Origin of the sequence: Microvirga sp. M2, assembly GCF_047497095.1 — a bacterium.
In the GTDB taxonomy this organism is placed as follows: Bacteria; Pseudomonadota; Alphaproteobacteria; order Rhizobiales; family Beijerinckiaceae; genus Microvirga.
Genome location: NZ_CP134063.1, coordinates 1,335,954 through 1,388,849 on the forward strand (window position 1 = coordinate 1,335,954; position 52,896 = coordinate 1,388,849).

The 52,896-nt window shown below is 65.0% G+C and carries 61 protein-coding genes and 1 pseudogene (2 of these 62 running past the window's edge); 30 read left to right on the plus strand and 32 right to left on the minus strand.

The features are described from left to right. Positions 1–153: the end of a glutathione S-transferase gene (locus RE429_RS06355; RefSeq protein WP_414473488.1), read on the plus strand. Its footprint begins 453 nt before the window's first position; the window shows 153 of its 606 coding nt (coding positions 454–606); its start codon lies off the left edge, out of view; it ends in the stop codon at positions 151–153. Positions 154–212: 59 nt separating this feature from the next. Here the strand turns inward: RE429_RS06355 and RE429_RS06360 are convergent, their stop codons facing one another. Beyond that, complete coding sequence (locus tag RE429_RS06360) at positions 213–881, minus strand: outer membrane protein (protein ID WP_414473489.1); 669 nt, start codon at positions 879–881, stop codon at positions 213–215. Positions 882–1,174: 293 nt separating this feature from the next. On the opposite strand from RE429_RS06360, the gene RE429_RS06365 reads away from it, so the two are divergent. Then, positions 1,175–1,933 (plus strand): SDR family oxidoreductase, encoded by a 759-nt coding sequence (locus RE429_RS06365; protein ID WP_414473490.1) that lies wholly within the window; start codon positions 1,175–1,177, stop codon positions 1,931–1,933. Here RE429_RS06365 and pgeF read toward each other — a convergent pair. From pgeF to lgt, 3 genes are read right to left on the minus strand one after another with little or no spacing between them, the layout of a single operon-like run. Then, the gene (gene pgeF, locus RE429_RS06370; protein WP_414473491.1) at positions 1,923–2,690 is read right to left on the minus strand and encodes a peptidoglycan editing factor PgeF; all 768 of its coding nucleotides are present in this window, start codon (positions 2,688–2,690) and stop codon (positions 1,923–1,925) included. The genes RE429_RS06365 and pgeF overlap by 11 nt on opposite strands. Before the next feature lie 13 nt (positions 2,691–2,703). Continuing rightward, positions 2,704–3,780 carry a class I SAM-dependent methyltransferase gene (locus tag RE429_RS06375; protein ID WP_414473492.1) on the minus strand — a complete coding sequence of 359 codons (1,077 nt, stop codon included), beginning with the start codon at positions 3,778–3,780 and terminating at the stop codon, positions 2,704–2,706. Next, a complete protein-coding gene (gene lgt, locus RE429_RS06380) occupies positions 3,777–4,634 on the minus strand; it encodes a prolipoprotein diacylglyceryl transferase (protein WP_414473493.1) in 858 nt (285 codons plus the stop codon). The genes RE429_RS06375 and lgt overlap by 4 nt, the downstream gene beginning before the upstream one ends. 138 nt (positions 4,635–4,772) lie before the next feature. On the opposite strand from lgt, the gene RE429_RS06385 reads away from it, so the two are divergent. The 5 genes from RE429_RS06385 (at position 4,773) to RE429_RS06405 (ending at position 7,906) form a co-directional block, all read left to right on the plus strand. Further along, positions 4,773–5,051, plus strand: a complete 279-nt coding sequence (locus tag RE429_RS06385) for an accessory factor UbiK family protein (protein ID WP_414473494.1) — start codon at positions 4,773–4,775, stop codon at positions 5,049–5,051. Positions 5,052–5,353: 302 nt separating this feature from the next. Continuing rightward, the gene (locus RE429_RS06390; RefSeq protein ID WP_414473495.1) at positions 5,354–5,854 is read left to right on the plus strand and encodes a YbjN domain-containing protein; all 501 of its coding nucleotides are present in this window, start codon (positions 5,354–5,356) and stop codon (positions 5,852–5,854) included. Positions 5,855–5,942: 88 nt separating this feature from the next. Further along, positions 5,943–6,773: a pyrroline-5-carboxylate reductase gene (gene proC / locus RE429_RS06395; RefSeq protein WP_414473496.1), complete on the plus strand. Its 831-nt coding sequence runs from the start codon at positions 5,943–5,945 to the stop codon at positions 6,771–6,773. Between the two features lie 56 nt (positions 6,774–6,829). Continuing rightward, positions 6,830–7,528: a TetR/AcrR family transcriptional regulator gene (locus RE429_RS06400; protein WP_414473497.1), complete on the plus strand. Its 699-nt coding sequence runs from the start codon at positions 6,830–6,832 to the stop codon at positions 7,526–7,528. A gap of 18 nt (positions 7,529–7,546) precedes the next feature. Next, a complete protein-coding gene (locus tag RE429_RS06405; RefSeq protein ID WP_414473498.1) occupies positions 7,547–7,906 on the plus strand; it encodes a tRNA-binding protein in 360 nt (119 codons plus the stop codon). A gap of 28 nt (positions 7,907–7,934) precedes the next feature. On the opposite strand, the gene RE429_RS06410 is transcribed toward RE429_RS06405, so the two are convergent. From RE429_RS06410 to RE429_RS06420, 3 genes are read right to left on the minus strand one after another with little or no spacing between them, the layout of a single operon-like run. After that, positions 7,935–9,302 carry an ATP-binding protein gene (locus RE429_RS06410; protein WP_414473499.1) on the minus strand — a complete coding sequence of 456 codons (1,368 nt, stop codon included), beginning with the start codon at positions 9,300–9,302 and terminating at the stop codon, positions 7,935–7,937. Further along, positions 9,299–10,018: a response regulator gene (locus RE429_RS06415; RefSeq protein ID WP_414473500.1), complete on the minus strand. Its 720-nt coding sequence runs from the start codon at positions 10,016–10,018 to the stop codon at positions 9,299–9,301. The genes RE429_RS06410 and RE429_RS06415 overlap by 4 nt, the downstream gene beginning before the upstream one ends. A gap of 36 nt (positions 10,019–10,054) precedes the next feature. Beyond that, complete coding sequence (locus RE429_RS06420) at positions 10,055–10,585, minus strand: MarR family winged helix-turn-helix transcriptional regulator (protein ID WP_414473501.1); 531 nt, start codon at positions 10,583–10,585, stop codon at positions 10,055–10,057. 161 nt (positions 10,586–10,746) lie between these two features. Here RE429_RS06420 and RE429_RS06425 point away from each other — a divergent pair, with 161 nt between their 5' ends. The 4 genes from RE429_RS06425 to RE429_RS06440 all read left to right on the plus strand — a co-directional run bounded on the left by RE429_RS06425 (position 10,747) and on the right by RE429_RS06440 (position 14,308). Beyond that, positions 10,747–11,634, plus strand: coding sequence for a branched-chain amino acid aminotransferase (locus RE429_RS06425; RefSeq protein ID WP_370436537.1), 888 nt, complete (start codon positions 10,747–10,749; stop codon positions 11,632–11,634). A 472-nt stretch (positions 11,635–12,106) separates the two neighbouring features. Further along, complete coding sequence (locus RE429_RS06430; protein ID WP_414473502.1) at positions 12,107–12,382, plus strand: DUF3072 domain-containing protein; 276 nt, start codon at positions 12,107–12,109, stop codon at positions 12,380–12,382. A gap of 156 nt (positions 12,383–12,538) precedes the next feature. Next, positions 12,539–13,129 carry a hypothetical protein gene (locus RE429_RS06435; RefSeq protein ID WP_414473503.1) on the plus strand — a complete coding sequence of 197 codons (591 nt, stop codon included), beginning with the start codon at positions 12,539–12,541 and terminating at the stop codon, positions 13,127–13,129. 114 nt (positions 13,130–13,243) lie between these two features. After that, a complete protein-coding gene (locus RE429_RS06440; protein ID WP_414473504.1) occupies positions 13,244–14,308 on the plus strand; it encodes a Tim44 domain-containing protein in 1,065 nt (354 codons plus the stop codon). Positions 14,309–14,386: 78 nt separating this feature from the next. Here RE429_RS06440 and RE429_RS06445 read toward each other — a convergent pair whose 3' ends face one another. Continuing rightward, on the minus strand, positions 14,387–14,968 hold the full coding sequence (locus RE429_RS06445; RefSeq protein ID WP_414473505.1) for a DJ-1/PfpI/YhbO family deglycase/protease: 582 nt from the start codon (positions 14,966–14,968) through the stop codon (positions 14,387–14,389). Between the two features lie 147 nt (positions 14,969–15,115). Here RE429_RS06445 and RE429_RS06450 point away from each other — a divergent pair, with 147 nt between their 5' ends. Continuing rightward, complete coding sequence (locus RE429_RS06450) at positions 15,116–15,340, plus strand: hypothetical protein (protein ID WP_370436542.1); 225 nt, start codon at positions 15,116–15,118, stop codon at positions 15,338–15,340. Positions 15,341–15,460: 120 nt separating this feature from the next. Here RE429_RS06450 and RE429_RS06455 read toward each other — a convergent pair whose 3' ends face one another. The 4 genes from RE429_RS06455 to RE429_RS06470 form a co-directional block, all read right to left on the minus strand. After that, positions 15,461–16,183 (minus strand): metallophosphoesterase family protein, encoded by a 723-nt coding sequence (locus RE429_RS06455; RefSeq protein WP_414473506.1) that lies wholly within the window; start codon positions 16,181–16,183, stop codon positions 15,461–15,463. Further along, positions 16,176–16,991, minus strand: a complete 816-nt coding sequence (locus RE429_RS06460) for a hypothetical protein (protein ID WP_414473507.1) — start codon at positions 16,989–16,991, stop codon at positions 16,176–16,178. The genes RE429_RS06455 and RE429_RS06460 overlap by 8 nt, the downstream gene beginning before the upstream one ends. A gap of 81 nt (positions 16,992–17,072) precedes the next feature. Further along, positions 17,073–17,447 carry a hypothetical protein gene (locus RE429_RS06465; protein ID WP_414473508.1) on the minus strand — a complete coding sequence of 125 codons (375 nt, stop codon included), beginning with the start codon at positions 17,445–17,447 and terminating at the stop codon, positions 17,073–17,075. Positions 17,448–17,726: 279 nt separating this feature from the next. Further along, on the minus strand, positions 17,727–18,533 hold the full coding sequence (locus RE429_RS06470; protein WP_414473509.1) for a BON domain-containing protein: 807 nt from the start codon (positions 18,531–18,533) through the stop codon (positions 17,727–17,729). 208 nt (positions 18,534–18,741) lie between these two features. On the opposite strand from RE429_RS06470, the gene RE429_RS06475 reads away from it, so the two are divergent. The 3 genes from RE429_RS06475 to infA all read left to right on the plus strand — a co-directional run bounded on the left by RE429_RS06475 (position 18,742) and on the right by infA (position 19,780). Further along, the gene (locus RE429_RS06475) at positions 18,742–19,002 is read left to right on the plus strand and encodes a hypothetical protein (protein WP_414473510.1); all 261 of its coding nucleotides are present in this window, start codon (positions 18,742–18,744) and stop codon (positions 19,000–19,002) included. Between the two features lie 194 nt (positions 19,003–19,196). Next, positions 19,197–19,406 (plus strand): cold-shock protein, encoded by a 210-nt coding sequence (locus tag RE429_RS06480; RefSeq protein ID WP_047188264.1) that lies wholly within the window; start codon positions 19,197–19,199, stop codon positions 19,404–19,406. Positions 19,407–19,498: 92 nt separating this feature from the next. Continuing rightward, complete coding sequence (infA, locus tag RE429_RS06485) at positions 19,499–19,780, plus strand: translation initiation factor IF-1 (RefSeq protein WP_027314981.1); 282 nt, start codon at positions 19,499–19,501, stop codon at positions 19,778–19,780. Between the two features lie 169 nt (positions 19,781–19,949). Here the strand turns inward: infA and RE429_RS06490 are convergent, their stop codons facing one another. Continuing rightward, complete coding sequence (locus RE429_RS06490) at positions 19,950–20,498, minus strand: sigma-70 family RNA polymerase sigma factor (RefSeq protein WP_414473511.1); 549 nt, start codon at positions 20,496–20,498, stop codon at positions 19,950–19,952. Then, positions 20,495–20,698 carry a NepR family anti-sigma factor gene (locus RE429_RS06495; RefSeq protein WP_414473512.1) on the minus strand — a complete coding sequence of 68 codons (204 nt, stop codon included), beginning with the start codon at positions 20,696–20,698 and terminating at the stop codon, positions 20,495–20,497. The genes RE429_RS06490 and RE429_RS06495 overlap by 4 nt, the downstream gene beginning before the upstream one ends. A 337-nt stretch (positions 20,699–21,035) precedes the next feature. On the opposite strand from RE429_RS06495, the gene RE429_RS06500 reads away from it, so the two are divergent. The 3 genes from RE429_RS06500 to RE429_RS06510 all read left to right on the plus strand — a co-directional run bounded on the left by RE429_RS06500 (position 21,036) and on the right by RE429_RS06510 (position 22,761). Continuing rightward, entirely contained in the window at positions 21,036–21,194 is a 159-nt protein-coding gene (locus tag RE429_RS06500; protein ID WP_370436550.1) for a DUF3309 family protein, read from the plus strand. Positions 21,195–21,526: 332 nt separating this feature from the next. After that, positions 21,527–21,763 (plus strand): helix-turn-helix domain-containing protein, encoded by a 237-nt coding sequence (locus RE429_RS06505; RefSeq protein ID WP_414473513.1) that lies wholly within the window; start codon positions 21,527–21,529, stop codon positions 21,761–21,763. A gap of 185 nt (positions 21,764–21,948) precedes the next feature. Beyond that, positions 21,949–22,761 (plus strand): nickel-binding protein, encoded by an 813-nt coding sequence (locus RE429_RS06510; protein ID WP_414473514.1) that lies wholly within the window; start codon positions 21,949–21,951, stop codon positions 22,759–22,761. A gap of 140 nt (positions 22,762–22,901) precedes the next feature. Here the strand turns inward: RE429_RS06510 and uvrB are convergent, their stop codons facing one another. The 5 genes from uvrB to RE429_RS06535 all read right to left on the minus strand — a co-directional run bounded on the left by uvrB (position 22,902) and on the right by RE429_RS06535 (position 28,740). Further along, positions 22,902–25,607: an excinuclease ABC subunit UvrB gene (gene uvrB / locus RE429_RS06515; protein WP_414473515.1), complete on the minus strand. Its 2,706-nt coding sequence runs from the start codon at positions 25,605–25,607 to the stop codon at positions 22,902–22,904. Positions 25,608–25,662: 55 nt separating this feature from the next. After that, entirely contained in the window at positions 25,663–26,733 is a 1,071-nt protein-coding gene (locus tag RE429_RS06520) for a DUF808 domain-containing protein (protein WP_414473516.1), read from the minus strand. A 219-nt stretch (positions 26,734–26,952) separates the two neighbouring features. Beyond that, positions 26,953–27,765 (minus strand): class I SAM-dependent methyltransferase, encoded by an 813-nt coding sequence (locus tag RE429_RS06525; protein WP_414473517.1) that lies wholly within the window; start codon positions 27,763–27,765, stop codon positions 26,953–26,955. Between the two features lie 149 nt (positions 27,766–27,914). Continuing rightward, the gene (locus RE429_RS06530; protein ID WP_414473518.1) at positions 27,915–28,136 is read right to left on the minus strand and encodes a hypothetical protein; all 222 of its coding nucleotides are present in this window, start codon (positions 28,134–28,136) and stop codon (positions 27,915–27,917) included. Positions 28,137–28,350: 214 nt separating this feature from the next. Next, positions 28,351–28,740: a DUF3775 domain-containing protein gene (locus RE429_RS06535; RefSeq protein WP_414473519.1), complete on the minus strand. Its 390-nt coding sequence runs from the start codon at positions 28,738–28,740 to the stop codon at positions 28,351–28,353. 217 nt (positions 28,741–28,957) lie between these two features. On the opposite strand from RE429_RS06535, the gene RE429_RS06540 reads away from it, so the two are divergent. Together RE429_RS06540 and RE429_RS06545 are read left to right on the plus strand one after the other, a co-directional pair. Beyond that, positions 28,958–29,299, plus strand: coding sequence for a DMT family protein (locus RE429_RS06540; RefSeq protein WP_414473520.1), 342 nt, complete (start codon positions 28,958–28,960; stop codon positions 29,297–29,299). Positions 29,300–29,378: 79 nt separating this feature from the next. Next, entirely contained in the window at positions 29,379–29,699 is a 321-nt protein-coding gene (locus tag RE429_RS06545; RefSeq protein WP_414473521.1) for a YnfA family protein, read from the plus strand. 70 nt (positions 29,700–29,769) lie between these two features. Here the strand turns inward: RE429_RS06545 and RE429_RS06550 are convergent, their stop codons facing one another. From RE429_RS06550 to RE429_RS06560, 3 genes are all read right to left on the minus strand, one after another. Then, positions 29,770–30,909 (minus strand): PQQ-dependent sugar dehydrogenase, encoded by a 1,140-nt coding sequence (locus RE429_RS06550; protein WP_414473522.1) that lies wholly within the window; start codon positions 30,907–30,909, stop codon positions 29,770–29,772. 100 nt (positions 30,910–31,009) lie between these two features. Continuing rightward, positions 31,010–31,195 (minus strand): hypothetical protein, encoded by a 186-nt coding sequence (locus RE429_RS06555; RefSeq protein WP_414473523.1) that lies wholly within the window; start codon positions 31,193–31,195, stop codon positions 31,010–31,012. Positions 31,196–31,422: 227 nt separating this feature from the next. Continuing rightward, positions 31,423–32,403, minus strand: a complete 981-nt coding sequence (locus tag RE429_RS06560; RefSeq protein WP_414473524.1) for a Bug family tripartite tricarboxylate transporter substrate binding protein — start codon at positions 32,401–32,403, stop codon at positions 31,423–31,425. Between the two features lie 120 nt (positions 32,404–32,523). On the opposite strand from RE429_RS06560, the gene RE429_RS06565 reads away from it, so the two are divergent. From RE429_RS06565 to RE429_RS06595, 7 genes and pseudogenes are all read left to right on the plus strand, one after another. Then, entirely contained in the window at positions 32,524–33,726 is a 1,203-nt protein-coding gene (locus RE429_RS06565) for a pyridoxal phosphate-dependent aminotransferase (protein WP_414473525.1), read from the plus strand. After that, positions 33,726–34,019, plus strand: coding sequence for a hypothetical protein (locus tag RE429_RS06570; protein WP_414473526.1), 294 nt, complete (start codon positions 33,726–33,728; stop codon positions 34,017–34,019). The genes RE429_RS06565 and RE429_RS06570 overlap by 1 nt, the downstream gene beginning before the upstream one ends. A 228-nt stretch (positions 34,020–34,247) precedes the next feature. Next, a complete protein-coding gene (locus tag RE429_RS06575) occupies positions 34,248–34,799 on the plus strand; it encodes a nuclear transport factor 2 family protein (RefSeq protein ID WP_414473527.1) in 552 nt (183 codons plus the stop codon). A gap of 40 nt (positions 34,800–34,839) precedes the next feature. Further along, entirely contained in the window at positions 34,840–35,313 is a 474-nt protein-coding gene (locus tag RE429_RS06580) for a DUF992 domain-containing protein (RefSeq protein WP_414473528.1), read from the plus strand. 80 nt (positions 35,314–35,393) lie between these two features. Next, positions 35,394–36,151 (plus strand): annotated as a pseudogene (locus RE429_RS06585) (IS5 family transposase). Between the two features lie 253 nt (positions 36,152–36,404). Next, the gene (locus RE429_RS06590) at positions 36,405–38,444 is read left to right on the plus strand and encodes an elongation factor G (RefSeq protein ID WP_414473529.1); all 2,040 of its coding nucleotides are present in this window, start codon (positions 36,405–36,407) and stop codon (positions 38,442–38,444) included. Positions 38,445–38,580: 136 nt separating this feature from the next. Next, positions 38,581–40,305 (plus strand): AMP-binding protein, encoded by a 1,725-nt coding sequence (locus tag RE429_RS06595; RefSeq protein ID WP_414473530.1) that lies wholly within the window; start codon positions 38,581–38,583, stop codon positions 40,303–40,305. A gap of 455 nt (positions 40,306–40,760) precedes the next feature. Here the strand turns inward: RE429_RS06595 and RE429_RS06600 are convergent, their stop codons facing one another. The 3 genes from RE429_RS06600 to RE429_RS06610 form a co-directional block, all read right to left on the minus strand. Beyond that, positions 40,761–41,651 carry a LysR family transcriptional regulator gene (locus tag RE429_RS06600; protein ID WP_414473531.1) on the minus strand — a complete coding sequence of 297 codons (891 nt, stop codon included), beginning with the start codon at positions 41,649–41,651 and terminating at the stop codon, positions 40,761–40,763. A gap of 114 nt (positions 41,652–41,765) precedes the next feature. Next, a complete protein-coding gene (gene trxB / locus RE429_RS06605) occupies positions 41,766–42,728 on the minus strand; it encodes a thioredoxin-disulfide reductase (protein ID WP_414473532.1) in 963 nt (320 codons plus the stop codon). Next, positions 42,728–43,741 carry a mitochondrial fission ELM1 family protein gene (locus tag RE429_RS06610; protein WP_414473533.1) on the minus strand — a complete coding sequence of 338 codons (1,014 nt, stop codon included), beginning with the start codon at positions 43,739–43,741 and terminating at the stop codon, positions 42,728–42,730. Before RE429_RS06610 ends, trxB begins: the two co-directional genes overlap by 1 nt. Positions 43,742–43,914: 173 nt before the next feature. Between RE429_RS06610 and RE429_RS06615 the strand changes: the two genes are divergently transcribed. Then, positions 43,915–44,400 carry an Lrp/AsnC family transcriptional regulator gene (locus RE429_RS06615; protein ID WP_414473534.1) on the plus strand — a complete coding sequence of 162 codons (486 nt, stop codon included), beginning with the start codon at positions 43,915–43,917 and terminating at the stop codon, positions 44,398–44,400. A 16-nt stretch (positions 44,401–44,416) separates the two neighbouring features. Here RE429_RS06615 and RE429_RS06620 read toward each other — a convergent pair whose 3' ends face one another. From RE429_RS06620 to carB, 3 genes are all read right to left on the minus strand, one after another. Next, entirely contained in the window at positions 44,417–44,926 is a 510-nt protein-coding gene (locus tag RE429_RS06620; RefSeq protein ID WP_414473535.1) for a twin-arginine translocation signal domain-containing protein, read from the minus strand. Positions 44,927–44,961: 35 nt separating this feature from the next. Next, the gene (gene greA, locus RE429_RS06625) at positions 44,962–45,438 is read right to left on the minus strand and encodes a transcription elongation factor GreA (RefSeq protein ID WP_370436573.1); all 477 of its coding nucleotides are present in this window, start codon (positions 45,436–45,438) and stop codon (positions 44,962–44,964) included. A 107-nt stretch (positions 45,439–45,545) separates the two neighbouring features. Then, positions 45,546–49,016, minus strand: coding sequence for a carbamoyl-phosphate synthase large subunit (carB, locus tag RE429_RS06630; RefSeq protein WP_414473536.1), 3,471 nt, complete (start codon positions 49,014–49,016; stop codon positions 45,546–45,548). 193 nt (positions 49,017–49,209) lie between these two features. Here carB and RE429_RS06635 point away from each other — a divergent pair, with 193 nt between their 5' ends. Both RE429_RS06635 and RE429_RS06640 read left to right on the plus strand, forming a co-directional pair. Further along, on the plus strand, positions 49,210–50,031 hold the full coding sequence (locus RE429_RS06635) for an SDR family NAD(P)-dependent oxidoreductase (RefSeq protein ID WP_414473537.1): 822 nt from the start codon (positions 49,210–49,212) through the stop codon (positions 50,029–50,031). Further along, positions 50,028–50,423 carry a GtrA family protein gene (locus RE429_RS06640; protein WP_414473538.1) on the plus strand — a complete coding sequence of 132 codons (396 nt, stop codon included), beginning with the start codon at positions 50,028–50,030 and terminating at the stop codon, positions 50,421–50,423. The genes RE429_RS06635 and RE429_RS06640 overlap by 4 nt, the downstream gene beginning before the upstream one ends. A 98-nt stretch (positions 50,424–50,521) precedes the next feature. Here the strand turns inward: RE429_RS06640 and RE429_RS06645 are convergent, their stop codons facing one another. The 4 genes from RE429_RS06645 to carA all read right to left on the minus strand — a co-directional run. Next, positions 50,522–51,214 carry a class I SAM-dependent methyltransferase gene (locus RE429_RS06645; protein WP_414473539.1) on the minus strand — a complete coding sequence of 231 codons (693 nt, stop codon included), beginning with the start codon at positions 51,212–51,214 and terminating at the stop codon, positions 50,522–50,524. 87 nt (positions 51,215–51,301) lie between these two features. Further along, positions 51,302–51,850: a cupin domain-containing protein gene (locus RE429_RS06650; protein ID WP_414473540.1), complete on the minus strand. Its 549-nt coding sequence runs from the start codon at positions 51,848–51,850 to the stop codon at positions 51,302–51,304. A 139-nt stretch (positions 51,851–51,989) separates the two neighbouring features. Then, complete coding sequence (locus tag RE429_RS06655) at positions 51,990–52,364, minus strand: hypothetical protein (RefSeq protein WP_414473541.1); 375 nt, start codon at positions 52,362–52,364, stop codon at positions 51,990–51,992. 205 nt (positions 52,365–52,569) lie between these two features. Beyond that, positions 52,570–52,896, minus strand: the end of a protein-coding gene (gene carA / locus RE429_RS06660) for a glutamine-hydrolyzing carbamoyl-phosphate synthase small subunit (RefSeq protein WP_414473542.1). The gene runs 873 nt beyond the window's last position; only the last 327 of its 1,200 coding nucleotides appear in the window; the start codon falls outside the window, past its right edge — the gene reads right to left on this strand; its stop codon occupies positions 52,570–52,572.

The window sequence follows — 52,896 nt, forward strand, 5'->3', positions numbered from 1 at the left end:
CATGTCGGCCATATCGCCCTGGCCTGCGCGCTCGGCTATCTCGATCTCCGGTTCGCGGGCCGCTGGCGCGAGACCCATCCGAAGCTCGTGGCATGGCTTGCCGATTTCGAGGCGCGGGTTCCCGCCTACGCCAAGACCCGGGTGACGGCGTAAGCCCATTAAAAAAAGGCCCGGGTTTCCCCGGGCCTTTTCAGTCGCGGATGCGACGGATCTTAGTAGGTGCCGAAGCGGTAGTTCAGGCCGGCGCGAACCACACCGAAATCGGTGTCGCCGGTGCTGAACGTGCCGACCACGCCCGGAACCGTGAAGTCGTCGCTGTCGAGGTTCACGTACAGGCCTTCGAGCTTGGCCGAGAGGTTGTTGGTGATGGCGTACTCGAGGCCGCCGCCGACCGTCCAGCCGTTGCGGTTGTCCGTGAAGGCCCAGCCGCCGGTGGCGTAGATCAGAGCGCGGTCGAACGCGACACCGACGCGAGCGCGCACCGTGCCGAACCAATCCGCCGAGTTGCGGGTGTACAGGCCGCCGCCGACACCGGTGAAGTCATAGGTGGTGCTGCCGAAATCGGCCCACTGCAGGTCGCCTTCAACGCCGACCACGAAGGAGCCCATCTGGTAGTTGTAGCCGACCTGGCCACCGCCCACGAAGCTGGCGTCGTTGTTGCTGTCGGCGAAGATCGTCGTGGTCGGGTTGAACACGAGATCGTCGTCGCCGTTGTTGAAGCCGACGCCGGCGTTCACACCGACGTAGAAACCGGTCCAGGTGAAGACCGGAACGGCAGCCACAATCGGAGCCGGAGGAGCGGCGCGCACGGGAAGGTCCGCAGCCGAGGCAGCACCGGCGAAGCCGAAGAGAGCGACGCTAGCGAGAAGAATCTTCTTCATGGTTTCTCTTTCCTTATCGATGTCATACTCCGCACGTCCAGGGGCCCCTGGCTCGAACGGGGTACTACCCATTTATAGAGCGACAACCGGGCGAGGGCTGTGACATGACAACCACAACACCCTAAAGGCACTGTGGCAGCAATGTGGCGTTGTAATTGAGCATTCCCCTTATGGTCTCGCTGGACTCCCCAACGAACAACTCGGCAGTAAGTTCGCGGCCGCGGTCAAAAAATGTCATTTTCTGGGCAACGGCCTCAATTCTCGCTACGTGCTACCATTACGAAAGGTAAAGAATGATTAAGACTGCGCTCGTGACCGGGGGAGCCATGAGAATCGGCCGGAGCATCGTGGAGCGTCTCGCGCGGGAGGGATTCGAGGTCGCGATTCACTGCCGCCGTTCGACGGATGTGGCGGAGGAAATCGCTTCGACGATCAAAGCGGCGGGCGGGCGGGCCGTCGTCGTTCAGGGCGATCTCGCCGATGCCACTGTGGTCGAGCGCCTGGTGGACGATGCGGTCCTGCGCCTGGGTCGTCCGCTGACGCTGCTCGTCAACAATGCGTCCGAATTCGAGCCCGACGAGGTCGAGACTCTCTCCCAGGAGCGCTGGGACCGGCACTTCGCCGTGAATCTGCGGGCTCCTGCCTTTCTCGCACGCGACTTCGCACGGCAGCTGCCAACCGACCGGGAGGGCTCCATCGTCAACGTCGTGGACCAGCGGGTCTGGAAGCTCACGCCCCAATTCTTCTCGTACACCCTCACCAAGGCCGCTCTCTTCACGGCCACCCGGACCATGGCGCAGGCGCTGGCGCCCCGCATCCGCGTGAACGCGGTCGGTCCCGGTCCCACTCTGGCGAACGAGCGCCAGGGCGACGAGGATTTCGGAAAGCAGTCCCGCGCCGTGCTCCTCGGACATGGCGGCGCTCCGGACGAGATCGCGGAGGCCGTGGTCTATCTCGCGCAAGCACGCAGCGTCACGGGGCAGATGATCGCCGTCGACGGCGGCCAGCATCTCGCTTGGGAAACGCCGGACGTGGCGGGTATCAGGGAGTGAGCGCGATCGCCGAGATCAGGCGGCCGTAATCGGGCTCCCGGCGATGGGTGGTGCGGCGGTAGCTGAAGAACCGCTCCTCGTCGGAATAGGTGCAGAGACCGAGATCGACGAAGGTGCCGACGCCCGCCGCCTTCAGGCGCGCGCCGATGAAGCCGGGTAGGTCGAACATGGCATGGCCCGCCTTCGCGCCGGGCCGGAAGAAACCTTCGTGCCCGGGCGCCTCTTCGGCGAAGCGCTGCACGAATTCCGGCCCCACCTCATAGGCCGCCTGGCTGATCGTGGGGCCGAGCACGGCGACGATGCGGCGGCGCTCCGCTCCCAGGCGCTCCATCGCCTGAAGGGTGGATTCGAGAACGCCCGTGACGGCGCCGCGCCAGCCCGAATGCGCGGCTCCGATCACGCCGCCCTGCGGGTCCGCGAACAGCACCGGGCCGCAATCCGCCGTGGTGATGGCAAGCGCCAGGCCCGGGGCCGCCGTGACCATGGCGTCGGCCTTCGGGCGCTCGGAGCCCCAGGGAGCTTCCACGAGCACCGCATCGGGCGAGTGTACCTGGTGCACGCTGATCAGCGCCTCCGGGGGCACAGCCAAAGTCTGCGCCATCCGGCGGCGGTTTTCCTTCACCCGCATGGGCTCGTCCGAGGAGCCGATGCCTCCGTTGAGCGAGGCGTAGATCCCTTCCGAGACGCCGCCTTCGCGCGTGAAGAAGGCATGGCGGATCCGGGGAAGCGAGGCGAGGGCGGGGGCTTGGATGAACATGGGCCTGCGACGTCTAGGGGGCGAAGGGGCGGGGCGGCAGTCCGGGAACGGTTCCGAGAGCCTTATGGGTAACGGCCAAAACCTTAAAGAGATCTCCCATGCCCTTGTCGCCGCGCTCCGTCAGGCGCGCGAGCGCGGCATCGATATCGGCCGATTGAGCCGGCGTGGCGCGCTTCTTGAGGGAGGCGGCACGCGCCTCGACCCCGAGGGCGAGGAGGAAATCGCGCTGCGTGCCGGGTCCGTGAACCTGAAGGCCCAACCTGGAGGCGACCTGCGCCAGGCGCTGAAAATCCACATGGGTCGTCAGGTCGGCGTCGCCCGGATCCCCGAGCGGGTCGACCGGAATGTGCTTCTTCAGGGCCTGCAGCGTGTCGCCGAAGGCGGGGCCCCAATAGCCGTAATCGATAGCCAGGATGGCGCCGGTGTCGCGCGCGAGCCTGCGGGAGAGTTCCTGCATGACCTCGAGGGACGCGACGGGCCATTCGAGCACATCCCCGATCCGCAGCGGCTTGCCGAGCGCCTCGTCGGCCTCGCCGCGCAGGCCGAAGATCAGCCGGTCGCCTTCGAGCCCGACGAGGCGCTCGCACCAGCCCCGTTCCGTGGCCAGGAACTGGCGCACGGGAAGGGCGTCGAAGAACTCGTTGGCGACGAGCAGCATCGGGCCTTCGGGCACATCCTCCAGCCGCGAATGCCATCGGACGGGATGCCCCGAGGATGCCAGGGTCGCCTGCTGCCGCTGCCGCAGGGCAGGGCTCGTCTCCACGAGATGCACCTCGACGGCAGCGCCGAAGTCCGGAAGCAGCTTCGTCGCGCGCAGGAGATCCGCCATCAGCGTGCCGCGTCCGGGGCCGAGCTCCACGAGGTGGACGGGGGCGGGGCGGCCCATGGCGTTCCAGACTTCCAGCATCCAGAGGCCGATCAGCTCTCCGAACATCTGGCTGATTTCGGGCGCGGTGGTGAAGTCGCCGTCCGCCCCCAGGGGGTCCCGGGTCGCGTAATAATGGCTCAGGCAGAGGCTCATGTAGCGCTCGACCGGGATCGGCCCCTCGAGGGCGATCATCGCGCGCACATGGTCGCTAAAGGCCCTCATGCGGCCTCGGCGGTTTTCGCCGGACGCGTGGCGCCGCGCGCGGCCATGACGATGAAGATCACCCCGACGAGCGCCATCGGGACCGAGAGCAGCATGCCCATGGTGATGCCGCCTCCTAGACCCTCGACCGAGGAGCCGAACAGGAACCCGAGCTGCGCATCCGGCTCGCGGAAGAACTCGCAGACGATGCGGGCGATCGCATAGCCGAGCACGAAGATTCCTCCGAGAAGGCCGGGACGGCGGAAGCCGAAACGGCGCGCGGCGATCGCCATGATGATGAACAGCACCAGTCCCTCGCCGAAGGCCTCGTAGAGCTGGCTCGGATGCCGGGGCAGGGGCCCTGCGTGGGGAAACACGATGGCGTAGGGAAAATCGGGTGCGGGACGGCCCCACAATTCTCCGTTGATGAAATTGGCGATGCGCCCGAAGAACAGGCCGACGGGCGTGACCACGGACGCCATGTCGAGCAGCGCGAGCGCGTTGAGGCCCCGCGAGCGGGCGAAGAGGACGAGGGCCAGCGCCGCGCCGAGAAAGCCGCCATGGAACGACATGCCCCCGTGCCAGACGGCAAGCGCCTCCAGCGGGTTCTGAAGATAGGCGCTCAGATTATAGAACAGGACATAGCCCGTGCGTCCGCCCAGGACGACGCCGAGTGCGACCCATACGATGAGATCGTCGATATCGGTGGGCTTCGGCTGGCGCAGCGGGGTCCAGAGCTCCGTCTTAGCCGCGAGCCGCTTGGCGTAGAACCAGCCGCCCAGGAGGCCCGCCACATAGGCGAGCGCATACCAGCGGATCGCGAAGGGACCGATGGAGAAGGCGACGGGGTCGATATGAGGGAATGACAGAGGCATGATCGGCCTTCAGTGAACGCATTGCCATTGGACCGGGCGGGGACGGATCGTCAACCCTGTTGCAGTTTCGGGCGAATGCGCCCACATCTGCCTTTCCTGGGCTTTGAGGCCTCTTCAACTGGTGTGGACCTATCGATCATGACTCAATCCTCGAACCGGATCTTCGACGAACTCGCCCGCCTGGCCACCGATGCCGCAGGCGCCGCCCAGGGCGTCAGGCGCGAGGTCGAAACCGTGGTCCGCAGCCAATTCGAGCGCCTGATCAAGGACATGGACGTCGCCACCCGCGAAGAGGTCGAGGTGTTGCGCGAGATGGTGCTGGCCGCCCGCGCCGAGAACGAACGCCTCGAGGCCCGCCTGAAGGCGCTGGAGGACAAGCTCGCCCGATCCGGCGAGGCCGCCACCCCCGCTTCATAGTCCATCCGGCGGATCCAAAAGAAGAGGAGCCGCTCGTCTCGCGTCCGATCCTTCGCCTTTCGAGGTAGGGCTGCCCTGCCTCAGAGGCATTCCTCCTGTTGTGGACAGGTCCGGATGATGCATTGTGAGCAGGGGCAAAATCTAAGACTGTGATTCATGAGCTGATTCGGGCATGACGTGACACAAATCTCGAATGCTTCTTAGTATTCGAGAGGTATTTCTCAAATATTGCTCGGATTTACGAAATAATATTGCCTCGTTGTGTTTGCCACAACGTAGGCAAACAAGTTTTTTGGGTCGACATGTCTCAGCATCACATCGAAATCGATCGCGTTGAACATCCTCTCGACGTCGTCGAGCGGCTGGCTTCGCTGCGACATTGGATTTTCGATCGGGCGGAAGCTGACGAAATGTCGGTCTCCGTTGCCGGACGCTGGGCCGACTACGATATCGCCTTCACGTGGATCGAAGACGTGGAGGCGCTTCACGTGGCCTGCGCCTTCGACCTGAAGGTTCCCGAGCGGCGCCGCCAGGATGTGCTCCAGCTCATCTCCTTCATCAACGAGCAGCTCTGGGTGGGTCATTTCGACCTGTGGAGCTCGGAGAACGTGGTGATGTTCCGTCATTCCCTGCTTCTGGCGGGCGGCGCGGATCCGACGCAGGGCCAGTGCGAGACCATGCTGCGCGTCGCCGTCGAGGCCTGCGAACGCTACTTCCAGGCGTTCCAGTTCGTGATCTGGGCCGGGAAGTCGGCGCGCGAGGCGCTCGACAGCGTTCTGTTCGAGACCGAGGGCGAGGCTTAAGGCTCTGGCCCGATACCGGCCTCGACAGGGCAGGGCGGCTTGTGAATAGTAGCGGCCCTCGCGTCATTCACCTGCCGGAAGATCTGTCATGTCCCTTCATCCCGAGCGTCTGCCTTCCTCCCTCATCCTCGTCGGTGCCGGCAAGATGGGGGGCTCCATGCTGGAGGGCTGGCTCGACGTCGGCATGAATCCCTCCGGCGTGACGGTCATCGATCCCCGTCCCTCGGAGGAGATGACCCGTCTGTGCGCCGAAAAGGGCATCGCGCTCAATCCGTCCGATCAGCCTTCCGGGCCCGACGTTCTCGTGCTCGCCGTCAAGCCGCAGATGCTGGAGACGGCCGCGCCCGCGTTGAACGGCTATCTCGGCCCGCAGACGCTCATCATCTCGATTCTCGCGGGCAAGACGATCGGCGACCTGACCGGCCGCCTTCCCGCCGCCTCCGCCGTGGTGCGCGCCATGCCGAACCTGCCCGCGAGCATCGGGCGCGGGGCGACGGGCGCGGCGGCCAATGCACAGGTGTCGGAAACGCAGCGTCTGATGGCAGACGCGCTGCTGGCGAGCAACGGCATCGTCGAATGGCTGCCGTCCGAGGACCTCATCGACGCGGTCACGGCCGTTTCCGGTTCGGGACCGGCCTATGTGTTCCATCTCGTGGAGTGTCTGGCCGAAGCGGGAGCCGCGGCGGGCCTGCCTCCGGATCTGGCGCAGCGCCTGGCGCGCGCCACGGTGACCGGCGCGGGCGAGCTTCTGTTCCGGAGCGATCTGCCGCCCGCGACGCTGCGCCAGAACGTGACCTCGCCGGGCGGCACGACGGCGGCGGCCCTCGAGATCCTCATGCGCGATCCGGACGGCCTGAAAGACCTCATGCGCGAGGCCGTGGCTGCGGCCAAGCGCCGTGCCGGGGAGCTCGCGGGCTGACAGGCGGACCATTGCGCCTAGATCCATCGGACGGATGAGATGTTCAGGAGAGTGCCATGACGGTGGAAAATCCGGCCGACAAACGCAGCGCCATCATCGATGCCCTGATGGGGCTTGCCGCCTCTCGGGGCTGGAACGAGATCGAGATCGGCGACATCGCCGCGGCCGCCGGCGTCTCGCTCGCCGAGTTCCGCGATGCGTTTCCGTCGAAAGGCGCCGTGCTCGGCGGCCTCTCGCGCCGGATCGACCGCAAGGTGCTGGAGGAGACGACGGACGATCTCGCCGGAGAGCCGGCACGCGAGCGCATCTTCGATGTCCTCATGCGCCGTTTCGATGCGCTGGAGCCGTACAAGGAGGCGCTCCGGCGGATCTTCGACGATGTTCGAAGCGACCCGCTCGCCCTGGCCGCTCTCCATCAGGTGGCCGTCAACTCCATGCGCTTCATGCTCGCCGCCGCGGGCATCCGTACGGAGGGGCCGCTCGGAACCCTCAAACTTCAGGGGGCGGTGCTCGTCTACTCCAACACGATGCGCACCTGGCTTCACGACGACGATCCGTCTCTCGCCAGGACCATGGCGCGCCTCGACCGCGAATTGCGGCGCGGCGAGCGTGTGCTCGAAGGCGCCGAGGATCTGCGCCGCCTGACCGCGCCGTTCCGCGCCTTCGGACGCGCCTTGAGGGAAAACCGGTCGAGGCGGCGTGAGAAACGTGCGACCAGTGAGGGCGATGCGGATAATCCCGCAGCCGCCATTTAAGGAAAAAGAGGGGGCATCATGGATCAGGCACAATCGCCGACGCCGACGATCACGTTCGACGATTTTCAGAAAGTCGACATTCGCGTCGGCCGAATCGCCGCTGCCGAGCCATTTCCGCAGGCTCGCAAGCCGGCATTCAAGCTCACCATCGATTTCGGGCCCGAGATCGGCACCAGGCGCTCGTCCGCGCAGATCACCGTGAACCATACGATGGAAGAGCTCGTCGGATCCCTGGTGCTCGCGGTGGTCAATTTCCCGCCGCGCCAGATCGGCCCCTTCATGTCGGAGGTTCTCACGCTCGGCGTGCCCGATGCGAACGGCGACGTGATGCTCATCCGCCCCGACCGCGACGTGCCGGTCGGGGGCAGGCTTTATTGAGAGGCGTCGTCCCGGACGATCCGATGCTCTAGGCCGGGAGCCGCACCGTCGCGCGCAGGCCCCCGAGCGGACTGTCGCCCAGGCTGATATCGCCGCCGTGGGAGCGCGCGATGTCGCGCGCGATGGACAGGCCGAGGCCCGATCCGCCCTCATCCTGGTTGCGCGCCTCGTCCAGGCGGACGAAGGGCTTGAAAACTTCCTCGCGCATGTCGGTCGGAATTCCGGGGCCGTCGTCGTCCACGTGCAGCGTGAGCCAGCGCGTTTCGTGATTGGCGGAAATCGCGATGCGGTCGCCATGCCGGGCGGCGTTGGAGACGAGATTGAAAAGAAGGCGCCGGAAGGCGTCGGGGCGAACGATGATGATCGGATCGCCCACGATCGTGAGTTCCGTCATGTGGCCCTGGCGCTCGGCATCCGATTGCACCTCGTGGAGGAGATTGCGCAGATCCGTCTCCCCGGCCTGTTCGCCGGCATCGCCGTTCTCGCCGCGCGCGAAGGCGAGATAGCCTTCCAGCATGCGGGTCATTTCGTCCACGTCGCGCTTGAGATCCTCGATCTCGGGCGTTTCCTCCATGAGCGCGAGGGAGAGCTTGAAGCGCGTCAGAATGGTGCGCAGATCGTGGCTGACGCCATTGAGCATCGTCGTGCGCTGCTCGAGATTGCGCTCGATGCGCCGCTTCATTTCGATGAACGAGTAGCCGGCCTGACGCACCTCGCGCGCGCCCCGGGGCCGGAACTCGATGTCGCGGCCCTTGCCCAGCGCTTCGGCGGCCTCCGCGAGCCGCAGGATCGGGCGGATCTGGTTGCGCAGGAACAGGATCGCGATGCCGAGCAGGACGAAGGACGAGCCGCCCATCCAGACCAGGAAGATGTGCGAGTTCGATGCATAGGCCTGGCTGCGCCGCGCGAGGACGCGCATCACGGTGTTCTGGTCGAGCTTGACGCGGATTTCCACGTAGTTGGAGCGTCCCACCGTGTCGAGCCAGTAGGGGTTGTCGAGCTGACGGCGCAGTTCGTTGGAAAGCGTTTCATCCAGAATCGAGAAGAACGGTTTCGGGCCCGGCGGCGGGAGATCCGTGTTGTGCAGGATGTCCACGTCGAGCTGGAGGCTTTCGGCCGCGATGCGGGAAAGCGTCGTCGCCTCCTTGTCCTGCGGGTAGCTCTCGTAGATCTGGACGAGGGCCGCGATATCCGCCGTGACGGCGGAGGAGAGGCGGCGCGTCACCAGTTCGTAATGCCGCTCCATGAACACGTAAGCGACGACGGATTGCAGCAGGATGACGGGCGCGATGATGATGATGAGCGCGCGCGCATAGAGGCCTTTCGGCAGGAACCTGCCGAACCAGCGCGCCGCTCGATCGAGCGGTGCATAATGAAGGGTGGCGCCAATCTTCATCGGTCGATGACGAGACGATACCCGATTCCGCGCACGGTCTGCAGGAAAATCGGATTGGCCGGATCATTTTCGATCTTGCGCCGCAGGCGGTTGATCTGCACATCGACCGTGCGCTCGTTCGCGGCGGCGCCGTTGCCGGCGAGCGCATCGCGCGGGACATTGTCTCCCGTCGCCGAACCGAGGATGGTCAGGATCTCCCGTTCGCGCTCCGTGATGCGCACGATCTCCTCGCCGCGACGCAGCTCGCCGCGGTCGAAGCGGTAGGAAAATGGGCCGAAATGGATGATTTCGGGAACGTCTCCGCCTCGGCCGCCGGGCGCGGGAACGGCGCGCCTGAGAATATTGCCGAGCCGCAGCAGAAGCTCGCGCGGCTCGAACGGCTTCGCAAGGTAGTCGTCCGCGCCGATCTCCAGGCCCGTCACACGGTCGGACGTCTCGGAACGGGCGGTGAGCATCAGGATCGGCACCTGGGACGTCTGCCGGATGCTCCGGGCGTAATCGAAGCCGGATTCGCCCGGCATCATCACGTCGAGGACCAGGGCATCGAACAGGAAACTCTCAGTCTTGGACCGCGCTTCCGTCGCGCTGGCCGCGGCCGTCACGCGGTAGCCGTTTTCGGAAAGAAACCGGGTCAGGAGTTCTCTCAGGCGCCGGTCGTCGTCCACCACCAGGACGTGGGGGGCATGGTCGGGAATATCGATGCGGGGCGCTTCCATGGGCTCCAGGACGGTTGTTCCGGGGCCCCTGCTTTATCAGGTTTTGTCCGACCCGAATACGAGGCGCTTCACATGCTCGCGATCGTCCGGGTCGATCAGGCACAGGAGATACCGGCTGACGGCCTCCTTGGCGGCCGGGTCCGCATCCGCCAGCGCCCGCATGATCCGCCGCGTCTGGAGCTTGGCGAGCTTCAGGGCGAGCTCATGGCCCTGGGGCGTGGCGTGAAGGAGCCTCTGGCGCCGGTCCGCGACGCCCATGCGGCTTTCGATGAAGTTCTTCTCGATCAGTTCCTTCAGGACCCTGTTCAGGCTCTGCTTCGTGATCCTGAGGATGTCCAGAAGCTCGGCGATCGTCAGGCCGGGCTGGCGGCTGACGAAATGCAGGACCCGATGATGCGCCCGGCCGAAGCCGTATTCGTCCAGAATCCGGTCGGGATCGCTGACGAAGTCGCGATAGGCGAAGAAGAGCAGCTCGATCAGGTCATAGGCCGGCATCTCGGCCAGGATGTCCGCTCCGGAGCTTTTTCCGGGTACCTGTCTCTTGAAAGCCGGAATCGCGTCTGGCACCGTTCCTATCCAATTTTATGTCAGCCTTGTTGACATATCTCAGGACGATTGTTACTCGTCAAGTCGCTTTCGTGAAACGAATGAAACCGAAACGGCACGGGAGCGACCGGAAATTTCACGGCCCCGGTTTGCCACAAAGGTCGGCAGTTAAGGAGAAAACGATGTCCGCGACCCCCTTCGATCAACGTGATGGTTGGATTTGGTACGACGGGCAGTTCGTACCCTGGAAGGACGCCAAGCTCCATGTCCTCTCGCACGGCCTCCATTACGGATCCAGTGTGTTCGAGGGCGAACGGGCCTACGGGGGCGAGATCTTCAAATCGATCGAGCATGCCGAGCGCCTGAAGCGTTCCGCTCAGATCCTCGATTTCGAAATCCCCTATACGGTCGCCGAGATCGACGCGGCCAAGCGCCTCGTGCTGGAAAAGAACGGCATGACGGACGCCTATCTGCGCCCCGTCGCCTGGCGCGGCTCGGAGATGATGGGCGTCGCCGCCCAGACCAACAAGATCCACCTCGCCATCGCCGCGTGGGAATGGCCGAGCTACTTCGATCCGGCCCAGAAGATGAAGGGCATCCGCATCGACATGGCGGAGTACCGCCGTCCCGATCCGGCGACGGCCCCGTCCACCGCGAAGGCTGCCGGTCTCTACATGATCTGCACCATCTCCAAGCACAAGGCTGAGCGGAAGGGCTATGCGGACGCGCTCATGCTCGACTGGCAGGGCCGCGTCGCCGAGTGCACCGGCGCCAACGTGTTCTTCGTCAAGGACGGCGTGGTCCATACCCCCATCGCCGATTGCTTCCTCGACGGCATCACGCGCCAGACGGTGATCGAGCTCGCCAAGCGCCGCGGCCTCGAAGTGGCGGAACGCCGGATCATGCCGGAGGAGCTGGCGGGCTTCCAGGAATGCTTCATCACCGGAAGCGCGGCGGAAGTGACCCCGGTGGCCGAGGTCGGTTCCTACACTTTCACGCCGGGCGCCATCACCAAGATGCTGATGGACGACTACACGGCCGAGGTGCAGCCCAAGGCCAAGGCGGCTTAAAGCCTCGCCCATCTCTCTTGCGGAACGTCATGCCCGGGCTCGTCCCGGGCATTCGCGTTCGAGGCGCAGCGGATTCTGCGGACGTCGATGGCCGCGGCACGTGCGGCCATGACGGCGTGACGTTACCAGGGCAGGTCGCGCGTCGAAAATGCCGAAAATCCTCTGCGTCGGGAATGCGGTCGAAGGGGATCTTCGTCCCCGCATCGGGGCATCGGACGTGAAAAGGGGAATCCACTTTTGGGATCGAATCCGATGCTCCCATCTTAGATGGGGGCCATCCGGCTTGCACATGATTGCCGCCTTCGTCACCATGCGTACAAAGCAAGAACACGAGCCCGGCGGCGAGTCGAGACCCGGACCTGTGGATAACGGGGACGAGTCGGCGGGAGTAGCCCGTCATTCCGCTGCGGAACCAATGCCCTGATTCAGATGTTCTCGCTTTAGAACAAAACACGAACAATAGGAGTCCCGCATGGCTTCGCGCAGCAAAGCCCCGAATCGCAGCTCCGGCGAGCACAGGCCCGCTCACGAAGCGGATAATCCGAAGCGCGATCCGGATGCCGTCGACAATCGGATCAAGGATCCGGAGGATTGGGTCACGGGCCACGAGCCCATGACCGGAGCCCAGGCCTCCTATCTCAAGACCCTGTCCGAACAGGCCCACGATCCGGAAGCGTTCGATCCGAAGCTCGACAAGGCCGAGGCCTCGAAGCGCATCGACCGGCTGAAATCCGACCACAGCCGCTGAGGACGATCCGGGGCCTTGGAAACAGGCGCGGTCCGATGCTCCCTTCTTGGAATGAGCGCATCGTTCTGGCGAAAAACCGGGGCCCCTCTTTCGCACGATGCGCTAGCCACACATTTCCCATAATCGCGGCCCAGACCCTGGGCCGATGTGAGGATCATGGCCGGCCGACCTGTTCACCCCTTCCGACGCATGCGGCGCGTCCTGAACGCGCCCCTCCTGATCGTGGGCGTCGTTGCGGTTCTGCTCGACGACGTGTTCCGCTCCTTCGTGGTCCCGGCCGTGCAGGCGATGGCGCGGATCGGCCTGATCCGGCGGATCGAGGCCGCGATCGCCAGGCTGCCGCCTGTCGGCATCCTGATGCTGTTCCTGATCCCTCTCGCGATTATCGAGCCTTTCAAGATCTATGGCCTATACCTTTTCGGGCAGGGGCATTTCCTCTCAGGCCTCCTGATGTTCGCCTTGGCCAAGGTGGTGGGCCTCGGGCTGGCCGAGCGGCTCTTCGCCATCGGCCGCGACAAGCTGCTCTCGATCCGCTGGTTCGCCTGGTGCCATGCCCGGGTTCTCCTGATCCGCGACCATGTCCATGCCTGGCTCGCCCGCTCGCCCGTCTGGCGGAGGGCCGTCCGCATCATAGGCGTCGTCCGCGGGAAGGCGAATGCCCTGCGCCGTGGCGTGGCGCGCCTTCTGCGTCCGGGAGGCAGGTTCGCGGCGGCGCGGCGCCGGGTGCGCCGTTTTCGGACCGTTTGATCGCGACAGGCCCTTTTGCAGAAGCGCTACCGTTCCCACATAAGGCCTGGAGCGTCGTGCTCCGAAGGGATGAAACGAAAAATGATGAAATTTGCTTCTCGCCGAAGCCGCGTCATGGTTGCTCTGGCGGCCGCCCTGGTGCTGGCCGGCAGCGCTGCCGAGGCTCGCGTCGGCGGAGGCCGGGGCAGCTTCGGATCGCGCGGCGCGCGCACCTATTCTCCGCCTCCGGCCACCCGGACGGCGCCCGATGCCGCCGCACCCATTCAGCGCTCGCAAATTCCCAACCAGGGTCAGAACCTCAACCGGCCCGGCGCCCCGGCCCCCAACATGGCTCAGCCGCGCCGCTTCGGCTTCGGCACGGGCCTGATGGCCGGCCTCTTCGGCGCGGGCCTGCTCGGAATGCTCATGGGCAACGGTTTCTTCGGCGGCCTCGCCGGTCTCGCGTCCGTCGTGGGACTGCTGCTCCAGGTCGGCCTGATCGTGCTCGTGATCTCGTTCGCCATGAAATGGTTCCGCCGCCGTCAGGAGCCGTCCTATGCGGGTCCGCAGGGCGTCCATCGCACCATGACGGGCGGCAGCGTGCCCCCGGCCGGCGGTCGTCCCATGGGGGGCGGCCCGGGCAACGGCTTGGGCGGCGGCTTGGGTGGCGGCTTGGGCAATGGCCTCGGCGGTCTGGGGGGCGGCGCTCTCGGGGGAGCCCTGGGCGGCATGAACCGTTCGTCCCGCGGCCCCGCCGTGCGCGACGAGATCGGCATCGGCGAGCAGGATTACGCCGCCTTCGAACGCTCGCTCGTCGAGCTGCAGGATGCCTATTCCCGTCAGGACATCGAGAAGCTCTGGACGATGGCGACGCCGGAAATGGCCGGCTACATCCAGGAGGAGCTCAACGACAACAAGGCGCGCGGCGTCGTGAACAAGGTCTCGGACGTGCGTCTGCTCCAGGGCGATCTTTCCGAGGCCTGGCGCGAAGGCTCGACGGATTATGCAACCGTCGCCATGCGCTTCTCGCTGATCGACGTGACGACCGATCAGGCGACCGGCCGCGTGCTCGAGGGCGATCCTTCGAAGCCGCAGGAGGCCAGGGAGCTGTGGACGTTCCGCCGAGACCAGGGCGGTTCCAATCAGGGCGGTTCCAATCAGGGCGGTTCCTGGACGATCTCCGCGATCCAGCAGGCTTAAGCGCTCCCAGAACGACGAATAGGAAAGCGGCCGGTATCCACCGGTCGCTTTTTGTTTGAGGGACCGTGCGACGGACGATCACTCCGCCGCGTGCCGGCGGCCGGCATGGGAGCCCTCGCGGATCTCTTCGATGATCTTCTTCACGAAGGCGTCGAGATCGCCCGGGTTGCGGCTGGTGATCAGTCCCTGATCGGTCACCACCGTTTCGTCGCGCCACTCGCCGCCCGCGTTCATCACGTCCGTCTTGATCGAGTGATAGGACGTGCACTTCTTGCCTTTGATCAGGCCGGCTTCCACGAGCAGCCAGGGCGCGTGGCAGATCGCGGCGACGACCTTGCCGGACGAGTAGAAGGCCCGGATGATCTCGATGGCCTTCGGCTCGACGCGCAGCTTGTCGGGATTGATCTGCCCGCCGGGCAGCACGAGCGCGTCGTAGGCCGAAGGATCGACGGTCTCGATATCCTTGTCGACCTTCACGCTCTTGCCCCAGTCCTTCTCGTCCCAGCCGCGGATCTCGTCGGGCTTCATGCGCGACTTGGGCGCGGCGACCTCGACCTTCGCGCCCGCATCCGCGAGCTTCTGCTGCGGCACCATGAGCTCGGATTGTTCGAAACCGTCGGTCGCCATGATGAGAATCCTGGCCTGTTGAATATCAGGCATGACGTTCTCCTTTATTGTCAGTTCGTTGTGAGGGGACGGCGGTGGAACGGGTCAGAGGGGCGGGGGTTCCAAACGACCTTGCCGGTGGAACCCGATTTGTGCGGACCTGTTGACCTGATCACGGACACGTCAACGAGGAAGAGAAGAATGGCCAATCCAGGAATGCCGACGGACGAGCCGCTGCCGGGTGGAAACATTCCGAGCGACATGCCGCCGCCCGGAACGGATCCTGACGATCTGCCGGATACCGGCCCGACGGGTCCGCGCACGCCCTATCCCGTGAACGATCCCGGAATCACGGATCCGAAAGGGCCGGGCTCCGAGCCCGATTATCTGCCCGGCACTCCGACCGATCCGGGTCCGCGGCTCTAGAGCCTTTTCCATGAACCGAAGTTCATGGAAAAGGCTCCTGTTGTTTGAGAAAGACGCCTTTTCTTCGCAAAACCGGCATCCACTTTTGCGGAAAAGGCTCTAGCGCATCGTGCGAAAGGGTCAGATTTCCAGGATGGCGTAGGGCTTCCCGGTCGGCTTCTCGATGTGCTTGGCGACATTGTAGACGGGCTGTCCGCCCGGGGTGCGCCCCTCGAAGCGGCCGCGATGCGCGTGACCGTGTACGATGGCGCTGACCTTGAAGCGGTCGATGGTTTCCGCCAGGCGCGAGGAGCCGAGAAACGGATAGATCTCCAGCGGCTCTCCTTCGATCGTCTCGGGCACCGGCGCATAATGCAGGATCACCATGGACCGCTTGGCACGCACCTGACGCATCGCGTTTTCGAGCCGCAGCGTTTCGTTCATGGTCTCGCTGACGAACTGCTTGATGGCGGGCTCCCCGAAGGAGCCCAGCATGCGCCGCCCGAATCCGCCGGCGAAGCCTTTGACGCCGACGAAGCCGACGCCGTCGATCTCCACTGACTGCCCGTCGAGAAGCTTCATGCCCGCATCGCGCAGGATGTGGGTCACCTGTTCCGCCGCGCCGCACTCGTAATCGTGATTGCCGAGCACGCCGACGACGGGGATCGAGCAGGCCTTGAGATCCTGCGCGAGGATCTCGGCCTCCTTCGGCTTGCCGAGATCGGTCAGATCGCCCGTCAGGACGAGAACGTCCGCTTCTCTGGAGATTTCACCGAACAGATCGCGATAGGAGCCGCCGTTGTCCTCACGGACGTGAAGGTCGCCCATGGCGGCGACCTTCAGGGTCTTTTCAACATCACTCATTCCGCCATTCACCTTCGCCGCCCACATCGGCGAAGCCCCATTGCTTCACGTCGATCTCGTAATCGATCCGGGAGAACATCCGCCCGCGACACACCTTCATCTGCGGCGGCGGAAGTTCGAGCTGCTTGGACAGCCTGTCGAGCAGTTCGTCCATGACCCAGCGCGGGACCTTGTCGCGCTCGGACGGGTAGATCCAACGGAAGTTGAGCAGGTGCATGAGCAGCACCTCCCAGTGAACTTCCATGTAGGCCAGCAGGCGATGCCAGTCGATCTGGTCGTGCGCCTTGAGGATGGTGTGCGCCACGTCCGCGCCGTCATAGCGGTGGCGGAGCTGAATGAAGCCTTTCGACCAGATGAGCTCGGTCGGGCCGACGATGCGCACTGGCTGGCCGAACACCTCGATCTGTCGCGCATGCTCGAACCAGGGATCGCCGATCGGCATCGTGCCGTTGGACGAGGCGAAGATCACGTCGAAGAAGTATTGCCCCTTGAAGACCTTGCCGAGCCAGCGATCGTCCTCGATCTCGACGGAATAGCCCAAGGACTTGAAGTGCGACAGGACCCGGGTGTAGTCGCCGGCCTTGCAGAAGATATCGAGATCCTTCGTGGGGCGCGTGATGCCGGTATGGGCCGCGAGGGCATAGGTGCCGGCGAGCAGGAAGGGCAGGCCGAGCTGGTTCAGCTCCCGCAGGGCCTCGGCGTAGAAGGCCTCGGACTCCGGATGTTTGAGGGTCGGTTCCGCCTTCGCGTCCATGATGGGGACACTATAGGGCGGGTTGAGGGTGAGCTTGGGGTCGTGAGCTGCCATAGCCTTGTCCAAAGCGGAGCCGATGATGACCCGCGTTCGACAACCGTATGGCGATAATGAAGTTCCGCAGCCGCGCTCGGGTTAGTGGTCCCCGTGGGAGATGCGCACGTCCCTCGGGCTGTTGAGGATTTCCAGCAGACTCGTGGCGATGTGCCGGGCCTCGTCGTCCTTGAGGCGCAGCAGGAACGGGGGCATCAGGCCGGCCTGAAGGCCGACCACGGCCAGCCCATGCTCGTCGGTCCCGATATCGATGGTGGACGAGGTGACCTCGACCAGCTCCTCCGGCATCTCCTCCGTGTCCTCGCCGCTTTCGCCGATGGCGATGAGGAGCTGGCTGACGGCCTTGACCAGCGAGCGGGCCGCATGGGGATCCATGACCACGGCCGTCGATTGTTCGCCCTTCTGGAACGCGATCTGGATGTTGTCGCCTTCGAGCGTGACGGAGATACCTGCCATTGTCGTCCTCGTTCTTCCCGTCGCGTCGGGCATCGGACTGAAGAACGCGGAGCCCGCCTCCGGGACTCGTCCGATGTCCCTGTCTTCTGCATCGCGCATCGCCGGGTGCGAAAAAACCGGCCCCTTTCCACGCGATGCGCTAGGAGGTCGTGCGCATGCGGGAAAAGACAAGATCCTGGTACGACAGATGCGCTCGCGTCCCAAGAGGCGCAAGCGCATCCGCAGCGCGGCTCACGAGGTTTTCAGGGGAAAAGCCATCCCGCTGAAAAGCCTGTGAGGTCAGGTGCGGCTTTTGCGGCCGCCGATATCCTCCGTGGCGGCCGTCCTCATTTCGGGCCGTCCGACCGTCCCGGCGCCTGCGGCTGCGGCTCCGGAGAGCATGCTGCCGCCCATGCCCGCATCGGCATATTGCTGGACCCGCAGGTTGTTCTGCACATGGGTGACGCCCGAGACGGATTCGGCGATATCTTCCGCGTGGCGCTTCTCGAAGCGGCTGTTCACGGTGCCGCTCAAGGTAATCTCGCGGTTGGACACCGAGACTTCTATCTCGGAGGCGTCGACATGCGGATCGTCCGTGAGGCGGTCGTTGACGTCGTCGAGGATCCGCGCGTCGGAGCGCTGATAGCCTTTCGGGCCGCGGCCGCGATGTTGCCCGGCCTGGCGCATGTCCCGGTCGCGGCGGCGCTCGGCGCCCTCGTCGCCGAACCAGGAGCGCACCTCGTCTCCGGCCCTCTCGAAGAAACCCCGGTCCTCGTTGTAGTCGCGCGAGCCGCGCCCGAACGAGGCCGAGCCGTAGCGGTCGAGATCCGGTTCATAGGCGCCGGCGCGTGGATAACTCCGGTCGCGATCCCGGTCCCTGCCCGAGCGGAAGAGCGAAGAGGGGTCATAGTCCCGGTCCTCGCCGACGACGTCGCGCCAGTCGCGGGAGGAGCCGCCCGAGCCGTAGCCCGCGGAATCCCCGTAATCGCGCCTCGACGTCCTCTCGTAACTGGCGTCGCGGCTGCGGTCGTAACCTGAGCGTTCGTTGCCGAAGCCGTGGCGGGCGATGTAGCCGTCGTCGTCTTCGCGGTAGCGATCATTGGCCATGGGAGCGCTCCTTTCGTCGTCTCTCGCGGTTGTCTTGCGCCATTGTCTCGCGCCTTGCCGGGGTGGCCCACCCGGAGCGCGGCCTTGTTCCAACAACGTAAGGCCGCAAAAGCCGTTCCTCGGGACGCTTTTTCACAAGCCGCGCTCGAACGGGTTCGCGGCTATCGCATTGTCGGTCCGGTGAACCATCCTGACCCGGAGGTGCCCGATGGCAGAGCGGCCCGGTCTGAGCGACGACGCATTGGCGGTCTTTGCCTTCGCGGCCTATCATGAGCTGTCCAGCGGGCAGCCGGTCCGGAGCGTCGTCCGGCGCGACGGGGTCGGCCACAAGGCGAGCGATGCCGCCGTGTCCGAGCTGACGGGGCGGGGACTCGTCGAGGCGGATGACGGCGAGATCCGCTTCACGGAAGGGGGAGAACGGCTCCTCCGGGCCTTCGTTTCGGGCCTGCGCGAGGGCCGTACTACCTAACAAGGCTTAACGGTCTTGCCTTGCAATTGCCCCATCCTTCCCCTACTTATTGTCGCATCGACATTTGGCCGGACGACTGGGCTACTTCGCTTTGGCACTGCCGGGCGCACGTTCCTTCTCTCTACCAATATCGACTAACGGGCGATCTGGCCTCGGCCCTCGCCCACGTGCAAGCGACAGTGAAAGGAATTCCCATGGAACAGGGAACCGTGAAGTGGTACAATGAAACCAAGGGTTATGGTTTCATCCAGCCCGACAACGGCGGCAAGGACGTGTTCGTCCATGCGACGGCGCTCGAGCGCGCCGGCATGCGTGGTCTGCGCGAGGGTCAGAAGATCTCCTACGAGCTTCAGACGGATCAGCGCACCGGCCGCACCTCTGCAGTGAACCTGCAGAACGCGTAAGGTTTGATACTGGAGAGCGTGCCCGGCACGCTCTCTTGCTTATCGGCCGTTCCCCCTCAGGAGCGGCTTTTTTGTTATGGGGAAGGCTTTGCATGGCAAAGGAAGAACTGATCACCTTCGAAGGGCTTGTGACTGAAATTCTGCCGGATGCGCGCTATCGCGTGCAGTTGGACAATGGCCACGAGGTCATTGCCTACACGGCCGGCAAGATGAAGAAGAACCGCATCAAGACCTTGGCTGGCGACCGTGTCACCGTCGAGATGTCGCCCTACGATCTCGAGAAGGGCCGGCTCATCTTCCGCCACAAGGACTCGGGTGCATCGTCCGGACCGCGTCCGCCGCAGCGCGGCAATCCGCAGTTCCGGCGCCGGTAAGTCGGCTGCGCGTGCTCTCGGGCCGCGCAATTCAAGCCCGTCTCGTTGGATGAACGAAAGCCCGGGAGCGGTTCGCCGCTGCACCGGGCTTGTGTCGTTGGAGCATCGAACGCAGACGTGGATTCCACTTTTCATGTCCGATACTCTGGGAGGGAAGTCCCGATGGTGATCAGGCCATGGCGTGCATCACCGAGAGGGTCACCCGGTCGGGGCCGATATCCTCGTCCATGTCCTCGAAATGCATCAGTTCCGCGAGGCGGTTGCGTGCGCGGTTGACGCGGCTCTTGATGGTGCCGACCGCGCAGCCGCAGATTTCCGCGGCCTGCTCGTAGGAAAAGCCGGAGGCGCCGACCAGCAGAAGGGCCTCCCGCTGATCGTGCGGCAGGTGCGCCAGCGCCTTCTGCAGATCCTCGAAATCGAGATGGGGCATCTGGTCGGGCTGCACCGAGAGGGTGGCCGCGTACTTGCCGTCCGCGTCCTCCACCTCGCGCCGCCGCTTGCGGTATTCGGAGTGAAAGAGATTGCGCAGGATGGTGAAGAGCCACGCCTGCATGTTGGTGCCGGGCTGGAAGCGATCGATATTGGCAATCGCCCGCATCAGGGTCTCCTGCACCAGATCGTCCGCACGGTCCACGTTGTTCGTCAGAGAAATGGCGAAGGCGCGCAGGTTCGGCGTCGCCTTGAGCATGGAGTCGCGAAGATCGATGTCGATGCTCATGATTGCTGCTTCTCCGGCTTCCGCTCGTCCAAGCGATTGATGATCTCGATGAAGCGATCCGGAACCGGCTGCTCCCCGAGCGCCAGAGTTTCGTAGAACTGCCGCAGGCGCTGGCCGAGCTGGGCCTGGACCGAGCGGCTAAGGGCCGGCGAGGACGATTTTCTGAGGCCCGGAACAGGCTCTGGATCGTGCTGAGACATTTGCTTTGAAAACTTTTTGTGCATTGGGTCGACCTGATCCGCTCGAGGGGGCGACCTCCCGCAGGGGTCGCACTGACGGCGGCACCCGATCGCCATGGAAGTAACGCCAAGCCATCTTGATCGTTCCGCCCAATCGTCCCGCCCAGGCGCGGATTCCTGGGAAGACGTTCAATCTCGCAGCCAATGGCGCGGTCAACGACATCTTCTGGGAACCAAATCCGAATGGCCAAGTTCTCCTGCAACAGCTCAGTTTCGGCTGAGGGTTGCGGGCCCCACGGGGCCGTCCTCGCAGGAGGAAGCGCCTCCCTCGGTCGGGACCTTTCATGGAGGCACCATCATGGGCGTCAGCACTATCCTGCTCATCATCGTCATTCTTCTGCTCGTCGGCGCCGTGCCGGCCTGGCCCTACAGCCGCGGCTGGGGCTATGGCCCGAGCGGCCTGCTCGGCGTGATCCTTCTGATCCTCATCATCCTGCTGCTGATGGGGCGCCTATAGGCGGCTGCACGAGATAAGGTTGCGAAAAAGGCGGCTCAGGGCCGCCTTTTTCTTAATTTTATAAAGAATTACTTTGATGTATCCAGAGTTGTTCAGATTGTATATTAGTAAAATCGCTCGCAATTCAGGAAATATGGTGTCGGTATTCTGGAGAGCGCGTAATCTAAATTCCATCTTAACTTTCTCCTTGAGAAACTATTTGCAGATGCTAGGATTTCATTGAGCGACGTCAAAGTACGGTGTCGTTCTAATCCATCGATGTCGCCGAGATAATCGAGAAAATTCTCCCCGCCGCTTTCGGTAACCACGCGGCTGTCGGGGCAGAGCCGCCGATGCAGAAAACGATTCATACGCAGCAGCAACAGCGCCTATGCGAACTTCTCATTGAGGCTCGCCAGAAAGCCAATCTGACGCAGATCCAAGTTGTCGAGCGTCTCGGCAGGCCGCAATCTTTCGTTGCCAAGTGCGAGGGCGGTGAGCGTCGCCTCGACGTTATCGAGTTCCTCGCTGTGGCCGAGGCCCTTGGGGTTGAGCCCGGGTCCATCCTGGCCGCATTGGTGAGAGAATAGGGCACTTCGTGCGGAGTTGGCCGGTTTGGCTCCGCCTCGTGCGCCCCTCGCATGGCGGGATGCCGACTTACGAAGCCCTGCGTCGAGCGGCTGCCCGGATACGCGCGACAGGCAGCCTCTGCTCTTTACACCGTTCCGGCGCGCCGCCGAACGGTGTAAATTGCATGAGGGGGCCGGAGGACGCGATGCCCATATTCCTCGACCGGCATGACTTGAAAGGCCTGACGGCGGAGGATATCGCCGAAGCCCATCGGAAGGACCTGGGGGTGCAGGGGCAATACGGCGTGCGCTTCCTGACCTATTGGTTCGACGACACGCGCGGCACCGCCTTCTGCCTCATCGAGGCGCCCGATATCGGCACCGCGATGCGGGTTCACGACGAGGCCCATGGCCACATCGCCCGGGACGTCATCGAGGTGGACCTGTCCGCCGTCGAGGCCTTCCTGGGTCGCGTCGCCGATCCTCCTCCGGCCGAAGCCGTCGGCCGGGCGACGGTCGATCCGGCCATGCGCACCATCATGTTCACCGACATCGTCGATTCGACCGGGATGACCGCCCGGCTGGGGGACGTCAGGGCCGTCGAGATGGTCCGGGCCCATGACGCGCTCGTCCGCCGCGCGCTGCATCACGCCGGCGGGCGCGAGGTCAAGCATACGGGCGACGGCATCATGGCGTCCTTCGACGATGTCCTGGCCGGCGTGCAATGCGCCCGCGCCATTCAGCAGGCCTTCGACGCCTTCAACCTCGCGAGCCGCGAGAAGCTGCAGGTTCGGATCGGCCTCGACGCGGGCGAGCCCGTCGCCGACCACAACGATCTGTTCGGAGCCACCGTCCAGATGGCCGCGCGCCTGTGCCAATGCGCCGATCCCGACGGCATCGTCGTGTCCGAGACGGTATCGGGCCTCCTGTCGGGCCGGCTGCCTGTCGCCGCGCTCGGACCGCAGGCCCTGAAGGGATTCGCTCAGCCGGTGCCCGTCTTCGAGGTCGGGTGGCGCTAGAGCATCGGACCCAAAGGTGGAATCCACTTTTGGGTCCGATGCTCCCACTATAGAGCGGCGCATCGTTCTCGCGAAAAACCGGGTCCACTTTTTCGCACGATGCGCTGACGGGCCGAAGGGACGGTTCTACCGCCCCTTGCCTACCGCCCCTTGCGCCCCTTGTATTTCGGCTTCTGGCCCGCGAAGCCCTGGGTCGAGCGGGCCGTCGGACGCTCGCGGAAGTTCAGCGGGATCTCGCGATCGGTGCCCGGTCCCATCTCGTCGAGGCCGGGCTTGCGGATGCGGGTGCCCTCGTCCGACCGGCCCTTGCCGGTCGGGCCGTAGGACCCGGAATCCTCGTCCCCTTCGCTCGCGCCGTCCGCAGACGGCGGAAGGCCCTTCGGCGGCAGGTTGGCGCTGCGCCCGTATTTGCGCGAGCCCCCGTATCTGCCGGCATCTCTCTCCACGTCGGATTGGCGCGCCATCGGGTCGTCGCTGATCGCAAGTTCCGTGGCCTGGAGACGCTTGAGCTCGTCGCGCAACCGCGCGGCCTCCTCGAATTCCAGGTTCGCGGCGGCTTCGCGCATGCGCTTTTCCATATCGGCGATGACGGCCTTGAGGTTGTGGCCGACCGTCTTGTCGGCGAGGCCCGTATCGACCGAGACGCGGTCGCGCTCGTAGACGCTCTCCAGAATGTCCGCGATGTTCTTCTTCACCGATTGCGGCGTGATGCCGTGCTCGGCGTTGTAGGCGAGCTGCTTCTCGCGGCGGCGGTTGGTCTCCGCGATCGCGCGCTCCATCGAGCCCGTGATCTGGTCCGCATAGAGGATCGCCTTGCCTTCCACGTTACGGGCAGCGCGGCCGATGGTCTGCACGAGCGATGTCTCTGAGCGCAGGAAGCCCTCCTTGTCCGCATCGAGAATGGCCACCAGCGAGCATTCGGGAATGTCGAGGCCCTCGCGCAGCAGGTTGATGCCGATGAGCACGTCGAAGGCGCCGAGCCGCAGGTCGCGGATGATCTCGATGCGCTCCAGCGTGTCGATGTCCGAGTGCATGTAGCGCACGCGCACGCCGTTCTCGTGGAGATATTCCGTGAGGTCTTCCGCCATGCGCTTGGTGAGCGTCGTCACGAGCGTGCGATAGCCCTTCGCGGACAGCTCCTTCACCTCGTGCAGAAGATCGTCGACCTGGCTGCGCGCGGGGCGGATCTCCACCACGGGATCGACGAGACCCGTCGGGCGGATGACCTGCTCGACGAAGATGCCGCCGGTCTGCTCCATCTCCCATTTCCCGGGTGTCGCCGACACATGGACCGATTGCGGCCGCATGGCGTCCCATTCCTCGAAGCGCAAGGGGCGGTTGTCGAGGCACGAGGGCAGTCGGAAGCCGTATTCCGCGAGCGTCGCCTTGCGGCGGAAGTCGCCGCGATACATGCCGCCGATCTGCGGCACGGTCACGTGGCTTTCGTCCGTGAACACGAGGGCGTTGTCGGGAAGATATTCGAACAGGGTCGGTGGCGGCTCGCCGGGCTTGCGGCCGGTGAGATAGCGCGAATAGTTCTCGATGCCGTTGCACACGCCGGTCGCCTCGATCATCTCGAGGTCGAACTGCGTGCGCTGCTCGAGGCGCTGCGCTTCGAGCAGGCGGCCCATGCGGGCGAGTTCCTGCAGGCGGTGCTGCAGTTCGTCCTGGATGCCCTTCACGGCCTGCTGCAGGGTCGGGCGCGGCGTCACGTAGTGCGAATTCGCGTAGACCTTCACGAAGGAGAGGTCGTTGGTCTTCTTGCCGGTGAGCGGATCGAACTCGACGATGCTCTCGATCTCGTCGCCGAACAGGCCGATACGCCAGGCGCGGTCCTCCAAGTGGGCCGGGAAGAGCTCGATGACGTCGCCGCGCACCCGGAAGGTGCCGCGCGCGAAGTCGCTCTGGATGCGCTTGTACTGCAGGGCCACGAGATCCGCGATGAGCTGGCGCTGCTCGATGCGCTCGCCCACCTTCACGGAGAAGGTCATGGCCGTATAGGTCTCGACCGAGCCGATACCGTAGATGCACGAGACCGATGCGACGATGATCACGTCGTCGCGTTCGATCAGCGCACGGGTCGCCGAGTGGCGCATGCGGTCGATCTGCTCGTTGATGGAGGATTCCTTCTCGATGAAGGTGTCCGAGCGCGGCACATAGGCTTCGGGCTGGTAATAGTCGTAGTACGAGACGAAATATTCCACCGCGTTGTCGGGAAAGAACGACTTGAACTCGCCGTAGAGCTGCGCCGCCAGCGTCTTGTTGGGTGCGAGGATGAGGGCGGGGCGCTGCGTCTCCTCGATCACCTTGGCCATGGTGAAGGTCTTGCCCGAGCCGGTGACGCCGAGCAGCACCTGATCGCGCTCGCTGCGGCGCACGCCGTCGACCAGCTCGCGGATGGCCTGCGGCTGGTCTCCGGAGGGCGTGAAATCGGATTTGATCTTGAACGGAATGCCGCCTTCGGACTTCTCGGGGCGCGGCGGGCGGTGCGGCACCCAGGGCCTGCCGTCCCTGAAGCGCGGGTCGCCTTCCGTCAGCAGCCTCGTCAGCGCATCGACCGTGGCCGACACGCCGGAGCCCGGCGCGAGATCGCCGAGCTCGCTCGCGACATCGGGGCCGTCATCGGGCCCTTTGAGGCCGAGCTTCTTGGCGAGTGCCGGATCGACATCCGAGACATCGCCGTGGATGAAGGTTTCCTGCGCGCGCTCGGCGAAGCCCTCGGCCGCCTCCCGCTCCCGGTTGACCGCGGGATTGAGAAGATCGGCGAGATAGGGATCCAGCGGCTTCAGCTCGGGTTTGGATGCCTTCCCGGTGGAAAGCTTGGGCTTCTTGGGTGATTTGGCCATAGAACGAATATGGTACGAAACGGCAGGGATGGAAAGGTGCCCGTCCGCGCGTCGATCAGGCGGTGTGCTTCTGGGCCTTCCGGCCGGCTCCGCGCACGGCCCTCGTCAGCGGCACGGCCACGTAGTGGAGGAGGGGGATGAGGACGGCTCCAAGGGCAAGGCCGAACAGGCCGGATGCGGCGGCCGTGACGAGCCATTCCACGAAGCCGCCGAAGACCGGCGCGGCATGGGTCGCCCCGGCCTGGGCCGCCCCTCCTGCGACAGCGTGGATCGCATGGCTCAGCCAGGCGAAGCCGTAGCCTTCGAGGCCATGGAGGATGATGCCGCCGCCCACCCAGACCATCGCGGCGGTTCCCACGATGCCCAGCACGCGCAGCATCGACGGCATGGCGCGAACGAGGCCGCGCCCGAACCCGCGCGTGAGCGGGGCCAGGGCCCGGTCGGCCCCGTTCGGCGCCCCTTGCGCGCTACGCCCGATGAGACGGGAGATCGGACGATCGTTCCTCGCCAGGGCCAGGCCCACATCGTCCGCTTTCACGATCAGGGCGACGCCGCCATAGACCAGCGCGGTGATGCCGATGCCGACCACGGCAAGCACCAGCGCCTGCGTCCAGGACGAGGCTTCGGACACGGTTCCCAGGGTGATCGCCATGATCTCCGCCGAGAGGATGAAGTCGGTCTTGATGGCGCTGCTGACCTTCTCGTCCTCGACGCTACGGGTGCTTTGAGCCGCCTCGCCGACGGCGGCCTCATGGCGATGGGCGCCATGCGGGAACAGCGCTTCGAACACCTTCTCCGAGCCCTCGTAGCACAGATAGGCGCCGCCCATCATGAGCAGCGGCGTGATCGCCCAGGGTGCCGCGAAGCTGAGGAGCAATGCGGCAGGCAGCAGATAGATGAGCTTGTTCTTGAGCGAGCCCAGAGCGATCTTGCCGACGATCGGAAGCTCGCGCGAGGCCGCGAAGCCCACGACGTAGCGCGGCGTGACGGCGGCATCGTCGATCACGACGCCCGCGGCCTTCGCTCCCGCCTTGGCCGCCTGCGCCCCCACGTCGTCGAGCGACGCGGCGGCGACTTTGGCGAGGCCGGCGATGTCGTCCAGCAGGGCGATCAGGCCAATGCTCATGCGGGCTCCCGTCGAATGCAAACACGAAGGATCTGAAGTTCAAGAGGCGTTCCGGGCTTGTGCCCATACCCACAACGCCCGAGCTCGGAATTGGTGCGCGACGAGCGCATCGTGCGGACGCGGCCTTTCGGGTCCGCTCAAGCGATGCGCTGCTCACGTCTATGGTCTCGAGCATCGGACGCAAAACCGGCTCCCGCCTTTGCGTCCGATGCTCGAGCGTCAGCCTTTCGTGGCTTTCAGCGAGAAGGAAAGCGGGATCGGTACGGCGCCGTCGGGCAGGCGGAACATGCCCCGTCCCCCCGGCACCATCATGGGAAAGAGCCGATAGGGTAGGAGTTCGTGCTCGCGCAGGCGCTCCAGGCGCAGCCCCGCGTCGAGAAGTCCGCCGATGACGTCAGAGAGCGGGTGAATCCAGTTGTAGTCGACGACCTTCTCCGAATGCGAATCGCCCGTATAGGACTGGGATTCCGTAAAGACGTCGGGCTTGTCCGCGGGGGTCCGCCAGCCATAGACCGGCTCGATGCGCCCGTCGCGCTGGTCCAGAACCTGCGCGGACGGATGGGAATCGAGGAAGTAGAACGTGCCGCCCGGTTGAAGCATGTCGGCGACGACCTTCGCCCAGCGCTTCACATCGGGCAGCCAGCAGATCGTGCCCCAGCTCGAGAAGATCAGGTCGAAACGGCCGTCGAGCGCGCTCCGGGCATCGTAGATGTCGGCCTCGACGAAGGCGGCGGGCACGTTCGCCCTCGCGGCGAGGTCGCGCGCGCCGGCGATGGCGACGGGCGAGAAATCGAGGCCGGTCACGATGGCCCCGCGGCGGGCAAGCGAGAGCGTATCCAGGCCGAAATGGCATTGCAGGTGCAAAAGGCGCTTGCCCTTCACGTCTCCGATTTCCGAAGCCGCGATAGGATCGAGCGTGTCCTTCCCGTCAACGAAGCCTTCGACGTCGTAGAAGCCGGTGGCATCCTGGATATGCAGGGCCGCGCGTCTGTTCCAGTTCGAAAGGTTGGCTTGGGACCAGGGGGCCGTCATGAGCCTTCTCGCGATTGCCGCGTTTCGCCTCGTCGGTGATTAGGGCAATCTCGGCCGGCTGTAAATCGATGCACGACGAGGAGCCGCCGTCGGCATGCGAGGGAGATGTGTGCGGGAGAGGTTTGGGGGCCGAGATCTGGGGCAAAAGGTCAGGCGGAGAAGGCCGTCGGGCCTTTCAGATACGCCTCGACGCGATCGGCCGAGGTCTGCGCGTCGGCTCTGTCGTCGGGCCGGGGCGCGGGAGCAAACGGGCCATAAACCTTGAAATTCGGCGCGGCCTGATGGGCGTGATCGGTCGTTCCGTGGATGTCCTGCAGAGCTTCGTTCCGCAGGTCCACGTCGGAGATTTCTTCCGGATTGCGCGGAGACATGGCGTCCTCCTTCGGCAAGCCGCGAGAGAGTTCACCCATTCCATGTCGCAAATAGGGCATCGTCGCAGTGCAGCAAACGCTCCGATCCCGGCCGGCATGGCTTGAGGCGATGTCGCGTCGCGGCCGCCATTCCCGCAGCCTGCCGCGTAGCGGCGCTCTCGTCATTCACATGAGATAGACTGCACATGAGATAGGTTTCGCTCGTATCCGCATATTACGTGCAGCTGCGGCCCATGAGGCTGAGGCCCTCGTCCAGGAGGTCGGCCAGGTTCGGAATGCCGATGAGCCAATCGGCCGTCGAGAGCGAGCTCGCCTCCTCGCGCTCGCGGGCGAGGCGCACCGCGTCGCCCCATTCCTCGGGCTCCATGTCGCCGCGGCCGATATAGACAAGGGCGATCAGATCCGCACGCTCATCGTCGTTGAGCCCGGCGATCACGTCGCGAAGCTCGGTTTCCGTGGCGTCGTCCGGCGAGGAGGTGAGGGCGTCGACGGAGCCGTCGTCAATGGGGTTCGACCCGGAGGCGGGATCGGTCTGCCCCTCCTTCACGTCAATGGCCCTGGCCCGGAGAATGAGTTCGCAGACCTTGTCGAGCGCGATATCCATCGAAATCCTCTTGAAGCAGTCTTGACTGAATTCGGTGACAGGAAAACCCCTGAGACGGCTTTCGGTTCGGGTGCCGTCAAGCTTTCCGTCACAGGGCCTTTGCGGGACAACCGCGGTCCGGGCCGCTTGACACCGTCCGCGAGAGGAATACGGCAGAGGACGCCTTCCTCTCGCCTCTCCCCATCTCTCCCTCTTCGTGCCCTCCATAAATCCTCAGATGAATCCTCAGATCGCACCCATCTTCATGCTGATCGCCTCGAACGTCTTCATGACCTTCGCCTGGTACGGTCACCTGAAATTCAAAGCATCGCCGCTCTGGATCGCGGTCTTCGCCTCCTGGGGCATCGCCTTCGTCGAATACTGGTTCGCGGTTCCGGCCAATCGCATTGGCTCGGCGGTCTATTCGGCGGCCGAACTGAAGACGATGCAGGAGGTCATCACGCTGATCGTCTTCGCGGGCTTTTCCGTGCTCTATCTGAAGGAGCCCCTGGGCTGGAACCATCTCATCGGCTTCGTGCTGATCGCGTCCGGCGCGGCCTTCATCTTCCAGGGCCGCTGATGGCCAGGACCTGGATGGCGAGGACCTGGATGGCGAGGACCTGGATGGCGAGGACCCGGATTAACGGAGCCCTGCGGCCATGACGATCCTCGTCTATGCGGCTGCCGCCCTGGCGGAGATCGCGGGATGCTTCGCCTTCTGGGTGTGGCTGCGCCTTCACGGTTCGCCGCTGTGGCTGCTGCCGGGCGTCGGATCGCTGGCGCTTTTTGCCTATCTGCTCACCTTCGCCCCGAGCGATGCCGCCGGGCGGGCCTATGCGGCTTATGGCGGCGTCTACATCATCGCGTCGATCCTGTGGCTCTGGATCGTCGAGGGCACGCGGCCCGACCGGTGGGACATGGCGGGCGGCGCGATCTGCCTTGCGGGCGCGGCCCTCATCCTGTTCGGGCCGAGGGCCTAGAGCATCGGACCCAAAGGTGGATTTTCACTTTTGGGATTGAATCCGATGCTCCCTTCTTGGGAGAGCGCGCTCACGTTGCGGGCCTCATGCGCAGGATGCGCCCCTTCGGCGAATCCGTCAGGAGATAGATCAGGCCGTCGGGACCCTGGCGCACGTCGCGGATCCGTTCGCCGAGACCCTGCAGCATGCGCTCCTCGCCGGTCACCCGGTCGCCGTCGATTTCCAGGCGCGACACGAGCTTGCCCGCGAGGGCGCCCACCAGGATGCTGCCGCGCCAGGCCGGAAACTTGTCGCCGGTGTAGAAGGTCATGCCGGATGGGGCGATGGACGGGTCCCAGTAATAGACCGGCTGCTCCATTCCCGGCTTCCTGGTGCCTTCGCCGATTGCCTGGCCGGAATAATGCACGCCGTAGGAGATGACGGGCCAGCCGTAGTTCCTGCCCTTGCGCGGAATGTTGACCTCGTCGCCCCCGCGCGCCCCGTGCTCGGCGGTCCAGAGCTCGCCCGTCGCCGGGTGAAGGGCGGCCGCCTGGACGTTGCGGTGGCCATAGGACCAGATCTCCGGGCGCGCATCCTCGCGGTTGAGGAAGGGGTTGCCGGACGCCGCGCCGCCGGCGGGCTTGATGCGGACGATCTTGCCGAGGTGATTGCCGAGGTTCTGGGCCTGGTCGCGCAGGTCGTTCCGTTCGCCCAGTGTCACGAAGAGATTGCCGTCCCGGTCGAAGACCAGGCGCGAGCCGAAATGCTGGGTGCCCTTGTAGGACGGCTCCTGCCGGAAAACGACCTGGACGTCCTCCAGGGCCGTGCCATCGTCGCTCAGGCGTCCCCGCGCCACGCTCGTGCCGTTCTGGCCGTCGCCCCGATCCTCGGAAAAACTCAGATAGACCACCCTGTTCCGGGCGAAATCCGGATCGAGCGCCACGTCCAGAAGGCCGCCCTGGCCGCCGGCGGAGACGCCGGGGAGGCCCCGGATCGGCTCGGAGAGCGTTCCGTCCGTATTGACGATGCGCAGCCGTCCGGGCCTCTCGGTGACCAGCATGCGCTCATCGGGAAGGAAGACGAGGCTCCAGGGATTCTGAAGGTTCCGGGCAAGCGTTTCGACGATCACCTCGACCTTGTCCGTCCGGAGGCGCTGCGTGTCCTGGGCCAGGGCGGCCGGGGCCGCGGCGAGGAACATGGCGCAGGCAAGGGCGAGGCGAAGTTTAGGCATACAGGCTCTCCGTCAATACAGGGCGGAAGAGCTAACCTTCTGGCACGGGGCGTCAACCTCGCTCCCGTTCACTCGCGTGTTACCTTGGGGAATACGCGTCTTACCTTGGGGTATAGAGGTGGACGGCGCCCTTGGTCTGGCCGGACAGGGTTTGCGTGGTCGCCAGAACCGATACGGTCGCGAGCCCCATCAGCATGATCAGGGCCAGCGAGCAGCGGGTTTGCTGGCGCAGATCCATCCGGTGAGCCCGGGAGGCGACGTGATTTCTTGGTCGGACTGTCTTCATTGGCATTTCCCCATGAAGGACGCTGTGGCTTGTAGAAAAAACCCTTTCCTTACAGGAAGGTTCCGCCGTGTTTTGGAGTCTTGCTTTGAGACAACTTGCCAAGTGACGAAATTAACTATTCATTAACCAATATTAACGTGCGGTAACGTCGTGAAAGCAGGTGTGTGACGAGTAAAAACGGCCGGACTCTCGCCCGGCCGTCACGTGAAAACCACACGGATCGAAGGCTATTCCGCGTTGATGCGGGCTGCCTTGATGATCTCGGCCCAGGTCTGGATCTCCTTGTCCAGATAGGGTTTGAAGGTCTCCGGGTCGCGCACGTTCAAAGTAAAGCCGAGCTTCGTGATGCGCTCCTTCACGTCGGGCTTGTTGAGGATCGCGATGATCGTTCCCGAGAGCTTGTCGAGAATCGGCTTGGGCGTGTTCACGGGCGCGAAGAAGGCGGCCCAGGATTCCGCGTCGGCATCGGTGATGCCCTGTTCGCGCAGGGTCGGCACGTCGGGCGCGAGAGGGTTGCGCTGCGGGCTCGCAAGGCCGATGGCGCGCATCTGGCCGCCCTCGAACTGCGCCAGCACGCTCGGGAGGGTCGAGTTCGAAACGTCGATGCGCCCGGCCATGAGCTCGGTCACCAGGGGGGCCGCGCCGCGGAAGGGGACGTGCGTCATCTTGATGCCCGTGCGGGTCATGAAGAGCTCGGTCGCCAGATGCGAGCCGGAGCCCACGCCCGTGGAGCCGTAATTGAGTTTGCCCGGATCCTTCTTGGCAAGCCCGACCAGCTCGGGAATCGACTTCACCGGCAGGTCGTTCTTCACCACGAAGACGTGCTCGAAGGCGCCTGCCCCCGCGAGGGGAGCGAAATCCTTCACCGCATCGTAGCCGGGGTCCTTCAGGAGGAACATGTTGTTCCCGTGGGTCTGGTTGTTGCCGAACACGATCGTGTAGCCGTCCGGCTCGGCCCGGGCGACGGCGCGGGTGCCGATGGCGCCGGAGGCGCCCGCCACGTTCTCGACGATCGTGTTCTGCCCGAGGTCCTTGCCCATTTCCTCAGCGACGATGCGGGCGATCACGTCGGTCGGGCCGCCCGCCGGATAGGGCACGATCATCTTGATCACGCGGCTGGGATAGGTCTCCGCGAGCGCGGCCTGGGAGAGCAGGGCGGCTCCTGCGAAAAGGCCGAAGGCCATGCGGCGGGTAAGGGAAGGCATCATGAAAGAGCGGCTCCTGAAAATCCCCGGCTGGGGGCTGTTTCGCTTGCTTGGACAGCTTGGGCGGATTAGGGTCCGCCCCCGTCACGTTCCCTTCCTTAACGCCCCCACCGGAGGTTTCCCATGGGCTTTTTGTCTGACGCCCTCTCGCGCATCAAGCCGTCTGCCACGATCGTCATCACGCAGAAAGCGCGAGATCTCAAAGCCCAGGGTCGGGACGTGATCAGCCTTTCGGTCGGCGAGCCGGATTTCGACACGCCCGACAACATCAAGGAAGCGGCCATCGCGGCCATCCGCCGCGGCGAGACCAAGTACACCCCCGTGCCCGGCATCGTGCCGCTGCGCGAGGCCATCGCCCGCAAGTTCAAGCGCGAGAACGGCCTCGACTACAAGCCCTCGCAGACCATCGTGTCCACCGGCGGCAAGCACGTGATCTACAATGCGCTGCTCGCCACCCTGAACCCGGGCGACGAGGTCATCGTCCCGGCTCCGTACTGGGTTTCGTACCCCGAGATGGTGGTGCTCTGCGGCGGCAAGCCCGTCTTCGTGGATTGCACGATGGAGCATAACTTCAAGCTCCAGCCGGAGCCGCTCGAGCGCGCCATCACGCCGAAGACCAAGTGGATCATCCTCAATTCGCCGTCGAACCCGACCGGCGCGGCCTATTCCCGCGACGAGATGAAGGCGATCACCGACGTGCTGATGCGCCATCCGCACGTGTGGGTGCTCACCGACGACATGTACGAGCACCTCACCTACGGCGATTTCGAGTTCGTGACGCCGGCCCAGGTCGAGCCGGGCCTCTATGACCGCACGCTGACCATGAACGGCGTGTCCAAGGCCTATGCCATGACCGGCTGGCGCATCGGCTACGCCGCGGGCCCCGAGCATCTCATCAAGGCCATGGATTTCGTGCAGGGCCAGCAGACCTCCGGCACGAGCGCCATCTCGCAATGGGCCGCCGTCGAGGCGCTCGACGGGCCGCAGGACCACCTGAAGGTCTTCAAGAAGGCCTTCGAGGAGCGCCGCGATCTCGTGGTCTCCATGCTGAATCAGTCGAAGTACCTGAAGTGCCCGATGCCGGAAGGGGCGTTCTACGTCTATCCGTCCTGCGCCGAGGCCATCGGCAAGACCGCGCCGTCGGGCAAGCTGATCGAGACCGACGAGGACTTCGTCTCCGAGCTGCTGGAGGCGGAGGGCGTGGCGGCCGTCCATGGCTCGTCCTTCGGCCTGGGTCCCAACTTCCGCATCTCCTACGCCACGTCCAACGCGGCGCTGGAAGATGCCTGCAACCGCATCCAGCGGTTCTGCGGCTCGCTTCGCTGATGGATCTGCCTCGGACATTCCATCCGGATCCCGAGGCCGAGCCCTACCGGCCCGACCCGGCCTCCGCCTGTCGCGTGAAGTTCGACGCCCGCGTCGACTTCACCAACGGAGGCTATGTCGAGGCACGGGACTTTCTCCTCGACATCGAGGGGAGCGACATCGCCCCTGAGCGCCTGGCCGAGATGATCGTCTCGGCCATGAATCTTCTCCGGGCGGGGCCCGTGACGATCTTCGCCATGCGGGTGGTCCGCCGCGGCGAGCACCAGGATTTCGGTCCGGCGGCTCCGCTTTGAGCGAAATTCGCCCGCCGGAACCATCCCGTTTGCAGATCTCATGACGGCGTGATCGCCATAAGAGTGCGGTCCGGGCCCTTTTCGCCAGCGCATCGTGCGAAAAAGCGGCCCCGGTTTTTCGCGGGAACGATGCGCTCTCTCCAAGAAGTCGCCAAGAAGAGAGCATCGGATGCAATCCCAAAAGTGGCATCCACTTTTGGGTCCGATACTCCAGGCCGGGTGGGGCGCATGCTGGCTTCTCTCCAGTCCAGGGAGGGGTGCGCCATGGGAGCCGATGATCCCAGAGACGATGTCCAGGCCATCGAGGCCGTCATCGCCCGTCAGTTCGCGAGCTTGAGCTGGACCTCCGGAACACGGGCCGATTGGGCGGGATTTGCGGCCGATTTCCTGCCCGAGGCCACGCTCTATCCGGCAGCGCGCCCAGCCCGGCCGCAGACGGTCGAAACGTTCATCGAACGGATGAAGGGCCTTGCGGGCACGAAGCTGCATGCCTTCGAGGAGGCCGTGCTGGGGGCCGAGATCCGCGTCTTCGGGAACGTGGCGGTCGCGGTGGCGGCCTGCGAGATGACCGAAAACGGCGCGGAGATCCATCGCGGTATCGAAATGATGCTCCTCGTCAAGGATGCCGGGGAGTGGCGGATCGTGTCCCAGGCCTGGGACAAGGAAAGCCCGACGGATCCCATTCCCGAACGATGGCTGAAATGTCGGGCGGCAGGACATGAACCGGATTCGCCCCCCTCGGCCGGGGAGCGCATTGCGCCGGAACGGGGCTTGCGCTGACCCGTTGATCGCCAGGCTTCACCAAGCTCAGGAGTTCACCATGCTTCGCGCGGCTTTCCTCCTCACGCTCCTTGCCGTCGCATCGTCCGCCGGCCTTTCCCACGCGCAGGCGCAAGCCCAGACCCGGGCCGGCGTCCTGACCTGCAATGTCTCGGGCAATGTGGGGCTCATCCTCACGACCCAGAAATCCACCGCCTGTGTCTTCAATTCCCAGCGCGGCCCCAACGAGCATTATCTCGGCGTGATCCGCCGCTTCGGCCTGGACGTCGGCGCAACGAACGGCGGGATCCTGACCTGGGCCGTCTTCTCCAGCGGCGACGTGTCGCCCGGATCGCTCGCCGGGACCTATGCGGGGCCTTCGGCCGAGGCAACGGTCGGCGCCGGCCTCGGGGCCAATGTTCTCGTCGGCGGGTCAGGCGCGTCCATCGTCCTGCAGCCGCTCTCGGTCAGCGGCCAGACAGGGCTGAACTTTGCTCTCGGCGTGAGCGATTTCGAGCTGCGCGAGCTGCGCTAGGGCCAATCCACATTCAGGATTCACACGAGCGAAGAAAGCTGACTCACTGGGTTGCAGGTGGTTTGATTCGGAGCCGGACGATGGGTGTGAAGCGATACGAACTGAGCGAAGCCCAGTGGCGGCGCATCGCCCCCCTGCTGCCGGGCAAGGTGGGCGACCCCGGCCGCAGCGGGGCGGATAACCGCCTGTTCGTCAACGGCGTCTTGTGGGTGCTGCGCTCTGGAGCATTCTGGCAGCATCTGCCCGAGCGCTACGGCAAATGGAAGAGCGTCCACGCCCGCTTTACCCGCTGGACCAAGGCCGGGGTCTGGGAGCAGGTGTTTGCCGAGCTGATCAAGGATCGCGACAATCACTATCTCATGCTCGACACCACCCTGGTGCGCGTCCATCAGCAGGCCGCCGCCGGAAAAGGGGGGCCGCCACTCAGGCGCTGGGGCGTTCCCGCGGGGGTCTGACCACCAAGATCCACATGATCTGTGACGGCCTCGGCCGACCGCTGCGCTTCCTGCTGAGCGCCGGCCAGCGCCACGACTGCCTCGGCGCCAAGGCGCTGCTCGACGGCTTCCAGGCCCGGTCCGTCCTGGCCGATCGGGCCTATGACACCAACGAGCTGCGCCAGACCATCGCGGCGATGGGCGCCGAGGCGGTCATTCCCTCAAGCCGATCGCGCAAGCAGCCGATTGCCCATGACGCCACCGCCTACAAACTGCGCAATCGGATCGAACGCTGCTTCAACAAGCTCAAGCACTGCCGACGCTTTGCAACCCGGTACGACCGGCGCGCCTGCCACTTCCTCGCCTTCATCCACCTCGCCGCCATCATGCTCTGGCTGTGCTGAATGTGGATTCGTCCTAGCGCATCGTGCGAAACAGTGGACCCGGTTTTTCGCGAGAACGATGCGCTCTTTCCAACAAGGGAGCATCGAGCCCAAGCTTTCGAGCGGCGCCGGGAGGGCCGGGCGCAAGCTCGGCCGTTCCTCCCGTCTCAAGACGTCTTCTTAAAAAGTCTCTTGCCAACTCCTCCCGAGAGGCAGAGCATCCCGTTAACGCGACGGCCAAGAGCGCGCTGACGGGGGCAGGGAGGAGACTACCATGGCACCCAACGGCAGAGGTCCCATGGGCCCGCGATGCATCGCCATCGTCGGCCCGTTCCAGAGCGGCAAGACCACGCTCCTCGAAGCGATCCTGGAGCGCACCGGCGCGATCTCGCGCGCAGGCCGTGTGACCAATGGCGACAGCGTCGGCGATGCGAGCGCGGAGGCGCGGGCTCACGGCATGAGCATCGAGCCCAATGTGGCCACCGTCGAATTCCTCGGCGAGACGATGACCTTCGTCGATTGCCCCGGCTCCACGGAATTCCTGCACGAAATGCGCAACGTGACCCCCGTCTGCGACGCGGCGGTCGTCGTGTGCGAGTCGGACGAGCGCAAGATTCCCGCGCTTGAAATCATCCTGCGGGAGCTTGAGGAGGCGGACATTCCGCGCTTCCTCTTCATCAACAAGATCGACGTGGCGACGCAGCGCGTGCGCGAGACGTTGAGCCTCCTGCAGCAGGCCTCGCGAACGCCGCTGCTTCTGCGCCAGATTCCGCTCTGGAAGGATGGCATCGCCGTCGGGTTCATCGATCTCGCCCTGGAGCGCGCCTTCATCTATCGCGAGCATGCGCCCAGCGAGATCGTCGAGATGCCGGACGGCGAGAGCCTGCGCGAGCGCGAGGCGCGCTTCGCCATGCTCGAGCGGCTCGCCGATTACGACGACGACCTGATGGAGGAGCTGATCTCCGAGATCGAGCCGCCGCGCGACCGCATCTTCGACGATCTCTCCAAGGAACTGCGCGATCGGCACGTGGTGCCCGTGCTCATCGGATCCGCCGAGCGTGGAAACGGCGTCACACGGCTTCTCAAGGCCCTGCGTCACGAAGCCCCGGCCTTGGGCGAGACCCGCGCCCGTCTCGGGATCCCGGAAGAGGGCGCGCCGCTCGCTCATGTGATGAAAACCCTGCATATGGGGCAGGGGGGCAAGCTCTCCGTGGCCCGCGTGATGCGCGGCACGTTCCGCGAAGGCGACATGGTGGTGGGCTCGCGCGGAGCGGAAAGCCGTGTCGGCAGCCTGCTGACGATGGTCGGCGGCGCCACGGCGCGCCGCAGCGAGGCGATCGCCGGCGATGCGGTCGGCTTCGGGCGCCTGGAGGGCATCGCCACGGGCGACAGCTTCGCATCGGGCAAGACCCGCCCCGACACCATCGTGTCGCCGGCCCCGCCCGAGCCCGTCTATGCGGTGGCTCTCAAGGTGCGCGACCGGAAGGACGACGTCCGCCTGTCGAGCGCGCTCGCCAAGATCACGGAGGAGGATCCGTCCCTGGTGGTCGAGAGCCGTCCCGATATGGGGGAGATCCGGCTGCTCGGGCAGGGCGAGATGCATCTGCGTGTCGCGGTGGAAAAGCTCGCTTCGCGCTTCCAGGTCGGGGTCGACATCAGCAAGCCGCGGGTCGCCTATTGCGAGACGATCCGCCTGCACGCATCGGCCCGCGGGCGCCATCGGAAGCAGACCGGAGGCCATGGCCAGTACGGCGACGTGATGATCGAGATCACGCCGCTGCCGCGCGGCGGCGGCTTCGCCTTCGAGGACCGGATCACAGGCGGCGTCGTTCCGCGCCAGTACATTCCGTCCGTGGAAACCGGGGTTCGCGATGCCCTCAAGAGCGGCCCTCTGGGGTTCCCGGTGGTCGACCTTGCGGTGAGCCTCACGGACGGCTCCTATCACACGGTGGATTCCTCGGACGCGGCTTTCCAGGCGGCGGCGCGGATTGCCCTTGCGGAGGCCCTTCCGAAAGGCAAGCCGGTGCTGCTGGAGCCCATCCTGTCGGTCGAGGTCACCATTCCGACCGAAGCCCTGTCCAAGGCCACGAGCCTCGTGACCGCCCGCCGCGGGCAGATCCTCGGCTATGACGGGCGACCGGGATGGTCCGGCTGGGAGGTGCTGAACGCCACCATTCCGGAATCGGAAATCGGAGACCTGATCGTCGAACTGCGCTCCGTCACGGCCGGCGTCGGCACCTTCTCGACCCGCTTCGACCACATGGCCGAGCTCAGCGGCAAGACGGCCGATATCGTCCTGCAAAAGGTTCACTGAGCCTGGATCGATGGGCGCCGCCGCCCGCGCCGCGCGGAGACGCCCATCGACAAACCCCTTCTTCCGCACCAATCTAAGCTTTACCGGAGACGTCATCTCCTCGGAAGCGAACTCGCCCGGAGCGGGAGGAAAAAGAATGAACGCCACGACCCAACCGGCCGCATCTCCGGATCCGGCCGGGCATCCCTCGGACAGGCCCTGGCTCAGATCCTATCCGTCGAACGTGCCTCAGACCATCGACGATGCGAGCATCGGCACCCTCAACGACATGCTCCTCCAGGCGATCGCGGACTATCCGAACCGGCCCGCCGCCGAGAGTTTCGGGACGCGCATGACCTATGCGGAACTCGGCCGAAGCGTCGATGCCGTGGCGTCCTGGCTGCAGCGGCAGGGTTTGAGAAAAGGAGATCGCGTCGCCATCATGCTGCCGAACGTGATGGCTTATCCGGCGATCATCTATGGCGTTTTGTCGGCGGGCGGCACGGTGGTGAACGTCAACCCGCTCTATACGCCGCGCGAGCTGACCCATCAGCTGCAGGATTCCGGAGCGCGCTTCCTCTTCGTTCTCGAGAATTTCGGCGCCACGGTGGAGGAGGCTCTGCCTGCTCTCAAGCTCGATCGCGCGGTCGTCGTGAAGCCGGGCGACCTCCTGGGCGCCAAGGGCGCCATCGTCAATCTCGTGTCCCGCTACGTGAAGAAGGCGGTGAAGCCATTCCGTCTGCCGGGATCCGTGCCCTTCGGGACGGTGCTGAGCGAGGGAGCGCGCAGGAAGCCCGACCCCGTCGCCGTCACGCGCGACGATATCGCGTTCCTGCAATATACGGGAGGAACGACCGGCATCTCGAAAGGGGCTGTCCTGCTCCACCGCAACGTGGTCGCGAACGTGCTGCAATGCGAGGCGTGGATGCGTCCGTTCTTCGGCGAGCGCGCGGACCATGTGATGGTCACCGCGCTGCCGCTCTACCACATTTTCGGCCTCACGGTGTGTTCGCTTCTGATGACGAGGATCGGCGGCTGCCAGCTCCTCATCGCCAATCCGCGCGATATCGCCGGATTCGTGAAAACGCTCCAGAAGAGCAAGATCACGCTCATGTCCGGCGTGAACACGCTCTACAATGCGCTCGCGCATGCGCCGGGCATCGAGAAGGTCGATTTCTCGCAGCTCGTGTTCGCGGTTGCGGGCGGAATGGCCACGCAGGAGACGGTCGCGAAGAAGTGGAAGGCGGTTTCCGGCCAGCCCATCGTCGAAGGATACGGGCTGTCGGAGACCTCGCCCGTCGTCTGCGCCAATCGCCTCGATATCGAGGAATTCACCGGAACCATCGGCTATCCGCTTCCCTCGACCGATGTGAGCGTGCGCGCGAGCGACGGGACCGTGCTGCCCTTCGGCGAGCGCGGCGAGCTGTGCGTGAAGGGGCCGCAGGTGATGGCCGGCTACTGGCAACGGCCCGATGAAACCGCGCGGGTGACGACGCAGGACGGCTATTTCCGCACCGGCGACGTGGCCATGATCCTCCCCGACGGGCAGGTGAAGATCGTGGACCGGATGAAGGACATGATCCTCGTCTCCGGCTTCAACGTCTATCCGAACGAGGTCGAGGATGTGCTTGTCAAGCATCCCGGCGTCATGGAGGCGGCGGTCATCGGATTGCCCGACGAGCAGGCGGGGGAAATCGTCGTCGCCTATGTCGTGCGCAAGGACCAGAGCCTCGGTCCCGACGAGCTGCGCCGCTTCTGCCGGGAAAATCTCACGGGCTACAAGGTGCCGCGCCGGATCGAGTTCCGCGAGTCGCTGCCGAAGACCAATGTCGGCAAGGTGCTGCGCCGCGTCCTGAAGGACGAAGTCGCATCGTCTTCCTGAAAAGATGGCGATGGCTGAAAAGAAAAAAGCCGGGCCAAAGGCCCGGCATAAGTAGAGGTCCGACAATTCAGTCAAAACCTTCCAGAGGGAACGGCCGACACGGCAGCGCCGGGAGGAAGAAAGCGGTGCCGTGTTGAAATCAGCCGCTGCTCATATCGGCCGCATTCGACTTATTTGCAATGCAACATGCCTCATAAAAGGGCTGCATTGGCTGCATAGCTTAGACGAAAGACTGACGTAAAACTGCCACGCCCCCTTCCGCGAAGAGGGATTCGTCCGATGGACGGGCGTTCGGGAGAGGTGAGAAGTGTCCTTCACCGGGGCCTCCCGGTGCTTCTCCCTATGGGCAATGCACTGCCGGAATGCGGGCAACCGGTCTCTTCCGGACGGTGCGCTCCTCATGAGTGGGGCGCATCATTTCACGCAAAGCCGTTCCCGCTTTTGCGTTCGAGGCTCTAATACGTCCAGCGCTGGGCCTTCGAGATCAGGAAGTCGCGGAAGGCCTGCACGCGCGCGACGGAGCGCATTTCCTCGGCATAGACCAGATAGCTGTCGAGCGACGGCATCTCGATGTCGCGCAGGACCTGGACCAGGCCCGGATTCCCCACCACCGCATAATCCGGCAGCACGGCGATGCCCGCGCCGGTTTCGACGGCGAGCTTCAGGGCCGTGATGTTGTTCACTTCGTAATGATAATGGCGCGGCTCGCGCCCCTCGCGTCCGGCCGTTGCGAGCCAATGGACCGCCAGAAGATAGGAGGGCTGATCGCCTCCGAAGGAGACGATGCGATGCTCGTCGAGATCCTCCAGGGTCTTCGGCTCGCCGAAGCGCTTGATGTATTCGGCCGACGCATAGACGTGGAAGTGGATCGTGAAGAGGCGCCGCTGGATCAGATCCGGCTGGGCCGGGCGCCGCAGACGGATGGCCACGTCCGCCTCGCGCATGGCGAGATCGAGCTCTTCGTTGGAGAGGATCAGCTCGACCCGGACGTCCGGATAGAGGTCCAGGAACTCCGCGATGCGCTGCGCGAGCCAGATGGAGCCGAGCCCGACCGTGGTCGTGACCTTCAGCTCGCCGGAAGGCCTCTCGCTCGTCTCGACGAGGCGGGCCTTGGTGGTTTCCAGGCGCATGCGCATGTCCCGGGCCGCCCGGAACAGGAGGTCGCCCTGCTCGGTCAGGATCAGGCCCCTGGCATGGCGATGGAAGAGGGGGGCCCTCAGTTCGCGCTCCAGGGCGCTGATCTGCCGGCTCACGGCGGATTGGCTCAAGCCCAGATCGTCACCGGCACGGGTGAAGCTTCCCGCTTCTGCGACGGTATAGAAAATCCGGATTTTATCCCAATCCACAGCATTCCCCTGAAGGCCCTGCATTCCTTTGGCGCAGGGCTCCCTATCTCTTCCGAGCCGGAGGCAGGATGCAATAGGAATCCTACCCAAGGGTCAACCAGTTGTTAATAAATCCTATTCCGCGGCTTCCCGGGTCGCTTCCAGAGCCGCCAGATAGCGTTCCGCGTCCAGGGCAGCCATGCAGCCCATACCTGCCGATGTGACGGCTTGGCGGTACACGTCGTCCGTGACGTCACCGGCCGCGAAGACGCCCGGGACATTGGTGCCGGTCGAGCCCGGCCTCACCTGGAGGTACCCGCCCGGCTTCATGTCGAGCTGGCCGACGAACAGTTCGGTGGAGGGCTTGTGCCCGATGGCGATGAACACGCCGTCGGTCCTGAAGTCGGAGGTCTCGCCCGAAGCGAGGTTCTTCAGCTTCACATGGGTCACCGAGTTCGGATTCTCCGTTCCGCAGATCTCCTCGACGGCGCTGTTCCAGAGAACCTCGATCTTCGGGTGCTTGAACAGGCGGTCCTGCAGGATGCGCTCCGCACGCAGGGAGTCGCGCCGGTGAACCAGGGTGACCTTCGAGGCCAGGTGGGCGAGGTAGAGCGCCTCCTCGACGGCCGTGTTGCCGCCTCCGACCACCACGACTTCCTTGTTGCGGTAGAAGAATCCGTCGCAGGTGGCGCAGGCGGAGACGCCGAAGCCCTGGAACAGGCCCTCGGACGGCAGGCCCAGCCATTTGGCCTGTGCGCCGGTCGCGACGATCAGGGCATCGCAGGTATAGGTTTCGCCGGAATCGCCTTCCAGCCGGAAGGGACGCTGCTTCAGGTCGACCTTGGTGATGTGGTCCGAGATCATCTTCGTGCCCACATGCTCCGCCTGGAGGCGCATCTGCTCCATCAGCCAGGGGCCCTGGATCACCTCGGCGAAGCCCGGATAATTCTCGACATCGGTGGTGATCATGAGCTGCCCGCCGGGCTGGAAGCCCGAGATCATGACGGGCTCCAGCAGGGCGCGCGCCGCATAGATCGCCGCCGTGTAGCCTGCGGGCCCCGAGCCGATGATGATGAGCTTGGCGTGAGAATGGGCCATCAGGAAATCTCCAGCGAAAACGCAATGTCCGGCAAACCGAGGGAGCGGCGGTGAAGGCTGAAGCCCCGGACAACGGCAGCAGCAATCTTGAGGGTTGAATTTAGGGGTTCGTAGGGCCGTCCTACAAGACGGCCGTCGAAGGGATGCACAATTCCATGGGCTTTTAGGCTCTGCATGTAAACAGCGAGTTTCGGATGTCCGCCCGAGGGCTCGAAGACCAGGATCGGCTTCCCCGATGCGGCGGCCTCTCCGATCATGTTCGAGGAATCGGCCGTCGCCACGATGAAGTCCGCAAGCCCGAGCAGGGCCACATAGGGATTTTCGCCCGAGCCGTCCCAGAAGAAGGCGCCATGCCGATCCGAAAGATCCGCCAGCGCTTCCCGGAGGGGATGGGGGGTGCGGCGGGAGGCCGTCATCATCAGGCCCGCCCCCGATTCCGCCAGGATGGTCAGCCGCTCGACGAACAGGGCGATGTCGCGCTCCGTGAAGCGATGGTGCCGGCTGTCGCCGCCGACCAGGACCGCAACCCGGGGATGGGGCAGGGAGGCGAGCCGCGGGTCGGGATGCATGCGGGCGGCCTCGATCCTTCGGTCGGAGACCCGATGCGGCGGGGTGAGCGTGGTCAGAACGTTGGGCCCGCGCAGACGGTCGTAATCCGGCGTCCAGATGAAATCGGCGGTTTCCGCTCCGGTGCGGGGATCCTTCAGGAACACCGTATAGGTGCGCCCGCCCGAGGCGCGCTTGACGAACCGCAGATAGGGCACGGCCCTGCGCCCGGACGCGATGAGAATGTCGGGGTAGGGCCCGGCGGTCGGACTGTCCGGTGCGCCCGGCCGCTCCCGGGGATCGATGGGTCCCCAGGGCATCGCCCAGGTGAACGGCGCGCCGGGCCGGACCCGGCGAATTTCCGGCTGGAGCCCCATCGCCTCGGCGACGCTCAGGGCCTGAAGCTCGTCTCCGGCCTTGCCATCGCTCAGAACCCAGGAGATAAGGCTTGAATTGCCACGCAACATTCGATCAATGAGCCTGTGGAGTTCATCCGGTTCGTTGCGACTTAATCGCCCGTCCCGCTTGTGCGGACCGTTTACACGGTCTACTCAGCCAAGACGAGTTTTTTGCTTGAACGATGCATGATCCGGGGCGGAAGGCGTCTTCCAGGCCCAGGCTGCGACCAATTGGAGTGATCGTGCGCGGACGCCTCGATTCGATTGACTGGGCCATTCTGAAGGAACTGCAAGCCGACGGCAGCATCACCAATGTGGAGCTGGCCCGCCGTGTCGGCCTGTCGGCTCCCCCCTGCCTTCGCAGGGTCCGGGCTCTCGAGAACGCCGGCATCATCAAGGCTTACCGCGCCATCCTCGACCCGAAGGGCCTGGGCTTCGAAATCGTATGCTTCGCCATGGTGCAGCTCGATGTCCAGGGCAAGAAGGAGCTGCAGGAGTTCGAGCAGCGGGTGAAGGACTGGTCCATGGTCCGCGAATGCTGGACCCTTTCGGGCGACATCGATTTCATCCTGAAATGCGTGGCTCCGAACCTGGGCGCCTTCCAGGGGCTCGTCTCGGAACTGACCTCCCTGCCGAACGTCCGCAATGTCCGCACCGCCCTGACCCTCGACCTGATCAAGGACGAGCCCCTCGTTCCGATCGAGGACATGGCGGAAGTCGCGGAATAAGGCTGTCGCGCCGCGGTCAGAGCCTGCGGCGCAGCCACTGCACGTAGAACTGGGCGAGGGCGACCGCGCGGCCCGGCTCGTCCGGGTCGGTGCTTCTCCTCGCGACGTCGAGCACGCCGTGCTGCGGGTGACGGGCCAGGATCTCGCCCCTCGGGCCGACCGCCAGGGCTTCCCCGTCCATGCCGTCATGGCTTCCGCCACCGCCGCCGTCCCGGCCCCGAAAGCCCGAGCCCGCATCCGGGAAGGGCGTCAGGAAGACGTCCGTGATGACGAGGACGAAACGCGGGCCGCGAGGGTTCACCCGGTCCGCGAAGGCGCGGTGCAGCTCGTCGAGCGCCGCCTGTGCGACGAGATCGGCAAAGGGGCCCAGGCCCTTGGCCTTCAGGGGGCCGACATCGACGGAAAACGAAGAGAACGCCTCAGGGAAGGCTTGAGCCTGAGCCGGGCCGTGCGCCGACAGGCCCGCGCCGGCGAGGCCGGCGCAGGTGAGTTTCTTGAGAAATGACCGGCGGGATGAAGGGAGCATGGCTTGGTGTCTCACTCTCGGCCCCCCTCATCGGATCAGACGCTGAACCGAACGCCGACGACTTCGTAGGATTTGCCGCCCCCGGGGGTCGACACTTCCACCGTATCGCCGATCGTCTTGCCCATCAGGGCACGGGCGATCGGGGAGGCCACCGAGACGCGGCCGGAGCGGACGTCGGCCTCGGGCTCGCCCACGATCTGGTAGGTCTTTTCTTCTTCGGTGTCTTCATCCACCAGCTTCACGGTCGCACCGAACTTGATCCGTTCGCCCGAGAGCTTGGAAATGTCGATGACTTCCGCGCGGGCAATCAGACTCTCCAGCTCCAGGATGCGGCCCTCGTTGAGGGACTGAGCTTCCTTGGCGGCATGGTACTCGGCATTTTCCGACAAGTCACCGAGCGCGCGCGCTTCCGCAATCGCCTGGATGATGCGGGGGCGCTCGACCTGTTGCCGTTGCCGGAGCTCTTCCTCCAGCGCCGCGAAACCCTTGATCGTCAGAGGGACCTTGTCCATCGTTTGTCTCGTCCAAAAAGAGGTACGAGGCCGCTGTTTCCAGCGCCCTCGCAAGTCAACGAAAACTTACCAGAAGCTTCGCAGTTCCATTGTGCAGGCCGAGGGCCTCAGGCGAAATAATCCTGAAGCGCTCGAACCTCGAGATCACCGCCGAGATAGGCCTTGATGCCCTCGGCTGCAGCGATCGCTCCTGCAAGAGTGGTGTAGTAAGGTATCTTATGCAAGAGGGCAGCCTGCCGAAGTGAGCGAGAATCCGACAAGGCGCCTGCGCCTTCGGTGGTATTGAAGACCAGCTGGATGTCGCCGTTCTTCATGGCGTCGACCACGTGGGGGCGGCCTTCCAGCACCTTGTTGATGCGCTTCGCTTTGACGCCCTGCTCCACCAGATATTTCTGGGTACCGGCCGTCGCGAGGATCTGGAAACCGGCCTCTTCCAGCATTCGAACCGCCGGAAGAATGCGCGGCTTGTCCGAATCGCGGACCGACACGAACAGGGTCCCGGTTTTCGGCACCTGGCTGCCGGCCCCGAGCTGGCTCTTGGCGAAGGCCACGCCGAAGCTCCGGTCGAGGCCGATGACCTCGCCCGTCGAGCGCATTTCCGGCCCGAGCAGCACGTCCACGCCCGGGAAGCGGGCGAACGGGAAGACGGCCTCCTTCACGCCGATATGCGGCAGTTCCTTCGGGGCGAGCGCGAAGGTGGCGAGGGACTCGCCCGCCATCACGCGGGCCGCGATCTTGGCGATGGGCTCGCCGATGACCTTGGCCACGAAGGGCACCGTGCGCGAGGCCCGGGGATTCACCTCCAGCACGTAGATGGTCCCGTCCTTGATGGCGTATTGCACGTTCATCAGGCCGCCCACGTCGAGGCCGAGGGCGAGGGCCTTCGTCTGGCGCTCCAGCTCGGCCATGATTTCGTCGGAGAGGGAGCGGGGCGGCAGCGAGCAGGCGGAATCGCCCGAGTGGATGCCGGCCTCCTCGATATGCTCCATGATGCCCGCGATGACGACGTCCTTGCCGTCGCAGAGGCAGTCCACGTCCACCTCGATGGCGTCCGAGAGGTAGCGGTCGAAAAGCAGCGGATTCTTGCCCAGGACCGTGTTGATCTGGCCCGTCTTGTCGTTGGGGTAGCGGGCCTTGATGTCCGACGGGATCAGGCTGGGCAGGGTGCCGAGCAGGTAATCCTCGAACTGGGCCTCGTCGCGGATGATCGCCATGGCCCGGCCGCCGAGCACGTAGGACGGGCGCACGACGAAGGGCAGGCCGAGATCGGCGGCGATCAGGCGGGCCTGCTCCACGGAATAGGCGATGCCGTTCTTGGGCTGCTTCAGATGGAGCTTGTCCAGCAGGCGCTTGAACCGGTCCCGGTCCTCGGCGAGGTCGATGGCGTCGGGCGAGGTGCCGAGAATGCGCACATCCGCCTCTTCCAGGGCATGGGCGAGCTTGAGCGGGGTCTGGCCGCCGAACTGCACGATCACGCCGTGGAGGGTGCCCCTGGAGCGCTCGGTCTCGATGATCTCCAGCACGTCCTCCTGCGTCAGCGGCTCGAAATAGAGCCGGTCGGAGGTGTCGTAGTCGGTCGAGACCGTCTCCGGGTTGCAGTTGATCATGATGGTCTCGTAGCCCGCGTCCTTGAGCGCGAAGCAGGCATGACAGCAGCAGTAATCGAACTCGATTCCCTGACCGATGCGGTTCGGGCCGCCGCCCAGGATGATGACCTTCCTGGCGTCGGACGGATCGGCCTCGTCGGCGGGATTGCCCGCGAACGGGGCGGTGTAGCTCGAATACATGTAGGCCGTGGGCGAGGCGAATTCCGCCGCGCAGGTGTCGATGCGCTTGAAGACCGGGCGCACGCCCAGGGCCCGGCGCGCCTCGCGCACCTCGGTCTCGGTCACGCGGGTCAGAACCGCGAGGCGGGCATCGGAGAAGCCCAGAGCCTTGACCTGACGGAAGGTGCCCGGGGTCTTCGGCAGACCGTGGGCCTTCACCCTGGCTTCCATGTCGACGATGTCCTGGAGCTGCTCCAGGAACCAGCGGTCGATCTTGCAGGATTCGTAGACCTCGTCATGGCTGATGCCGAGGCGCAGCGCCTGGGCGACCTTCAGGATGCGGTCGGGAGTCGGCGTGCCCAGCGCCGCCTTGATGGCGTTCCTGTCGTCGCCCTTGCCGAGGCCCTCGATCTCGATCTCGTCGAGGCCGGTGAGGCCGGTTTCGAGGGAGCGCAGGGCTTTCTGCAGGGATTCCGGGAAGGAGCGCCCGATGGCCATGGCCTCGCCCACGGACTTCATGGCCGTGGTGAGGGTGGGCTCGGCGCCGGGGAACTTCTCGAAGGCGAAGCGCGGGATCTTCGTGACCACGTAGTCGATGGTGGGCTCGAAGGAGGCGGGCGTCGCGCCGCCCGTGATGTCGTTGGCGATCTCGTCGAGGGTGTAGCCCACCGCGAGCTTCGCCGCGACCTTGGCGATCGGGAAGCCCGTGGCCTTGGAGGCGAGCGCCGAGGAGCGCGACACGCGCGGGTTCATCTCGATCACGATCATGCGCCCGTTCTCCGGGTTGATCGCGAACTGCACGTTCGAGCCGCCGGTCTCGACGCCGATCTCGCGCAGAACCGCCAGCGAGGCGTCGCGCATGATCTGGTATTCCTTGTCGGTGAGCGTCAGCGCGGGCGCGACCGTGATCGAATCGCCCGTGTGGACGCCCATCGGGTCGAAATTCTCGATCGAGCAGATGATGATGCAGTTGTCCGCCTTGTCGCGGACGACCTCCATCTCGTACTCCTTCCAGCCGAGCACGCTTTCCTCGATCAACACCTCGTTGGTCGGGGAGGCGTCGAGGCCGCGCTCCACGATGTCGAGGAATTCCTCGCGGTTGTAGGCGATGCCGCCGCCGGTGCCGCCCATGGTGAAGGAGGGACGCAGGATGGCCGGCAGGCCCACCTCGGCCAAGGCCAGCAGGGCCTCGCCCATGGCGTGCTCCTGATAGCGCTTGCGGCGGTCGTTCTCGCCCGCGTCCCATTTGAGCTTGTAGGCGGCGATCACGCGCTTCTTGTCGCCCGGATGCATGTCGAGGGCCTCGAGGCGGGCGAGCTCGGCCAGATACGCGTCGCGGTCCGCCTTCTTCAGGGCCGAGGCGTTGGCGAGACGGGATTTCGGGGTGTCGAGGCCGATCTTGGTCATGGCCTCGCGGAAGAGCTGGCGGTCCTCGGCCTTGTCGATGGCCTCGGCGGTCGCGCCGATCATCTCCACGCCGAACTTCTCGAGCACGCCCATCTTCTTCAGCGAGAGCGCGCAGTTCAGCGCCGTCTGGCCGCCCATGGTGGGCAGGATCGCGTCGGGGCGCTCCTTCTCGATGATCTTGGCCACGATCTCGGGCGTGATCGGCTCGACGTAGGTGGCGTCCGCGAGATCGGGGTCGGTCATGATCGTCGCAGGGTTCGAATTCACCAGGACGACGCGGTAGCCTTCCTCCTTGAGAGCTTTCACGGCCTGCGTGCCGGAATAATCGAATTCGCAGGCCTGACCGATAATGATCGGTCCTGCGCCGATGATGAGAATGGAGGAGATGTCTGTCCGCTTCGGCATTGGCCCACCCAGGCGTGTCCAGCCGCGCGGCCGCATGATGCGGCGCTTTAAGCGCAGCCGGGATGTGTCAGATTGAAGGTTGAGTGAGGCTCTTACACGGACCCGCCGCAAATTCAAAGGCCTCACCTATGATTTGGCGACAGGTCTCCCCATGCGGCATGATCGACCGGGCGAATCTTGAGGGAGGCCGAGCATGGCTGACGAACCGCGGTGGACCGTCATCACCGGGGCATCGAGCGGAATCGGGGCGGAACTGGCCCGGGTCTTCGCGGCCAGGGGCTATGCCCTGGTTCTCGCGGCCCGGCGGCATGAGCGTCTGGAGGCCCTGGGCGAGGAGATCCAGAAACACCACGGCGTCCCCGTGGAAGTCATGGCTCTCGACCTGGAGGACAGGGGCGCTCCGCAGGACCTCGCCGAGATGCTCCGCGATCAGGGCATCCGGGCGCATACGCTCGTGAACAATGCGGGATTCGGCCTGCGGGGAGACTTCGCGACGCTGCCCTTCGAGCGGCAGATGGCGATGATCGACCTGAACGTCTCGGCCGTGACGGCCCTCTGCCGTCTGCTGCTGCCCGGCATGCTCGAGCGCGGGCGGGGCGGCATCCTGAACGTGGCCTCGACCTCGGCCTTCCAGGCAGGGCCCCACATGGCGGTCTATTACGCCACCAAGGCCTATGTGCTCTCCCTCTCCGAGGCCCTGTACGAGGAGGCCAAGGCCCGGGGCGTGACGGTGACGGCCCTGTGCCCCGGATCGACCGAGAGCGAGTTCTCCGCAACGGCCGATGTGGAATATTCCAGAGCCCTCAGGCCCGGCATCATGTCGGCCGCAGAGGTGGCGCGGATCGGTGTCGACGGATACGAGGCCGGCAGAGCCATCGTGATCCCGGGCCGCACCAACTGGATCGGGGCCCTGGGGGCCAAGTTTCTTCCGCGCGCCATCGTCCGCAAAATCGCCGGAAGTCTGCAGCGGGGCGACGTGACGAAGCCCGCGAAAGAGGCTAACGAGGGCGCGTGACCGCGCTTTCTTCCTTTCACCGCCTGTCCCGCCAGTTCGCAGCCTTCTTCGGAGTAGGGCTCGCGGCGGCCGTTGTGCATTACGGCCTGCTCATCCTTCTCGTCGAAGGGGGCGGGAGCCACCCCGTGCCCGCGACGCTCGCCGGCTACGTGGCGGGCGGATTGGTGTCCTACGGCCTGAACCGCCGGCATACCTACCGGAGCAGCCGTCCGCACCGGGAAGCGACCTGGCGCTTCGCGCTGGTCGCCTTCGTCGGCTTCCTTCTGACGTGGGTTTCGATGCATATCCTGGTGGAATGGGTGGGAGGGCCTTACCTGCCGGCGCAGATCGTCACCACGGGCATCGTGATGATCTGGAGCTTCCTGGCTCACAAGGCCTGGACCTTCGCATGACGGCCCTGCCGCCCGGACTTGCTCCGGCGGGCAGTCTTTTCAGGGCCGAATGTCAGACAGGGGCGCCCGCGAGGAGCGCCGCTGCCCACGCGAGAGAATCAGGCGGGCCATGCCGTGAAGGTCATCCGCGCCTGGTTGTGGCCGAAATTGCGGGCGGCGCGCTCGGCCCTGAAGCCGGCATCCCGAAGAATGTCGATCATTTCGTCCTCGCCGTACTGGGCAAGGCCGATTTCCTCGCGGATCCGGCGGTAGTCGGAAAATGCCGTGCGGGCGAGGCCCCTGAGGGCCGATGCCAGGAAACCGCCCCGCCAGGCGAAGGCGAGAAGGGCCTTGGCGTCGGTGAGCGGGCTCACGTCGGGCGGGATCACGTCCGCGATGACGAGCCTGCCGCCGTGTTTCAGCTTCGCGCGCCAGAGCTTCAGAAGGGCGCGCAGATCTTCGAGAGAAAGGTACTGCAGCAGCGAATTCACCACGACGAGATCGAGCGATTCATCCGCCAGGCCGGCGATCTCCTCGGGGGCCAGGATCGCGACACGCCCGTTGCGGCCGAATTTCGCCTGCAGCCGCTCGCGCACGAGCGGGGCGGCGTCGCTCAGGAAAAGCCTGCCGCACCTCGCCGCGACCTGATCCGCAAAGAGGGCTTCGCCGCAGCCGTAGTCGAGCACGGATGCATCGGGCGCGGGGATGAGCCCGACGATGTCGCTCGCCACGAGCTTGTAATGCAAAAGCTTGTGCCGCTCGCCCGAATAGATCGGCGTGTCCTGGTTCCAGTAGTCTCGCCAGTTCGTCATGAGGCGAGTTCTAGCGCATCGTGCGAAAAAGTGGATCCGGTTTTTCGCACGATGCGCTCGCCGAAGCTTACGCCGGCCTCATCATGGTCAGGTCCACAGTTTCGTCAGCGGGCCCTCCGCGCCGTCCACGGGATCGGAATCGGGAAGCGGAACCCGGCCGATCCGCTGCTGCGAGGAGGCCAGGGCTCCGGGATCGTCCCGGATGGTGTCGTAGGGGCGGCCGTCCGGATAGGCGCCCACCACGGCGAAATCGCCGCTCGCGTTGATGAGCGCATGCGCCACCCCGGCCGGGATGACGACGACGTCGCCCGCCGACACCGCAACGAGTTCGCCCTCCTCGCCGCCGAAGCGCACGGATGCGGAGCCCGAGACGACGCCCAGCACCTCATGGGTGTTCGGATGGTAGTGATGGTCGTCGTGGATGGAATCCATCCAGGCATTGGTCCAGCCGTTCCTGGCGAAGGTGGCCTTGAAGGCTTTCGCCGGGTCGTCCTGGGCAGGCGAAACGGCGCCCCGGCGGACGATCAGCGGCAGAGGCGAATTCGGCACGATGCCGTTGCTTTGGAAGACGTATGTCTCCGTGCCGAGCGGCGCATTGTAGCCCTTCGGGTCGCCGTATCCTTTTGCCTGAGCCATGCGGATCTCCCTTCTCGTTCGAGAGGGGGAACGCATGGCCCAATCCAAAGATCGGCCCAATCCAAAGATCGGCCCGATCGAAAGATCGAGCTGGGGCGTTGAGGCCCGGTTCTACATGCCCGGTTCTACATGCCCGGTTTTACATGCCGAGGAACATCGCCGCGACGGCGCGGTCGATGGAGAGGTAGAACATGGCGAACGCCACGGCCGCCGCGATGCCGAACTCGATGGCCTGGTTCTTCAGGAGACGGAACCGGGCGAGGATGTTCTGGCCGAAGATCGAGATCAGCCATGCCGTCGTCAGCACGACGGGGAAGATGAAGAGATACGACCAGGTGCTTTCGGCCGGTCCCACATTCGACGGATCGAGGAGGGGGCGGATGTTGCGCACCCATGGGGCATAGGCCGCCGCATAAAGCGACGTCAGCCAGGACAGCGTGACGGCTACGCCGAGGTGAAAGGTGAAGAGATTGTGCAAACGGCTGAATTCGCCGGAATCGTGATCGAAATCCATCGGAGAAACCCCCAGGGAAGCCCGGAATCATTGGTTGTTATGGTTAATCATTGGTTACCGCGATTTGGCCGCAAAGGGCAACGCTCGCCTTTGTCGCGGATGCGCGCAAAGTGACAAAAAGCACAGGATGGCGCTTGAAAGGAAAAGCGCCGCCCCCGGGCGGGAGCGGCGCATGGCCTGTTCGTTCGGACCGGAGGGCGGTCGATTACTGCCCGGCCTTGCCCTCATCCATCAGCTTCACGAAGCGATCGAAGAGGTAGTGGCTGTCCTGCGGCCCCGGGGAGGCCTCCGGGTGGTACTGGACCGAGAAGGCCGGGCGGTCGGTCAGCGCGATGCCGCAATTCGAGCCGTCGAACAGGGAAACGTGGGTCTCCACCGCGTTCTTCGGCAGGGTTTCCGGGTCCACCGCGAAGCCGTGGTTCATGGACGTGATCTCGACCTTGCCGGTGGTCTTGTCCTTGACCGGATGGTTCGCGCCGTGATGGCCCTGGTGCATCTTCTTGGTTCTGGCCCCGACGGCCAGGCTCAGCAT

Coding starts and splice junctions, on each gene's coding strand:
- lgt (WP_414473493.1), bottom strand. CDS start 4,634: ATGCCTCTGTCATTCCCTCATATCGACCCCGTCGCCTTCTCCATCGGT.
- RE429_RS06390 (WP_414473495.1), top strand. CDS start 5,354: ATGTCTCAGCATCACATCGAAATCGATCGCGTTGAACATCCTCTCGAC.
- RE429_RS06435 (WP_414473503.1), top strand. CDS start 12,539: ATGGCCGGCCGACCTGTTCACCCCTTCCGACGCATGCGGCGCGTCCTG.
- RE429_RS06465 (WP_414473508.1), bottom strand. CDS start 17,447: ATGGCAGGTATCTCCGTCACGCTCGAAGGCGACAACATCCAGATCGCG.
- RE429_RS06555 (WP_414473523.1), bottom strand. CDS start 31,195: ATGAAGACAGTCCGACCAAGAAATCACGTCGCCTCCCGGGCTCACCGG.
- proC (WP_414473496.1), top strand. CDS start 5,943: ATGTCCCTTCATCCCGAGCGTCTGCCTTCCTCCCTCATCCTCGTCGGT.
- RE429_RS06365 (WP_414473490.1), top strand. CDS start 1,175: ATGATTAAGACTGCGCTCGTGACCGGGGGAGCCATGAGAATCGGCCGG.
- RE429_RS06560 (WP_414473524.1), bottom strand. CDS start 32,403: ATGATGCCTTCCCTTACCCGCCGCATGGCCTTCGGCCTTTTCGCAGGA.
- RE429_RS06650 (WP_414473540.1), bottom strand. CDS start 51,850: ATGGCTCAGGCAAAAGGATACGGCGACCCGAAGGGCTACAATGCGCCG.
- RE429_RS06490 (WP_414473511.1), bottom strand. CDS start 20,498: ATGAGCATCGACATCGATCTTCGCGACTCCATGCTCAAGGCGACGCCG.
- RE429_RS06530 (WP_414473518.1), bottom strand. CDS start 28,136: ATGTCTCCGCGCAATCCGGAAGAAATCTCCGACGTGGACCTGCGGAAC.
- trxB (WP_414473532.1), bottom strand. CDS start 42,728: ATGGCCCATTCTCACGCCAAGCTCATCATCATCGGCTCGGGGCCCGCA.
- RE429_RS06450 (WP_370436542.1), top strand. CDS start 15,116: ATGGCCAATCCAGGAATGCCGACGGACGAGCCGCTGCCGGGTGGAAAC.
- RE429_RS06645 (WP_414473539.1), bottom strand. CDS start 51,214: ATGACGAACTGGCGAGACTACTGGAACCAGGACACGCCGATCTATTCG.
- RE429_RS06460 (WP_414473507.1), bottom strand. CDS start 16,991: ATGGCAGCTCACGACCCCAAGCTCACCCTCAACCCGCCCTATAGTGTC.
- RE429_RS06480 (WP_047188264.1), top strand. CDS start 19,197: ATGGAACAGGGAACCGTGAAGTGGTACAATGAAACCAAGGGTTATGGT.
- RE429_RS06400 (WP_414473497.1), top strand. CDS start 6,830: ATGACGGTGGAAAATCCGGCCGACAAACGCAGCGCCATCATCGATGCC.
- RE429_RS06620 (WP_414473535.1), bottom strand. CDS start 44,926: ATGCTCCCTTCATCCCGCCGGTCATTTCTCAAGAAACTCACCTGCGCC.
- RE429_RS06505 (WP_414473513.1), top strand. CDS start 21,527: ATGCAGAAAACGATTCATACGCAGCAGCAACAGCGCCTATGCGAACTT.
- RE429_RS06575 (WP_414473527.1), top strand. CDS start 34,248: ATGCTGGCTTCTCTCCAGTCCAGGGAGGGGTGCGCCATGGGAGCCGAT.
- RE429_RS06565 (WP_414473525.1), top strand. CDS start 32,524: ATGGGCTTTTTGTCTGACGCCCTCTCGCGCATCAAGCCGTCTGCCACG.
- RE429_RS06385 (WP_414473494.1), top strand. CDS start 4,773: ATGACTCAATCCTCGAACCGGATCTTCGACGAACTCGCCCGCCTGGCC.
- RE429_RS06595 (WP_414473530.1), top strand. CDS start 38,581: ATGAACGCCACGACCCAACCGGCCGCATCTCCGGATCCGGCCGGGCAT.
- RE429_RS06455 (WP_414473506.1), bottom strand. CDS start 16,183: ATGAGTGATGTTGAAAAGACCCTGAAGGTCGCCGCCATGGGCGACCTT.
- RE429_RS06430 (WP_414473502.1), top strand. CDS start 12,107: ATGGCTTCGCGCAGCAAAGCCCCGAATCGCAGCTCCGGCGAGCACAGG.
- infA (WP_027314981.1), top strand. CDS start 19,499: ATGGCAAAGGAAGAACTGATCACCTTCGAAGGGCTTGTGACTGAAATT.
- RE429_RS06580 (WP_414473528.1), top strand. CDS start 34,840: ATGCTTCGCGCGGCTTTCCTCCTCACGCTCCTTGCCGTCGCATCGTCC.
- RE429_RS06475 (WP_414473510.1), top strand. CDS start 18,742: ATGGCAGAGCGGCCCGGTCTGAGCGACGACGCATTGGCGGTCTTTGCC.
- RE429_RS06440 (WP_414473504.1), top strand. CDS start 13,244: ATGGTTGCTCTGGCGGCCGCCCTGGTGCTGGCCGGCAGCGCTGCCGAG.
- RE429_RS06445 (WP_414473505.1), bottom strand. CDS start 14,968: ATGCCTGATATTCAACAGGCCAGGATTCTCATCATGGCGACCGACGGT.
- RE429_RS06495 (WP_414473512.1), bottom strand. CDS start 20,698: ATGTCTCAGCACGATCCAGAGCCTGTTCCGGGCCTCAGAAAATCGTCC.
- RE429_RS06545 (WP_414473521.1), top strand. CDS start 29,379: ATGACGATCCTCGTCTATGCGGCTGCCGCCCTGGCGGAGATCGCGGGA.
- RE429_RS06590 (WP_414473529.1), top strand. CDS start 36,405: ATGGCACCCAACGGCAGAGGTCCCATGGGCCCGCGATGCATCGCCATC.
- RE429_RS06470 (WP_414473509.1), bottom strand. CDS start 18,533: ATGGCCAATGATCGCTACCGCGAAGACGACGACGGCTACATCGCCCGC.
- RE429_RS06410 (WP_414473499.1), bottom strand. CDS start 9,302: ATGAAGATTGGCGCCACCCTTCATTATGCACCGCTCGATCGAGCGGCG.
- RE429_RS06375 (WP_414473492.1), bottom strand. CDS start 3,780: ATGAGGGCCTTTAGCGACCATGTGCGCGCGATGATCGCCCTCGAGGGG.
- RE429_RS06415 (WP_414473500.1), bottom strand. CDS start 10,018: ATGGAAGCGCCCCGCATCGATATTCCCGACCATGCCCCCCACGTCCTG.
- RE429_RS06635 (WP_414473537.1), top strand. CDS start 49,210: ATGGCTGACGAACCGCGGTGGACCGTCATCACCGGGGCATCGAGCGGA.
- RE429_RS06610 (WP_414473533.1), bottom strand. CDS start 43,741: ATGTTGCGTGGCAATTCAAGCCTTATCTCCTGGGTTCTGAGCGATGGC.
- RE429_RS06405 (WP_414473498.1), top strand. CDS start 7,547: ATGGATCAGGCACAATCGCCGACGCCGACGATCACGTTCGACGATTTT.
- carB (WP_414473536.1), bottom strand. CDS start 49,016: ATGCCGAAGCGGACAGACATCTCCTCCATTCTCATCATCGGCGCAGGA.
- RE429_RS06500 (WP_370436550.1), top strand. CDS start 21,036: ATGGGCGTCAGCACTATCCTGCTCATCATCGTCATTCTTCTGCTCGTC.
- RE429_RS06510 (WP_414473514.1), top strand. CDS start 21,949: ATGCCCATATTCCTCGACCGGCATGACTTGAAAGGCCTGACGGCGGAG.
- RE429_RS06550 (WP_414473522.1), bottom strand. CDS start 30,909: ATGCCTAAACTTCGCCTCGCCCTTGCCTGCGCCATGTTCCTCGCCGCG.
- RE429_RS06540 (WP_414473520.1), top strand. CDS start 28,958: ATGAATCCTCAGATCGCACCCATCTTCATGCTGATCGCCTCGAACGTC.
- uvrB (WP_414473515.1), bottom strand. CDS start 25,607: ATGGCCAAATCACCCAAGAAGCCCAAGCTTTCCACCGGGAAGGCATCC.
- RE429_RS06570 (WP_414473526.1), top strand. CDS start 33,726: ATGGATCTGCCTCGGACATTCCATCCGGATCCCGAGGCCGAGCCCTAC.
- RE429_RS06655 (WP_414473541.1), bottom strand. CDS start 52,364: ATGGATTTCGATCACGATTCCGGCGAATTCAGCCGTTTGCACAATCTC.
- RE429_RS06425 (WP_370436537.1), top strand. CDS start 10,747: ATGTCCGCGACCCCCTTCGATCAACGTGATGGTTGGATTTGGTACGAC.
- RE429_RS06535 (WP_414473519.1), bottom strand. CDS start 28,740: ATGGATATCGCGCTCGACAAGGTCTGCGAACTCATTCTCCGGGCCAGG.
- RE429_RS06520 (WP_414473516.1), bottom strand. CDS start 26,733: ATGAGCATTGGCCTGATCGCCCTGCTGGACGACATCGCCGGCCTCGCC.
- RE429_RS06525 (WP_414473517.1), bottom strand. CDS start 27,765: ATGACGGCCCCCTGGTCCCAAGCCAACCTTTCGAACTGGAACAGACGC.
- pgeF (WP_414473491.1), bottom strand. CDS start 2,690: ATGTTCATCCAAGCCCCCGCCCTCGCCTCGCTTCCCCGGATCCGCCAT.
- RE429_RS06360 (WP_414473489.1), bottom strand. CDS start 881: ATGAAGAAGATTCTTCTCGCTAGCGTCGCTCTCTTCGGCTTCGCCGGT.
- greA (WP_370436573.1), bottom strand. CDS start 45,438: ATGGACAAGGTCCCTCTGACGATCAAGGGTTTCGCGGCGCTGGAGGAA.